Origin of the sequence: Streptomyces sp. NPDC127177, from assembly GCF_042672475.1 — a bacterium.
Taxonomy (GTDB): domain Bacteria; phylum Actinomycetota; class Actinomycetes; order Streptomycetales; family Streptomycetaceae; genus Streptomyces.
Genome location: NZ_JBHXUW010000042.1, coordinates 1 through 57,245 on the forward strand (window position 1 = coordinate 1; position 57,245 = coordinate 57,245).

A 57,245-nucleotide genomic window follows, 5' to 3' on the forward strand; every position below is an offset into this window, starting at 1 on the left:
AAGCGTCTTTTTTTTATAAGACACAGACCACGAGGGCGATTTTCGCGTCGACCCCGGTCTGGCGGACCACGGCTCCGCCGAGCTGCGCGATCCGGCGCTGCTCGGCGGCGGAGAGGGTGGCCGTCGCCCCCTCAGGTACCGGGTCGACGAGCGAGAGCTGCCCGATGTCGTGCATCAGGGCCGCGTACTCCAGGACCGTGAGCTCGGGCCCGGAGAGCCCCAGCTCACGGCCGACGGCCGTACAGAGCGCCGCCACCCTGCGTGCGTGACCGTGCGGGGTGTAGCCGGCGATCTCGGTGGACCGGGCGAGCGAGGTGATGGTCTGCCGGTAGGTGGTGCGCACGGTGATGTAGCGGCGGAACGACACCTGGGTGAGGAGCAGCGGTACACACAGGACGGGCAGCGCCCACAATCCGGCGGCGGCGACCCCGAGCGCCATGACGGCGCCGGTCGCGCAGACCGCCGACCCGATGCCGATCAGGGCCCGCAGCTCGTCGCGGAGCAGCGGGCCGTAGGGCACCGGGGTGCGGGCGTGCAGCAGCAGGGCGCCGAGCACGGCGTCGCACAGGGCGGTGAGGCCGAGCAGCAGGAGCAGGAAGGCCGCGTAGTACGGACCCTCGCCGAACCAGCTCTCGGACCGGCCGGAGTTGGAGAGCGGCTGGAAGCACACGGCCGCGAAGGCGACGCTCAGGACGCGGCGGGCCACCTCGTCCGGGCCGGGCCCGCTGCCGCGTGCCACATGGGGCACGGAGGCTACGAGCTGGGCGGCGGCGAGTACGGCGACCACCTGGAGTGCGCCCTGACCGGTGGGCTGCCCGCCGCTGCGCCCGAGCAGGGCGTACGCGAGAGCCCCGGCGGCGCCGAGCGGTGCGGGCTCCCGCTCCCCGGGCAGGGCTCCCCAGCGGGCCAGCTCCCCGATCGCGATGAGCACCCCGAAGGCGAGGGCGTGACCGGGCCCGTCGACCCCGTGCCAGAGGGTGTACCCGAGCGCGGCGACGGTGAGCGCGAGGGCGGCCCCGCGAACAACGAGGGTCACGGCCGGCAACCGGGCCCGCTCGGCCCTCACCGGCGCGGCAACCGGAACGCCGGATCGGACGAAGCGGAAGCCCTACCCGGGCCGGCCCCGCCCCCCGACGACGGCGCCGCACCGGGTTCGGGCCCTTCCGGCGGCTGTGGACGGACCGGCATCCGGGCGGCCCCCGCTCCGGCGCCCGGACCACCGGCCCGCGCCCCCGGCACGGGGCCCCACGGCTCGTCGGCCGTCACAGCGGTCCCCGCCCCGGACCACCCGTACCGTTCCAGCCCCCGCGCCAACGCCCGCACCATCTGCGGATCGAACTGCGTACCGGCACACCGCTTGAGCTCCTCCACCGCGACCGGCACCGGCCGCCCCGGCCGGTAGGACCGGGTCGACGTCATCGCGTCGAAGGCGTCGGCGACGGCGACCACCCGGGCGAACTCGGGGATCTCGCGGCCGTGGAGCCCGTACGGGTAACCGCTGCCGTCGAGCCGTTCGTGGTGGTGCAGGATCGCGGCCCGCGCCTCGCCGAGGAAGCCGATGCCGCGCACGATCTCGTGCCCGTACTCCGGGTGCAGCTCGATCACCCGCCGCTCCTCGGGCGTCAGCGGCCCGTCCTTGCGCAGCACCCGCGTCGGCACGCCGAGCTTGCCGACGTCGTGCAGGATGCCCGCGAACCGGAGCACTTCCACGCGGTCCTGCGCCATGCCCAGCTCCTGGCCGATCAGCACGGAGGCGCGTCCCACCCGCTCGCTGTGGCCCCGGGTGTAGGTGTCCTTGATGTCGACGGCCTGCACCAGGGCCCTGATGGTGGCCCGGTGCGCGGCGTGCTCACGGTGGTACTGGGCGAAGACCCAGCAGGAGATGTACATCGGCAGCAGGACGAAGAGCGCTGCCAGTGGCCCGTACGAGCTGCTCCACAGGACGGCCATCATCAGCCCGGCGAGGCCGTGCACGAGGTGCGGGCCCAGCGAGCGCGGCAGCAGCCCGCTCCAGGCACGTCCCAGGGGAAGCTGTTCGGCCGCGGCCAGGATCGAACCGTCCAGGGCGGTCAGCGCGAGGCTGAAGGCCAGTGCGGCCGCGCAGGCGGGCAGCAGCGCGTACGGCAGGTCGGGCAGCCGCCCGGGTCCGGAGCCGCCGAGCGCCGCCGGACCGCCGAGCAGGGCGTACACGGAGGAGGCCATCCGGACGGTGAGCACGAGCTGCGCCGCCCGCCAGAGGCGACGGGCGGCGAAGGGAGGTTTCTCCACCCGGCCGACGAGCGCGCCGGGTATCGCGACCAGCGCCGCGGCCGCGGGCGGCAGCAGAAAGGCGGCGGTGAGCAGCAACGGGAAGAACGATCCGGCACTGATCTGTACGGAGCTGCCGGGCGAGGACCAGCGGCCGGGAAGTTCGCAGACCAGGTAGAGACCGGCGAGCAGTCCGAGCGTGGTCCACGGGGTGCCCGCACCGGGACGCAGCGCGGGCAGCACACAGAGGGTGGCGCAGAACGCGACGGCGAGGATGTAGGCCCGCACCGCCCCGCGTGTGGCTCTCACCCGTTTCGCCCGCCCCCCAGCATCGCCAATGGAGGCGCCAGGCTAACGAGTTGGGCGTCCCGGCCGGGTGTCGACGACCGGGATTAGCACGTTCGGGTGATGCGTCATTCCTTGGCGGTGGCCGGCTGCCCGCTGTCGGAGATACTCACGTCCTGTTCCGGGACCGCCTGGCCGGAGCGGATCAGGTCGATCCGCCCCATCACCTTGGAGCGCAGGTCGGCGGGTACGTCGTCCTGACCGCAGCAGCGCTTGACCAGCTTCTTCACGGCCTGCTCCAGCCCGTACTTCTCCAGGCAGGGGGAGCACTCGCCGAAGTGCACCTCGAACTTGGTGCAGTCGCTGTCCGGCATCTCCCGGTCGAGGAACTCGTAGAGGTGGTCAAGGACCTCCGAGCAATCCGTCTCGTGCGGCTCTCCGCAGCTCATGAGCCCGAGCCTTTCAGATCGTCCGACTCACCGGCGCCCGCCGGGACGAGCCCGCGCTCACGGGCGTAGTCCTCCAGCATGCCGCGCAGTTGACGGCGGCCCCGGTGCAGCCGGGACATCACCGTACCGATGGGAGTCCCCATGATGTCCGCGATCTCCTTGTAGGCAAAGCCCTCTACATCGGCGAGATAGACCGCGATGCGGAACTCTTCGGGGATCGCCTGCAGCGCGGACTTCACATCGGAGTCGGGCAGATGGTCGAGAGCCTGGGACTCGGCCGACCGCAGACCGGTCGACATGTGCGACTCGGCGCGGGCCAGCTGCCAGTCCTCGATCTCCTCGGCGGCACTTCGCTGGGGTTCGCGCTGCTTCTTGCGGTACGAGTTGATGAACGTGTTGGTGAGGATGCGGTACATCCACGCCTTGAGGTTGGTGCCCTCACGGAACTGATGGAAGGAGCCGTACGCCTTGGCGTACGTCTCCTGGACCAGATCCTCGGCGTCCGCGGGGTTGCGCGTCATGCGCAGCGCGGCCGAGTACATCTGGTCGAGGAAACCGAGGGCATCGCGCTCGAAACGCGCGTTGCGCTCGGCGGTCGTCTCCTGCGGGCGGCCGTCGTCGGTCCCTGTGTCGGTCCCAGTGACCGGACCCACCTCCTCCAACGCTGTGGCGGAGCCGAAACCGGACCCGCTCGAATCGGAGAATAGTCGACCTTCGTCGCTCGCGGGCTGTCGATCCGATCCGCTCAGCGCCCGTTCGGGAGTGGTCTTGGCCGCATGCAGCACTGTCCACTCCAGGTCAGCGGCGTCTGCGCGACGCGGGCAGATGGTCGAACCCATGCGACGGACTCCCTCTCCACATACGACGTTGGTGTACCGATGTCCGGAACAACAGTGGTCCCCCGTCCAACATTCCCGCGCCCCCGTCACACGATTCCGGTCAGCCATCCGGTCACGGCCGACGTGAGGATCTCCATCGCCCCGTCCTCGGTGAGCCCCGACCTCTTCGGTACGGCGAAGCCGTGGTCGGCGTGCGGCACCTCGGCCATCCGGTAATCGCCCGGAGGGAATTCGGCCGGTCTGCCGAACGGGTCGTTGCCGCCCTGGACGACGAGGGCGGGCACGCCGGTGGCCAGGAGTTCGTCCTTGCGGCTCTTCTCCGGCCGGCCCGGGGGGTGCAGCGGGAAGCTGAGTGCGAGGACGGCTCGGGCGCCGAGTGCTGAGGCCGTACGGCAGGCGACCCGGGCCCCGGCGCTGCGCCCGCCGGCGACGACCGGCAGCCCGGCTCCGGCCAGGGCAGGCCACAGGCCGCGCCAGCCGGTGTCCAGGGTCTTCGGGGCGGGCGCGAGCTTCTTCCCGGCGACTCTCCAGGGCTGCTCCACCAGGGCGACGCTCACCCCGTGCGCGGGCAGCGCGGCGGCGAGCGCCTTCAGGTCCCGGGCCTCGATACCGCCGCCCGCGCCGTGGCCGAGCGCGAGCAGGAGGCGGGGTTCGGGAGCGGACAGCCAGCTGATCCGGGCGGTTCCGGCCTCGGTGTCGACCGTTTCGGTGCGGGGGTTCGTCTCGGTGGCTTTCACCACCCCATCCAACCAACCCGCCGCGGGCCGCCCGAGGTCCGGCGCGTCCTTCAGAAGAGGGTGCCGACCTCGGGTGCGGCCAGCTCGTCCTTCAGCTCGGGGCCGTTGTTGCGGACGTTGCTGACGGCGGTGGCCACCGGATAGGCGCGCATCAGCCCGCCGGGCGGCGGCGTGAGCAGTCCGCGCAGCTCCTCGATGCCGGTGCGGGAGGGGTCCAGCCAGTCGTCCCAGCGGTCCGGGGTGAGCATCAGCGGCATCCGGGGGTGGATGTCCGCGAGCGCGGCCGGGCCGTCGGCCGGGGCGACGGCGAGGGGGCTCGTCTCCGCCTCCGTCGTGATCACCGAGCAGGTCACCCACCAGGCCTGCGGATGGTCGTCGGGCAGCGTCCGGTCGCGCCAGAACTCGTAGAGACCGGCCATGGCGAAGACCGATCCGTCGGCAGGGGTGACGAAGTACGGCTGCTTGCGGGGTCGCTTCTTGCGGCCCTTCTCCTCCAGCTGCCGTTCCTCGCTGCCGGTCACCCACTCGTAATAGCCGTCGGCCGGCAGGATGCAGCGGCGTGAGACGAAGGGACGGCGGAAGGACGGCTTCTCGTGCACCGTCTCGGCGCGGGCGTTGATCATCCGGGCGCCGCCCTCCGGGGTTTTGGCCCAGGACGGGACGAGTCCCCATTTCAGTGCGCGCAGCTGGCGAACCGGACGCTGGTCGTCCGCGTCTTTCACCGGACGCTCCAGTACGGCGTAGACCTCCTTGGTCGGCGCCACGTTGTAATCCGGCTCCAGCGTCTCGGCCGGTTCCCACTTCTCCACCTGGAAGAGTCCGGTCAGGTCCTCGGGCCGCCGACTCGCTGCATACCGTCCGCACATAAGTGCCAGACTGCCACGACCGTCATCCCGACCGGACGTCAATACCGCGAGGAGCCGCCCACTCCATGAACAGCACCGATCTCGGCAATCTGTGGGACCGCGTCTTCGGTACCCAGCCTGCCCCCGAGCAGTGGCTGGTCGTGGTGACCGCCACGGCCGCGCTCATCGCCGTCGTGCCCAATGTCATATGGCGGCTGACCCGCAACGCGATCACCATCGCCCACGAGGGCGGCCACGGGCTGATCGCCCTGCTGACCGGGAGGCAGCTCTCGGGGATCCGGCTGCACTCGGACACCAGCGGGCTGACGGTGAGCCGGGGCAAGCCGACCGGTATCGGCATGGTCCTCACCGCGGCGGCGGGCTACACCGCGCCACCACTGCTGGGTCTGGGCGGTGCGTGGCTGCTCGTCAACGGCCGGATCACGCTGCTGCTGTGGCTGGCCACGGCGCTGCTCGCGGTCATGCTGGTGATGATCCGTAACGTGTACGGGGCGCTGACGGTGATCCTCACCGGTTCGCTCTTCCTGCTGATGTCGTGGCTGGCCTCACCCGACTGGCAGTCGCTGTTCGCGTACAGCGCGGTCTGGTTCCTGCTGCTCGGCGGGGTGCGTCCGGCGTTCGAGCTGCAGTCCAAGCGGCGCCACGGGGGTGCGCCCGATTCGGACGCGGACCAGCTGTCGCGGCTGACGGACGTACCGGCCGCGCTGTGGCTGTTCCTGTTCCACGCCGTGTCGCTCTGTTCGCTGATCGGCGGCGGACGCTGGCTGCTGGGCCTGTGACCGGGCCCCTTTACCACTCTCGCGTTACGTCCCTATTTCATACCGTTTGGCCAAAATCCGGTCGGGCGCAGAGCCACTAAAGTGAGCTCCATGACCGAAAGTTCCGTGCACCCCGCCCTCTGGCCCGCCCCCCACGCGAGCGGAGCCGTCGACGCGACCGTCACCGTGCCCGGATCGAAGTCGGTCACCAATCGCGCACTGGTGCTGGCCGCGCTCTCCTCGGAGCCCGGGTGGCTGCGCCGGCCGCTGCGCTCCCGCGACACCCTGCTGATGGCCGACGCGCTGCGCGCGATGGGCGTCGGTATCGAGGAGACGGTCTCCTCCAGCTCCTCCGTCGCAGGCGGCGCGGACGGCTCCGGCGAGGCGTGGCGGGTCATCCCGGCCGGTCTGCACGGCCCGGTCACCATCGACGTCGGCAACGCCGGTACGGTCATGCGCTTCCTGCCCCCGGTGGCCACCCTCGCCGACGGCCCGGTCGACTTCGACGGGGACCCGCGGTCCTACGAGCGCCCGCTGAACGGGGTGATCGACGCCCTGCGGGCGCTCGGTGCCCGGATCGACGACGACGGCCGCGGCTCGCTGCCGATGACCGTGCACGGCGGGGGTGCGCTGGACGGCGGGCCTGTCGCGATCGACGCGTCCTCGTCCTCCCAGTTCGTGTCGTCACTGCTGCTGTCCGCGCCGCGCTTCAACCAGGGTGTGGAGGTGCGGCACACCGGCTCCCGGCTCCCGTCCATGCCGCACATCCGGATGACCGTCGACATGCTGCGGGCCGTCGGCGCCCAGGTCGACGAGCCGGAGACGGGCGGCGAACCGAATGTCTGGCGGGTCTCCCCATCGGCGCTGCTCGGCCGCGATCTGACCATCGAGCCCGACCTCTCCAACGCCCAGCCGTTCCTGGCCGCGGCGCTGGTCACCGGCGGCCGGGTCACCGTGCCGGACTGGCCGCTGCGCACCACACAGCCCGGTGACGCGCTGCGTGACATCTTCACCGCCATGGGCGGCAGCTGTGAGCTGACCGAGCACGGCCTCACCTTCACCGGGTCCGGCCGCATCCACGGCATCGACGTCGACCTCGGCGAGGTGGGCGAGCTGACCCCGGGGATCGCGGCGGTCGCGGCCCTGGCCGACTCCCCCTCCACGCTGAGCGGCGTGGCCCATCTGCGGCTGCACGAGACGGACCGGCTGGCCGCGCTCACCAAGGAGATCAACGAGCTCGGCGGCGAGGTCACCGAGACCGCGGACGGCCTCCACATCCGGCCGCGACCGCTGCACGGCGGTACCTTCCATACGTACGACGACCACCGCATGGCCACCGCCGGGTCGGTCATCGGCCTCGCAGTCCCCGGAGTGGAGATCGAGAACGTGGCGACGACCGCCAAGACCCTGCCCGACTTCCCGCAGATGTGGACCGGAATGCTCGGGGCCTGAGACATGCGCCGCTACGGCAAGAACCCCGACGAGGACGACATCCGGGTCCGCCCCAACCGCAAGGGCAACCGGCCTCGTACGCATACCCGTCCCAAGCACGAGGACGCCGAGGACGGCATGGTCCTCACCGTGGACCGCGGCCGGCTCACCTGCCTCGTCGAGGGCCGCACGGTCATCGCCATGAAGGCCCGCGAGCTGGGCCGCAAGGCCGCGGTGGTGGGCGACACCGTCTCCATCGTCGGCGATCTGTCCGGCGACAAGGACACCCTGGCCCGGATCGTGCGGATCGGGGAGCGCCGCTCGGTGCTGCGCCGGACGGCGGACGACGACGACCCGTTCGAGCGGGTGGTGGTGGCCAACGCCGACCAGTTGGCGATCGTCACCGCGCTGGCCGATCCGGAACCCCGTCCGCGCATGATCGACCGCTGTCTGGTCGCCGCGTACGACGGCGGCCTCTCCCCCCTCCTGGTGCTGACCAAGTCCGATCTGGCCTCTCCGGACAAGCTGCTGGAGGCGTACACCCCGCTGGGTGTGCCGTTCATCGTCACCAACCGCGAGGAACTGGAGAACGGCGACGCGGCGGAGCGGGTCCGCGAGCAGCTGAACGACCGGGTGACCGCCTTCGTCGGGCACTCCGGTGTCGGGAAGACCACCCTGGTCAACGCCTTGGTGCCGAAGGACAGGCGCCGTACGACCGGGGTCGTCAACGCGGTCACCGGCCGGGGCCGCCACACCACCACGTCGGCGCTGGCGCTCCCGCTGCCGGACTACCGGGGCTGGGTGATCGACACCCCCGGTGTCCGCTCCTTCGGGCTGCACCACATCGACCCGTCCCGCGTCATCAACGCCTTCCCCGACCTCCAGCCCGGCACCGAGAACTGCCCGCGCGGCTGCACCCACGACAGCCTGCAACCGGAATGCGCGCTGGACGCCTGGGTGGCCGAGGGGCACGCCGATCCGGCCCGGCTGGACTCGTTGCGGCGGCTGCTCTCCACGCGGGAACGACGCGAGGGCGACTGACCCGGGCACGTTTGCGATCACTCGCCACCGGTAAGTGCATAATCACGAATCGCACCCAGCGGTACGGGACGGTCACCGATGCGGAGGGGCACTGACGATGGCGTGGCTGCTGGTCGTGGTCGCGGGACTTCTGGAGACGGGCTTCGCGGTCTGTCTCAAGCTCTCGCACGGCTTCACCCGGCTCTGGCCGACCATCGCGTTCTGCATCTTCGCGCTCGGCAGCTTCGGTCTGCTGACCATGTCGCTGAAGAAGCTCGACGTCGGTCCCGCCTACGCGGTGTGGACCGGCATCGGCGCCGCGGGCACCGCCATCTACGGCATGATCTTCCTCGACGACGTGGTCTCCACGCTCAAGCTGATCTCGATCTCACTGGTGATCCTCGGAGTGATCGGTCTCCAGCTCTCGGGCTCCTCGCACTGACCGCGGGCTCGCGCCCCCGGCGCGGACGGGCGGCTCAGGCAACGGCGTCCGGGGCCCGCTCCACCACGTAGCCGACCAGCGGCGTGCTCTCCGCCCCCGCCGCGGGGGCCGGCACCAGGGCGTACGACAGGGCGAGCCGCAGAACCAGTTCGCAGGTCGCCGCCAGCGCGGCCGGGTCGTGCGGCGAATGCCGACCGTCACCCAGCACCGCCGGGTCGTGCGGCGGACGCCGACCGTCACCCAGCGCGGCCACCACACGGTCCCTGACCTGGTCGAGCAGTTCGGCGGGCGTCGGCGGTCCGGCATCGGCCCGGCGCTGCGCCGGCACGAGCGAGCCGGGCGGACGGGCCGGCCGGGGCGGGCGCGGTAACCGCTCCCCCCAGCAGCCCGTGAGCAGGCCTCTGACCAGTTCGTCCGTACGGGTGGCCCGGACCGTCCAGGCGGCGGTGGCGGCCAGCCGGTCACCCGCGACGCCGGAGAGTCCCAGCGCCCTTTCGACGCCGGACAGATAGGCGTCGGCGGCACGCAGGACCAGGGCGCGGGCCAGCCCGTCCTTGCTCCCGAACTCGTTGTAGAGGGTCTGCCGGGAGACCCCGGCGGCAGCTGCCACATCGACCATGCGCACGGACGGCCAGGGCCGGGTGGTCAGGGCCGCGTGGGCGGCGTCCAGCAGTGCTTCTCGCGCTGTCGGCATCGTTGCCTCCCACGCCGGGGCCTGCGATTCAGAGTTGACGCGCTCCCCCGCACTGTCAAGAGTCCGGGCGGCCCCGGGGCCCTGTGGCTCGGTGCACCGGCGGTCGATACTGTGACGGTCATGCCCGACTACCACGATGATCTGCGCCTCGCCCACGTGCTGGCGGACGCCGCCGACGCGACGACGATGGACCGGTTCAAGGCCCTGGACCTGAAGGTCGAGACGAAGCCGGACATGACACCGGTCTCCGAGGCCGACAAGGCCGCCGAGGAGCTGATCCGCGGCCATCTCCACCGGGCCCGCCCACGCGACGCGATCCTGGGCGAGGAGTACGGGATCGAGGGGACCGGCCCCCGGCGCTGGGTGATCGACCCGATCGACGGCACCAAGAACTACGTACGCGGTGTGCCCGTCTGGGCGACGCTGATCTCGCTGATGGAGGCCGGTGAGGACGGCTTCCAGCCGGTGGTCGGCGTAGTGTCGGCGCCCGCGCTGAACCGGCGCTGGTGGGCGGCGAAGGGGGCGGGCGCCTTCTCCGGCCGCAGCCTGACCTCCGCCACCCGGCTGCACGTCTCGAAGGTGGAGCGGATCGCGGACGCCTCACTCGCCTACTCCTCGCTGACCGGCTGGGAGGAACAGGGTCGGCTCGACGGCTTCATGGATCTGACCCGGGCCTGCTGGCGCACCCGCGGATACGGGGACTTCTGGCCGTACATGATGGTCGCCGAGGGATCGGTCGACATCTGCGCGGAGCCGGAGCTCTCCCTCTGGGACATGGCCGCGAACGCGATCATCGTGCAGGAGGCGGGTGGCCGGTTCACCAGCCTGGACGGGGTCTCCGGTCCGGGCGGCGGAAACGCGGCGGCCTCGAACGGGACGCTCCACCACGAACTGCTGGGATATCTGAACCAGCGCTACTGACCCGGCCGGTCGGGGCGGGGCCCTTTCACCACGCACCTGCCGCCGGAACAGCCATGCAAACAGCCATGCCTGGACGCCTCAGCAGGCGCACGGCAACCACGAGGGGCGTGCCGCACCACCGCACGCCCCTCGAACGATCTTCACCACCCCTTGTTGCCTTCCGCGAACAGTGCGACTCTGAGAGTCTCCCCACTTGTGAACTTGTGAATCGGCTCACGCAGTCGCTTCACCAAGGAGGTGGCTCCCTCTCATGCTCGTCCGTGACGCCATGAGCACGGTGGTCCTCACCATCGGCCCGACCCACACCCTCCGCCAGGCCGCCCGGCTGATGTCGGCGCGCCATGTCGGAGCAGCCGTCGTCCACGACCCGGACACCTGCGGTCTCGGCATCCTCACCGAACGCGACATCCTCGACGCGGTCGGATCGGGCCAGGACCCCGATATCGAGACCGCCTCCACCCACACCACGACCGACGTGGTCTTCGCCGCACCCGCCTGGACCCTGAAGGAGGCAGCCGAGGCCATGACACACGGCGGCTTCCGGCACCTGATCGTGCTGGACGACGACGGACCGGTGGGCGTCGTCTCGGTGCGCGACATCATCCGCTGCTGGGCGCCGGCCGGGCGCCAACCCGTGGAACTGGTCGGCTGAGGCGCCCCGCACGCGGCCGGCCGGCCCCCGGCGTGCGGGGACCGGCCGGTCAACGGGACGGACTCAGCCGCGCAGAGCCTGCACCGCCGCTTCCAGACGCTTGCCGAAGTCACCATCGGCCTGGCGGAAGTTGTTGATCGCACGCTCGGCGATGTCGTCGCGCGAGACCTTCGAGATGAACCCGGCGAGATTGCCGATCAGCCGGTCCTTCTCGTCCTCGGAGTAGAGCCGGTAGAGGTTGCCGGCCTGGACGAAGTCGTTGTCCTCGGCGTGGCTCGGGGCCTCGTGGGTGCCGGTGCCGCCCGTGACCGGGACGGGCTCCCACAGCGGGCGGTCGGTCTGGACCGGACCGCCGAAGCTGTTCGGCTCGTAGTTCTTCGCACCCTCGTGACGGCCGTCGTAGAGGTAGCCGTCACGGCTGTTCGTCCGCGCCTCGGCGGCGTGCGGACGGTTCACCGGCAGGTGGTCGGCGTTGATGCCGACGCGGTAGCGGTGCGCGTCGCCGTACGCGAACAGGCGGCCCTGGAGCATCTTGTCCGGGGAGGGGCCGATGCCGGGCACGAAGTGCGCGGGGCTGAAGATCGACTGCTCGGTCTCCGCGAAGACGTTCGAGGGGTTCCGGTTGAGCTCCAGCTTGCCGATCTCGACCGGCGGGTAGTCCTCGTGCGGCCACACCTTGGTGAGGTCGAACGGGTTGAAGCGGTACGTGGCCGCCTCGGCCGCCGGCATGATCTGCACCTGCACGGTCCAGGACGGGAAGTCACCGCGCTCGATGGACTCGCGCAGGTCGCGCTGGTGGCTGTCCGGGTCCATTCCGGAGATCTGGTTGGCCTCTTCGGTGGTGAGGTTCTTGATGCCCTGGTCGGTCTTGAAGTGGTACTTGACCCAGAAGACCTCACCGGCCTCGTTGTTCCACTGGTAGGTGTGCGATCCGTACCCGTTCATGTGGCGCAGCGTGGCCGGGATGCCGCGGTCACCGAAGAGCCAGGTCACCTGGTGGGTGGACTCGGGCGACAGGCCCCAGAAGTCCCAGACGTTGTCCGCCTCCTGGGAGCCGGTGTACGGGTCGCGCTTCTGGGTGTGGATGAAGTCGGGGAACTTGATGGCGTCCTTGATGAAGAACACCGGGGTGTTGTTGCCGACGAGGTCGTAGTTGCCGTCCTCGGTGTAGAACTTCAGCGCGAAGCCGCGGGGGTCACGCACCGCGTCGGCGGAGCCGAGGTTGCCGGCGACGGTCGAGAAGCGCAGGAAGGTCTCGGTCTGCTTGCCGACCTCGGAGAGGAACCTCGCACGCGTCCACTGCGAGACGTCACGGGTCAGCGTGAACGTGCCGTACGCCCCGGCGCCGCGGGCGTGCACGACGCGCTCCGGGATGCGCTCGCGGTTGAAGTGCGCGAGCTTCTCCATCAGCACCTGGTCCTGCACCAGCACCGGACCGCCGACGCCCGCTGTCTCGCTGTTCTGGTTGTCGGCCACCGGTGCCCCGGCCTCCGTGGTGAGCGGTCCCTGCGTCACGTGCGCCTCCTGCGTCATTCCTGCACATCCGTCATGTCGTCATGGCGTGCACAGCTGTCCCTGCCGTATGCCGGTTCCGATCCTACAATGGACTTTGTCCAAGTCAATCAAGCATCCAAAGTCACACCGGTTCAGGACTCGGGCGCTCCACTGTTAGGCTTGTCCACATGAGTGACCTCCTGGAACGACTTCGTGGACGCGGCTGGCGCATGACGGCACAGCGGCGCGTCGTGGCCGAGGTGCTCGACGGCGACCATGTGCACCTGACGGCAGACGAGGTCCACGCACGGGCCGTCGCCAAGCTGCCCGAGATCTCCCGCGCCACCGTGTACAACACGCTGGGCGAGATGGTGACGCTCGGCGAGGTCATCGAGGTGTCCACCGACCGCCGGGCCAAGCGGTACGACCCGAACGCGCACCGCCCCCACCACCACCTGGTCTGCGCGAACTGCGGCGCCATCCGCGACGTACACCCGGCCGGTGACCCGCTGGCCGATCTGCCGGCCGGCGAGCGCTTCGGGTTCATGATCTCGGGCGTCGAGATGACGTACCGCGGCATCTGCCCGAACTGCGCCGCGGCCGCCTGACCCGACCGCCGCCCCGCCACCACCACCCCGACGCCCTGCACCGCACATGCCGGTGCAGGGCGTTTTCGGCATGCGGCGTGGATGAGGTGCTTGATTCGGGCGCGGCCGCACACCTGACCGACCCCGCGGCCGGCCCACCGCCCGGCCGCGGACCGAATCCAGCACTCAGCACACCCGGCCCCGCGCACCCCCTTCCCGAATCTGACGGGTCGTCATATCGTCATCGGCGATCACGCCGCCCCGCGGCGGCCCCGCACCTCGACCTGTACGAGGAGAGACCCGTGGGAGACCCGCACCCGAACCCACCCCCGGCTCCGAACCCACCCCCGGCTCCGAACCCACCCCCGGCTCCGGCCCCGGCCCCGGCATCGTCCACCGCCCCCAAACTCCGCGCCCGTGCTCTCACCCGCTCCTTCGGACGGGGGACGAAGGCTCTGGCCGCCCTCGGACCGGTCGATCTCGACGTCGTGCCGGGCGAGTTCGCCTGCATCGTCGGGCCGTCCGGCTGCGGCAAGTCCACCCTGCTCAGGATCGCGGCCGGACTTCTGCGCCCCAGCGCAGGCGAGCTGTCCATCCGTACGGCGTCGGCCCGGCCGGCCGCGATGATCTTCCAGGACTACGGGATCTACGACTGGAAGACCGTCCTGGCCAACGTCCGCTTCGGCCTCGACATCCAGCGCGTGCCGCGCAGGGAGGCCGACGCCAGGGCACACGACTGGCTGTCCCGGATCGGGCTCGCGGAGTTCGCCGGTGCCTACCCCGCCGCGCTCTCGGGCGGGATGCGCCAGCGGGTGGCGATCGCCCGCGCGCTCGCCGTGGAGCCCGAGATCCTGCTGATGGACGAGCCGTTCGCGGCGCTCGACGCCCAGCTGCGCACGATCCTCCAGGACGAACTGCTGGAGCTCACCCAGACCACCCGCACCACCACGCTCTTCATCACCCACAGCCTGGAGGAGGCGATCGTGCTCGGGGACCGGGTGCTCGTGATGTCGGCCAGACCGGGCCGGATCATCGCCGAGCACCGCCCGCCGTTCGAACGGCCGCGCACCGGGGACATCCGCTCGACGCCGGAGTTCACCGCGCTGAAGAGCGAGCTGTGGGATCTGCTGCGCGGCGAGGTCCGCGGAGGGGCGGCCCTGGTATGAGCACCGCCGCGAAGTCCGTGAACGGGGAGGAGCAGGTGCTGGTCCGCAGGCCGGGTCCGCAGGAGCTGCATCCCGTACGCACCCACCGCAGGCGCCGCACCCTCGAAGTCACGCTCGCCGTCGCCGTGCCGCTGCTCCTGGTGCTGCTCTGGCAGCTGGCCGCCGCCCGGTCCTGGATCGACGACCGCGTCTATCCCGCACCCTCCACGATCTTCGCGGACGGCTGGGACCGGGCCGCCGACGGAGACCTGTGGCCGGATGTGTGGGCCACGCTCAAACGCGTACTCGGCGGCTATGCGATCGGCACGGTCGCGGGCTACGCGCTCGGCCTGCTGATGGGCTCGCTCGCCCTCGTACGGGCGGCGCTGGAGCCGTTGCTCGACGCCCTGTACGTCGTACCGAAACTGGCCCTGCTGCCGGTCTTCCTCAATATGTTCGGCCTCGGCGAAGGGCCACAGATCGCCCTGGTCGCCGCCACCGTCTTCTTCTTCGTCTGGATCTCGACCATGGCGGCCGTGCTCGCCGTTCCGGCCGGCCACCGGGATGCCGGGCAGGTCTTCGGCGCATCGCCCTGGCAGATGTTCCGGCACGTGCTCCTGCCGGCCTCGCTGCCCGCGGTGCTGGTCGGCGCGCGGATCGCGGCCGGCGTCGCGGTGCTGGTCATCGTCGCGTCGGAGCAGATCGCGGCAGCCGACGGACTGGGCCACCTGATCTTCGACTCCCGGGCCCTGTTCCAGAACGACGTGATGTTCGTCGGCATCGTCTGTGTGGCGGTGCTCGGTGTCCTCTTCTCCGAAGTGGTGCGGATCGCCGGCCGGCTGCTCACGCCCTGGGCCCCGCGCGACCGCGGCCGCAGCCAGTCGTGAACGATTCCTCTTACGGAGGCACTGTGCGTACACGTACCCCCTTCACCCGCACCGCCGTGCTCGTGGCGGCATCCCTGCTCGGCGCGGCGGGCTGCGCCGGGAACGACTCCTCGGGCGGCGACACGGCCGACGCCGCGCCCCGCACCGTCAAACCCGTCGCGGGCTGCGGTGCCGGGAGCTGGACCGACCCCTCGGACCTCGCGCCCGGCCGCAGACCCGCCCGCTGCGACAAGGGCGCCCCCGCCGCCCGTCCGCCGGCGAAGAAACGCAAGATCGTCCTCGCCACCGGCACCCTGAGCGCGGAGTACGTCGCCCCTCTCCAGGTCGCCGTGGCCAAGGGCGAGTTCGCGAAGGAGGGCCTGGACGTCCAGCTGAAGGTGCTCCCCACACCGGACGCCCTGCCCCTGCTCGCGAAGGGGGACGTCGACGCCCAGTGGGCGGCGCCGGAGGCCGCGGTGATGAACGGCATCAACGGCGGCTTCGACATCAAGTGGGTCGCGGGCAACTTCTCCCCCGACCCGACCTCCAAGAGCGGCCTGTGGGTACGCCTCAAGGACGGGGAGAGCGCCGATCACGTCGACATGGCCGGCCGAAAACTCGGCACGATGATCGGCAAGGGCTCGGTGATCGCCTATCCCATGGACACCTCCCTGAAGAAGCACGGCGGCGGCCTCGACAAGATCAGCTTCCAGCAGCTCGGCTCGGCGGACGTACTGACCGCTCTGCAGAACGGGGGCGTGGACTCCGCCTGGCTGCTCGACCCGATCTGGCGCAAGGTCGACGGCGACAAGAAGTTCGCCTTCCTCGGCGGACAGCCGGTCGGCGAACCGCTCGGCGGGCTCCTGTTCGGCCCGACACTGCTGAACAAGGACCCGGACGCGGGCGTCGCCTTCCTCCGGGCCTACATCCGCACGGTGAACACCTACTTCGCCGGCGACTACAAGTCCGACCCCGCCTTCGTCGCCGAGCTCGCCAAGCTGATGAAGACGGACGAGGCGACCCTGCGGTCGACGCCGTCGATGCGGATGGACTGGGAGATCCGGAAGGGCACCACGGACCGGCTGCAGAAGGCGTACGCCGACTCGGGCGTCTCGACGGGCGCACCGGTGCCGGAGGAGAAGGCCGTGGACCGGGCGATGTACAGCGAGGCCGTGGGACACAAGCCCTGAGCCGGGCCCTCCCGTGCGGGGCGCATGCACAGAGGGCCGGATCCTTGAAGGATCCGGCCCTCTGTCTTCAGTAGCGGGGACAGGATTTGAACCTGCGACCTCTGGGTTATGAGCCCAGCGAGCTACCGAGCTGCTCCACCCCGCGTCGTTGTGATCCCCACAGTACGACACCCCTCCGGACCAGCGCAAATCAATAGGCAGGGCCCCCTCCGGCCACAGGGCGGGGCCTCCTCCGGCCACACCGGCCCGCCGGGCAGTCGCCCCGCCCCAGCGGAATCGAGCCCGCCCCGAGACCGGGCACCCCAGCCAAAACAAGCCCGTCCGGCGATTGAGGACAGAGCGGGGGCCGAAGACACCGCCGCCCCCGAGAACCTCCCGCCCCGCCTCCGCCCCGCCCTCTACGCGGTCAGCTCCTGATGCAGCGCCTCGCGCAACCGCGCGGCCCGCTCCGACACCTCCGCCGGACCCAGCTCAACCGCCCGCGCACACCACCGCTGCCCCTCCGCGAGCTCACCGCGGCGCGCGGCCAGCAGAGCCAGGCGCAGGGCCGCCCGCCCGTGCCCGTCGTTCGCGGCACGGCTCCACCACAGCGCGGCCTCGCGCTCACTGCCCTCGCGGGCGAGCAGCAGACCGAGGTTGAAGGCACCGTTGCGGCTGCCCGACTCGGCCGCCTCCCGGTACCAGCGCCCGGCGCTCTCCACGTCACCCCGGGCCGCGGCGAGCATCCCGACGCGCACCTGGGCCCGGCGATGCCCCTGCTCCGCCGCCCGCTCGTACCACTCCTCGCACTCGGTCTTCTCCGGCATCGGCTCGCCCAGGGCGGGCGGTCCCGGCGGTGGCTGCCGCGAGTCCAGCACCCCGGCCAGCCGGAAGGCCGCCTCCGCGCTGCCACCACCGGCCGCACAGCGCAGGTGGCGCTCCGCCTCCCGCTCCTTGCCGTGGTGCAGCAGCGCCATGCCGACCTGGAGCGCGGCCTCGGTGTGTCCGGCCGCCGCGGCACGCTCGTACCAGAGCAGGGCGGCCCGGTCCTCGTCGCGCCCGGCGTGCAGGATGCCGAGGTTGAAGGCGGCGTCGACGCTGCCCGCCTCGGCCGCCTTGGAGAACCAGGGCTCCGCGCCGGTCGCGTCGCCCGCCTGGAGCAGGAGCACGGCCAGGGCGTTGGCGGCCTCGCGGTGGCCGGCGTAGGCGGCGCGCCGGTACCACTGCTCGGCCTGCGCCGTGCGGTCCTGGGCCGCGCAGAGCAGCCCCAGGTTGTACGCGCCGTTCTCGTCACCGGCGTCCATCGCCGCGCGGTACCAGCGCTCGGCGGTCTGCTGCTCCCCCCGGGCCGCGTGCAGCGCACCGAGCGCGTTGGCGGCGTTGCCGTCGCCGTCCTGGGCGGCGCGCAGCCACCACACGGCCGCGCTCTCCCGGTCGCCCGCGTCACGGAGCAGGAAGCCGAGCGCGCACGCGGCCCGTGCTTCGCCGGCCTTGGCCGAGATGAGGTACCAGCGGCCTGCCTCCTTGAGCTCGCCGCGCTGTTCGAGGATGGCGCCGAGGTGCAGGGCGGCACGCCGGTGGCCGCGGGCGGCGGCCTGCCGGTACCACTGCTCCGCCTCGCCGATCCGTCCGGCCTCCTGGCCGGCGACCGGGCTGTCGTCCTTGCGCACGGCGACCCGGTGCGACCCGGTGCCGGGGTCGCCGTCCGTTCCGGTGCGGGGGTCCAGCCCGGGACGGCCGAAGGCGTCGTGCGCGTCGTCCGCCGCGTTGCGCTCCAACGCGCGCGCCAGCCGGTACGCGGCCTCGCGGTGCCCCTGCTCGGCCGCTGCGCGCAACCAGCGCTCGGCTCCGTCGTCGCCGCGGTGTTCCAAAAGGTCGGCGAGGGCGTACGCACCCAGCGCATGCCCTTGTTCGGCGGACTGGCGCAGCCAGTACTCGGCGCCGGGCTCGTCGCCTCGCTCGCGGTAGTGGCGCCCCAGGGCGTGTGCGGCGGCGGCGGAGCCGGCGACGGCCGCGGTCCGCCACCAGTCGGCCGCCTCGTCCGGATATCCGCGCTGGTGCAGCAGGACACCCAGGTTGTTGGCCGCGGCACGGTCGCCGTCGGCGGTTGCCGCGCGCAGATAGGCCTCGGCGCCCGTCAGGTCCCCCCGGCGCAGCAGCAGGGCGCCGAGCACGCTCATCGAGGCGGTGTCCCCGGCCTCGGCGGCACGACGGTGGCGCGCCTCGCTCTCGGCGTTGTCCGCACTGTCTGCGGTCTCCGCGCCCTCGGCGTTCTCCACGCCGTACGCGGACTCTGCGGTCCCTGCACTTTCGACGGTCGCGGCACACTCCGCAGTCTCGGCGGTCTCGATGTGGTCGTTGTCGTTGTACCGTGCGGCGGCGGCAAATGCCACATCCATCACGTTTTCTGCCGGATGGGCGTGACGCTGAGCAAACCGCCCTGTCTCCAACAGAGTTGCCCTGTCCCCCATAAATACCATCGTCGCACCACCTGTTACCCGCGTACACCTGGTATATCGCGGTCAGTGAGGTCACTTCAGCGTTTTGTCGACATGCCCACAGAGAGACAAGTCAAACACGTCCAAGCTCAACTCGTGCCCGTTGAACCGCACTTCACGCTCACTGCACAGAAAAGTCACGAGGACACGGCGAAGGCCCGGATCCTCGAAAGGATCCGGGCCTTCGTCTTTCAGTAGCGGGGACAGGATTTGAACCTGCGACCTCTGGGTTATGAGCCCAGCGAGCTACCGAGCTGCTCCACCCCGCGCCGTTGTGTTCAAACCGTACCACGGCGCAAAGGTGAAGCTTTACCGGGTTACTCGACCGCCACTCACTCAGCCACCGCTGTCGGCGTTCGCCGAACCGTCTGACTTATCGCCCTTATCTTCCTTGTCGCTCTTGTCAGCCTTATCCGTTTTGTCCGTACTGCCTGAACTCCCGGACTTCGGCTGGGCGGCGGCTGCCCGCTGCAAGGCGTCCTGCAGATCCGTCTGGGCCTTGCCGTAGGCGGCCCAGTCCTGCTTCTTCAGGGCTGCCTCGCCCTCCGTGTATGCCTTCTGGGCGTCGGCGATCGCCTTCTTCAACGCGGCGTCGCCAGTGGCCGGCGGCTCCGTGGTGTCGCCCGGTGGTCGCGTCTCGGCCGGCGGCTGGCTCGTATCGGACTCGTCCACCCCGAAGACCGAGTTGAGCGCCTCACCGAGACTGTTCTCGAAGACGATCTTCGACCCGTACGAGGCGGCGACCTTGCGCAGCAGCGGATAGTTCTGCGTGCCACCGCGCGTGTACACCGGCTCGATGTAGAGGAAGCCTCCCTCGAGTGGCACCGTCAGGAGGTTGCCGTACTCGATGTCGGAGTCGGTGCCCTTGAGGTTTCTCACGAACTCGGCGACGTCGTCGTTGCCGTTGAGCTCACTCTGTACCTGGCCGGGGCCCTTCACCGTGGAGGTGACTCTCAGCAGTCTTATCGTGCCGTAGTCCTTGCTGGACGCATCGGCGTCGACCGCCATGAACGCCCCGAGGTCGGGCCGCCCCTTGGGCGTGAACGTCGTCGTCAGCGAGAACTTCTGAGCCGTCTGGTCCGGCATCTTTATGCTCAGGTAGTACGGCGGGACGGAACCCGACTCCTTGTTGGTCGGGTCGTCCGGGACCTGCCACGCGTCACTGCCGCTGTAGAACTGGGCGGGGTTGGTCACGTGGTACCGGGTGAGCAGTTCGCGCTGCACCTTGAACAGGTCCTGCGGGTAACGCAGGTGGTCCATGAGGTCCTGCGGGATGTCCGCCTTGGACTCCACGGTCCCGGGGAACGCCTTGCGCCAGGTCTTGAGGATCGGGTCCTCGGTGTCCCACTCGTACAGCTTGACCTTGCCGTCGTACGCGTCGACGGTGGCCTTCACCGAGTTGCGGATGTAGTTGACCTGGTTCTGCTGGGCGACGACCGCACGCTGGTTGGTGGTCAGCGAGTCGGCCGTGGTGTCACCGAGCGTCGTGCGCGAGGCGTACGGGTAGCCGTTGGTCGTGGTGTACGCGTCGACGACCCACTGGATGCGGCCCTTGACCACGGCCGGGTAGGCGTCGCCGTCGATGGTCAGCCACGGGGCGACCGCCTCGACGCGCTCCTTGGGGGTGCGGTTGTAGAGGATCCGCGAACCGTCGCCGATGGCTCCCGAGTACAGGATCTGCGGTTCGCTGAACGCCACCGCGTAGGCGGCGCGGTTGAACGCGCTGGAGAGACTGACCCCGCTCTTGCCCTTGTAGCTGGTGGTCTTCTCGCCGTCCTCCTCGTAGTCGAGCTCCTTCTGGGGCCCGCCGACGATGGAGTACTGCTCGGTCTTCTCGCCGTAGTAGATCTCCTGCTGGTACGAGCCCAGCTCACCGGTGGTCGGCAGTCCCGACTCGGTGAAGTCCGGAGATCCCTTCGGGTTCTTGCCCGTCGTGGTGCCCTTGGCCGCGATCGCGCCGTAGCCGTGGGTGTAGGTGAAGTGGTCGTTGATCCAGTTGCGCTTGGGGATGCCCTGCAGGTTGAGCTCGCGCAGACCGATGACCGTGTCCTGCTCCTTGCCGGACGTGTCCTTGTAGCGGTCGACATCCAGCGTCTTGGGGAACTGGTAGTAGTTCCTCTTCTGCTGGAGCTGCTGGAAGGCCGGGGAGACGACGTTGGGGTCCATCACCCGGTAGCTGGCCGCCGCGTCCGCTCCGGCGCGGAGCTTCGTCTCGTCGTCCGTGGTGCTCTTGCCCGCGTAGTCGTCGACCTGTGCGTCGTCGATGTCGTAGGCGTCCCGGGTGGCCTTGATGTTCTTCTGGATGAACGGGGCTTCCTTGGCCTGCTCGTTCGGCTGGACCTGGAACTTCTGCACGATCGCCGGGTAGAGCCCGCCGATCAGGATCGCGGAGAGGACCATCAGCCCGAAACCGATCACCGGCAGCTGCCAGGTGCGGCGCCAGAGCGTCGCGAAGAACAGCACGGCGCAGATCGCGGCGATGCAGAACAGGATCGTCTTCGCCGGGAGATAGGCGTTGGCATCGACGTAGCGCAGGCCCGTCCAGTTGTCCGTGGCCTTGAAGTCACTCGACTTCACGGCGAGGCCGTAGCGGTCGAGCCAGTACGCCACGGCCTTCAGCGCGACGAAGATGCCGAGCAGCACCGAGAGATGGCCGGTGGCCGCCCCCGTCGCCCGCGCGCCGGGGCTGGTGATGCGCAGCCCGCCGTACAGGTAGTGGGTCAGGGCGGCGGCGACCAGCGAGAGCACCGTGGCAGCGAAGCCGAAGCCCAGCAGGAAGCGGTACCAGGGCAGGTCGAAGGCGAAGAACGACACGTCCAGATGGAACTGGGGGTCCTTCTGGCCGAACGGCACGCCGTTCACATACATCAGCCAGGTACGCCACTGGCCGGAGGCGGACGCTCCGGCGATCAGGCCGACGAGCGCGGTGATCGCAAGCAGCACCCACTTCTTGTACGGGGCGAGGCTCATCCGGTAGCGGTCCAGGCTCTGCTGTTCCAGCGACATCGCGCTCAGCGGCGGCCGGAGCCGGTGCGCGAGCCAGATGTTCACACCGACGGCGATCGCCATCAGCAGCCCGAAGACGAGGAACAGCCCGATCTTGGTCCACAGAGTGGTGGTGAAGACGGATGAATACGCGACCGACCTGTACCAGAGCCAGTCCGTCCAGAACCCCGCGAACATGACGAACGCCATGGCGAGAATCGCCAGGACGCCCAGTGTCATGAGCAGGGTTCGGGCGCGCCGGGACGGGCGGCCGACTCTGATCCGTGGCCCTGTCGGGCCTCCGCCGCGGTCCGGCATCTGGAAAGCCAACGTGCGCACCTCGAAGTTCGCGGGTCGTGTGAAGCGGGCCCAGCGATCGTAGAGCCCACCTATGCAACTTACTGAGGCTTTACCTAGTTCCCGTTCCCGGGGCGGAAGGAGGCAGGATGTTGTCCATGTCCAATGTTTCCCCCTCAGGTCCTCCGATGGCCGCGAGCCCGCTCACTGTCGCGGTGCTCGAAATCGACGAATACATCTCCGGTCTCGGCTGGGATCAGCCCGCCCGTCTCTTCGCGCTCGTCGACACCGCCCGGCTGCGGGTCCAGGAGCCGGGCCTCGCCGCCCAGCTCGGTCTCGACGGCGACGGCTCGAAGGCCGCCGCACTCACCCCGATCGAGCAGGAGGAGCTCCCCCCGGGTACCGCGCTGGACGAGTTCCTCGCCACGATCGCCTGGCCGGACGCGGTGGTCGGGTGCGCGATGACGGTCGAGCGGCTGATGCTGCCGCCGTCCGCCGAGGCCTCCGTCCCGGAAGGTCTCGACGACGCCCAGCTGACCAAGTGGGTCGCCAAGCACCCGGACCGTCAGGAGGTACGGATGACGGTCGCCGTCCTGCGTGACGGCGCACGGGAGTCGGCGGTGCGTCTGCGGGAGAAGGACTCGCCGAACGACGTGCTGACCGGCGCAGGGCTGGTGCCGGGGCTGGCCGAGGCACTGGCCGCGACCTTCGAGTCCTGACCCCACCGGTCCGCGGTCACGGGGACGCGGTCAGCCTGTCGAGCAGCTCGGCAGCCCGGCCGTGTCCCCCGAGCGGATGCTGTCCAGCGACTTCTTGGCGTCGTCGATGTTCTTGACCCTGACCAGGGTGAGTCCGTCCGGGGTGTCGGAGGCCGCGGCCTTGCAGTTCTCGTCGGGTGTCAGGAAGTAGCGTGCGCCCGCGTTGCGCGCACCGACCAGCTTCATGTTGATCCCGCCGATCGGGCCGACCTTGCCCTTGTCGTCGATCGTGCCGGTGCCCGCGACGAACTTGCCGCCCGTCAGCTGTCCCGGGGTGAGCTTGTCGACGATGCCGAGGGAGAACATCAGACCGGCGCTCGGGCCGCCCACGTCGGCGAGCTTGATGTCGATCTCGAACGGGAAGGTGTGGTCCGTCCCCGCCTGGATGCCGACGATCGCCCGGTTCTCCTTGGGGGCCTTCTGCGTGGTGAGGGTGATCTTCTCGGTGCCCTTGGGCTCCTTGCCGGCCTTCTCGGCCGCCGCCGCGGTCTTGGCCGGGATGACGGTGAACGTGACGTCCTGGCCGGGCTTGTGCCTGGTGACGAGCTTCGCCACGTCCTCGGGCTGCTTGACCGCCGTACCGTCGACGGCCTTGATCACGTCGCCGGCGTGCAGCTTGCCCTGTGAGGGGCTGTCCTTGATGACCGTGGAGACCACGACCCGCGACGAGACCGGGATGCCCAGTTCGGTGAGGGCCGCGACCTTGGCGCTCTCCTGGGACTGGCTGAACTCCTCGGCGTTCTCCTGCGTCGACTCCTGCGCGGTCTTGCCGTCCGGGTAGAGCGTCTCGTGCGGCACGACCAGGCTGTCGTGGCCCAGCCAGCCGTAGACGGCCTCGACGAGGTTCATGTTGTAGTCGGCACCGGTCACCCTGACCGTCGTCATGTTGAGGTTGCCGGACGTCTTGTACGTCTTGTGGCCGGTGATCTGCAGGACGGGCTCGCCGTCGACCTTGCCGAGCGTGTTCACGGTCGGCCCGGGGGACATCTCCGAATACGGCACCTTGATCAGTACGCCGGCGCAGAGCAGCGCGATCAGGACCAGGGTGGAGGCGAGCATCGTCGCGGTGCGGCGTGGCATGGAACGACAGTACGGGAAGGGTCTGTCTGTGCACCGCCGGGGCCGGTCCGTACGAGGACGGGCGCGGGGTGCGAGAAGGGCGCCGGTGGGCCTCGGCGGCGAGGCCGAGGTGCCGATTGGCGACTGCGTACGTTCGGTGTGGCGTCAGACGTTCGATATCTGCTCGACCGGTTCCGAACCGGAGTGCGACTTCTCCATCGCTTCGCGGAACCGGGCGTAGTCGGCGAGCTCGGTGACATCGCCGGTAGTGCGATTACGGGCGGCCCAGCTTCCCCATATCGCAGCACCGAACGCAGCGAAAAGCGGAATCAACAACCAGGCGAGTGCTGCCATTACGACCTCCCTACCCCATGAGCAACCGCAACTGACCGATCAGCAGATTAACCATCTGCAGAGCCAACGCTCACCGCAGGGGTGGGGTTACGCAAATCGGGGCGGATGCCCGGACGCGGGGTTTGCGCTCAGCAGGCGCCGACCCACTCCTCCGTTCCGTCCGAGAAGCTCTGGTGCTTCCAGATCGGAACCTCGTGCTTCAGGTCGTCGATGAGCTTGCGGCAGGCATCGAAGGCCTCTGCACGGTGCGGGCAGGAGACCGCGACGACCACGGCGAGATCGCCGACCTCCAGTTCACCCACTCGGTGGACCGCGGCCAGCGCCCGGACCGGGAAGGTGGCAGCCACCTTCTCCGCCACCCGGCGCATCTCGTCCTGGGCCGAGGGGTGGCACGAGTAGCCGAGGGCCCCGACCTCCTGGCCGCCGTCGTGGTTGCGCACGGTGCCGACGAAGAGCGCGATGCCGCCGGCCGCGTCGTCGCCGACGGCACGGAAGATCTCGTCGACCGACAACGGCGTGTCGCGGATCTCCAGGAGCCGGATGGGGTCCTGTGCCGCCTGCTCGCCGGGGTGGTCATGCGTGGGTGCCATGTCGGCCATCGTGCCGCACCGCGCGGGATTCACGGAATAGCGCTTTCCGCTGGTGGGCCGCCCCCGGCCTTGGAGCCTCCTACAGAAGCCGCGGGCAGGGACCTGGCCCGCCCCGGCCGTGATCCGGACCGGAGGCCCTAGATACGCCGGCGCGCCTTGCGGGCGCGGCGTACCAGGGCAGCGGTACCGAGCAGGGCCACGGTCGCACCGGCGGCACCGGCCGCCGTGGCGTCCTTGCGGCCGAGCCGGCGGCCGGCGAGCGTGTGCCGGCCCTCGACCTCTTCGAGGAGCGCGGCGAGCACCTCCTCGTTGGTCCAGCCGGGGCGCCAGCCCGCGTCGTGCAGCCGGCTCACGCTGACCACCCAGGGATGCATGGTGTACGCCAGATCGCCCGCCGGGGACGGTGTGAGACCGATCCGGTGCAGCCGGGCCGCGGCGCCGAGCGCGACGGCGGACGGCAGCTCCATCCGGCGCACGCCGCTGATCTCCTCGACCTCCTCCTGTTCGAGCCAGCCGTCGCAGCCGACCGCGAACTCTCCGTCGATCTTCTCCAGAGCGGCGTACTCCAGCGCTGTGACCAGGTCGTCGACGTGGCAGAACTGCCAGGCCGGGCGCGATCCGGCGACGACGAGGAGGCGTGGTGACTCGAAGTAACGGGTCAGTGCCGTGTCGGTACCGCCGACGAGCACCGTGGGACGGACCACCGTGACGTGCAGCCCGGGGTGGGCGCGCGGCGCGCGGCGGCCGAGCCGTTCGATCTCCAGGAGGTCGCCGACGCCCGTAGCCTCCGCGGTGGCCCGCAGCTCGGCGTCCTCGGCCAACGGGATGTCGTTGTCCGGGAGCGCTCCGTAGACCATCGCGGAGGTGCACAGCACGACCCGGTGGACTCCGACGGCCGCGGCGGCGGTCAGCACGGTCTGGGTGCCGCGCACGTTGTAGGCGGTGCGGGCGGCGGGATCGGTCTCCAGGTCGAGATCGAGCGCCAGGTGCACCACGACGTCGGCCCCCCGGAGCTTCTCCGCGATGGCCGGGTCACGGACGTCGAGGATGTGCCAGGTCGCCTCGGAGACCTCCCCGCGGCGCTCGTCGATGGCGATGACCTGCTTGATCTCCTCGGAGGCCGCGAGACGGGCCGCGAGCAGCTCGCCGACACCCGTCGCGGCTCCGGTGATGGCCACGACGGGGCCGCGGCTCCTGGAGCGGCTCCGGACGGTCTTGTTCTCGGGCTCGTTCTCGGCCTTGTTCGCGGCCTCGGTTTCGGACTTGTTCTCGGACAGCGGGTCGGCCAGGTTTCGCGCTGCGCGAACCTGCGGATCTGGGGAACTCACCGGGCGTCTCCAGCGGTTGTCTTCAGTACGTACCCGAATGACGCGTACGTACCAGGTGGCGTCCATCCTGCCGCAGGCCGGGAGCCGGCGGAGCACTGAGGCCCCGAGCGGACTTGGTGTCTACGCTGGATGGTGATGTCGGGCAGTCGCCGTCGGTTCGAGCCGGCGGCCCTACGAGCCGAGGAAACCCGTGAGTGACACCCCATTCGGATTCGGCCTTCCGCCGGAGGAGCCGGACGACGGCGACGAAGGCAAGCAGAAGGACCCCACCGGAGGTGGGCAGGGTTCGGGCGGTCCGGCGAACCCGTTCGGCTTCGGCCCCGGCGCGGGCGGTGACAACCCCTTCGCCGCGATGTTCGGTTCGATGAACCCGAACGACCTGGGCGCCGCCTTCCAGCAGCTCGGCCAGATGCTGAGCTACGAGGGCGGTCCCGTGAACTGGGACATGGCCAAGCAGATCGCCCGCCAGGCCGTCTCGCAGGGCACCCCGGACGGCACCAAGGACGCGAGCGTCGGCCCGTCCGAGCGCGCCTCGGTCGACGAGGCGCTGCGGCTGGCCGACCTCTGGCTGGACGGCGTGACGTCGCTGCCCTCCGGATCGGTCTCCACCGTGGCGTGGAGCCGTGCGGAGTGGGTCGAGGCGTCCCTGCCCGCCTGGCAGAAGCTGGTCGACCCGGTGGCCGAGCGTGTCGGCCTCGCCATGGGCGATGTGCTGCCCGAGGAGATGCAGGCGATGGCGGGCCCGCTGATCGGCATGATGCGGTCGATGGGCGGTGCGATGTTCGGGCAGCAGATCGGACAGGCCGTCGGTGTGCTGGCGGGCGAGGTGGTCGGTTCCACCGACATCGGGCTGCCGCTGGGCCCGGCCGGCAAGGCCGCGCTGCTTCCGCTGAACGTCGAGCGGTTCGGCAAGGACCTGAGCGTGCCGCAGGACGAGGTGCGGCTCTACCTGGCGCTGCGCGAGGCCGCTCACCAGCGGCTCTTCGCCCACGTGCCGTGGCTGCGCTCGCATCTGTTCGGCGCCGTGGAGGGCTACGCCCGCGGCATCAAGGTCGACACCAGCAAGCTGGAGGATGTGGTCGGCCAGTTCGACCCCTCGCAGCCCGAGCAGATGCAGGAAGCACTTCAGCAGGGCATGTTCCAGCCGGAGGACACCCCGGAGCAGAAGGCCGCCCTGGCCCGTCTGGAGACGGCGCTCGCGCTGGTCGAGGGCTGGGTGGACGCCGTGGTCCACGAGGCCGCGAAGACCAGGCTGACCTCGGCGGACGCGCTGCGCGAGACGATGCGCAGGCGGCGCGCCTCCGGCGGCCCCGCCGAGCAGACGTTCGCCACGCTCATCGGTCTCCAGCTGCGCCCCAGGCGGCTGCGTGACGCCTCGCGGCTGTGGGCCTCGCTCACGGACGCGCGGGGTCTGGACGGACGCGACGCTCTGTGGGAGCACCCCGACATGCTGCCGACCGCGCACGACCTGGACGATCCGGACGGGTTCGTGCACCACGAGCAGCTGGACTTCTCCGAGCTGGACAAGATGCTCGGCGAGGCAGCGAACGGACCGCGGAAGCCCACGGCGGAGCCCGGAGGAAAGGCCGCACCGGCCACGGACGACACCGACACGGACGGCACGAACGGCACCGACGGCACCGACAGCGACAGCGACAGCGACAGCAAGGGCGACACCGACAAGTGAGCCTGCACGACGACGCCGTTCTCGTACTGAAGAGCTACGGGGACGGCGCGGACGCCGTGTCCACCTCGGCCACCGTGGACACCGCCCAGGAGGAGCTGCGCCGGGCCTATCTGGACCATCTGGCACAGCATCCCGACGGCATGTGGAAGGCCTGCGGAGCGGGGCACCTGACGGCCAGCGCGCTGGTCGTCGACCCGGAGCGCGGCCGGGTGCTGCTCACGCTGCACCGGAAGCTGCGGATGTGGCTGCAGATGGGCGGTCACTGCGAGCCCGGAGACACCACGCTGGCGGGCGCCGCACTGCGTGAGGCCACGGAGGAGTCCGGCATCGACGGACTGACGCTGCTGGCGGGCGGCCCGGTCACCCTGGACCGCCACCCGATTCCGGCGCCCTGCAACTGGCACCTGGACGTCCAGTACGCGGCGCTGGCTCCGTCGGGCTCGACGGAGCGGATCAGTGACGAATCGCTGGACCTCCGCTGGTTCACCTACGACGAGGTCGCCGGGGTCGCCGACTCCTCGGTGGTGCGTCTGGTGGAACGTACGCGGGCAGCACTGGACGGCGTCCGGTAACGGAACGCGACAGCACGGGGCGCGACAGCACAGGTAAGGGGCGGTCTCCTGAGAGGCCGCCCCTTACCGATCGTGTGGCTCAGTTCCAGGCGTTGTTCTGGTTCTGGGCGTGGACGCCCTGCTGACCCATGCCGTACTGGGCGGCCAGCCCCTGGCCGATCTGGGCGCCCTGGGGCGGCAGCACCTCGCTCGGCTGGACCAGGGCGAAGCCCTGCCCGAGGAAGCTGAGCTCCCAGCCCTCGCCGGTGTTGCCACGCCGGCGGAAGACGCCCGAGGAGTGCGTCTGGGCCTGCATCTGCACGCGCAGGGAGCTGGACCAGGCGACGATGGCGTCCGCGTCGGCACTGACGTACTTGTCGGGCGTGACCTGCATCATCAGTGGCTGGCCGGAGGTCATCAGCGCGACCTTGCCGGTGCCGGAGATGTTGAGCTGGTACTTCCCGGTGCCCGAGATGCCGTACTGGCTGTCCACCGCGATGACCTCGGTGTGCAGTGACGAGTCGAGGGCCAGGACGTAGGCGCTGTCCACCGTCAGGCCGTCCCGGTCGACGTCCACCACATGGACGTACTGCGCCAGATTGGCGAAGTAGACGGTGCCCTGCCCGGAGCAGCGCATCAGGTCGAGGCCCTCACCGGTGCTCGCGCGGGCCCGGCGCTGTCCGTGCGACTGGTACTCGCCGTCGAACTCCATCAGCCCCTGGTACGCGACCATGGCTCCCTTGCGGGCGAGGATGTCGTCCTGTCCGGTCAGCGAGACCCGCAGGAGCTGCGGGTTCTGAACCGTGTACCGGTCCTGGGACTGCTGTTCCGTGTAGCCGAAAAGCGAACTCTGCATGGTGTGCTCTCCCTCCCCGTCAGTTCCGGACCCGCAGGCGGTCGGTACTGTCCTCGCTCGGCTGGACGACGACGATCCCCTGGCCGGAGAACGCCATCTGGAACGCCTCGCCGCTGCCCCGCCCGATGAGCGAACCGGCCTTGAAGCTGCGCTTCCCCTTCACCTTGAGGTTCGGGGACCACGCCACCAGGGCGTCCGGGTCGACGTAGGTCTCGTCCTCGCCGCTCCCGCAGTCGACGACGATGGGCGTGCCGCGTGAGGTGATGGCGACCCAGCCGGTACCGGAGATGCAGACGTTCCACAGGCCCTGGCCGGCGAACTTGGCCAGTCCCTTGACCCGTTCGACGCCCCAGTTGAGGTGCCCGTCGAAGGCGAGCACGTTGGTTCCGTTGACCGAGAGGGAGTCGTTGTTGAGGTTGATGACGACCACGTCCGCGCCGTAGTCGGCGAGGTAGAGCAGTCCGTCACCGGTGCACTTCATCAGGGGCGTGCCCTCGCCGGTGATCCACTGCGAGGCGATCTGCCGGACGGCGGGCGGATTGGGTTCGTACTGGATGAAGCCCTCGTACGCCACCATCGAGCCGGTGCGCGCGTAAAGGTCCTGGCCGGTGGCCATGGCGACCTTCAGCATCGAATGCCCGTGGTTCTCCATCCGGGCCGTGACGGGGGTCGGGGCGTAGCCCGCGAGTTGCTGATTCATGACGGGCTCCCTCAGACCTCGTAGGGCTGGACGACGATGAAGTTGCCGGGCGCGCCCCGGAACTGGAGGTTCACGGTCTCCCCGCTGTGTCCGGGATAGGCGTTGCGGCGCAGCCGGACCTGGCTGGAGACGATCACCTGGGACGCGGACGACCACGCCACGACGGCGTTGCAGTCGGCGAAGGTGGTCGGGGTGACCGGGAGGACGACCGGTCCGCCGTGGGTCTTGACGACGACGGTGCCGGTGCCCTGGAACTGCATCGTGAACAGGGCGCCGCCGGGGATGCCGTGGCCCTCGATCCGGCGGACCTCGTGCTGGAGCGACTCGTCGAAGGCGAGGACGTTCTCCGCGGAGACACAGATGCCGTCGCCCTGGAGCTCGACGGCGTGCAGATGGGAGCCTTCCTCGGCGAGGAAGACCTGTCCCCGGCCGGTGCAGCGCATGAGCTGCATCTCCTGACCGGTGGCGTTACCGACGATCCGACCCGCGAATCCGGCGCCCTTGTAGCCGAAGTCGACCTTGCCCTGGTACATCACCATGCTGCCCTGCCTGGCCAGCACTCCCCCACCGCCGTTGGTGAGGTCGACGCGCATGAGCTGGTGGTTCTGCGGGGTCCAGCGCTGGCCGGTGGGCGTCTCCTTGTATTTCTGGAGCGCGGCGACGAGACCCGCCCCGGCCTGCGGCACGCCTTGCGGAACGCCCTGGGGCGCACCCGGCGGCATGCCGGGAGGGCCGGGAGGCTGCTGACCGTACGGGGCAGGAGGCTGCTGGCCGTACGGCGCGGGTGCCTGCTGACCGTAAGGGGCGGGTGCCTGTCCGGGGACCTGCCCGAACTGCGGCTGCTGGGGCGGCTGTCCGTACGGAGCGGGTACCGGACCGGGCGGCGGCGGTACGGCGCCACCCGGCGGGGCCAACGGCGCCACGATGGTGGGCGCGGCGTGCATCTGCTGCTGCGGGGTGGGAGCCGGGGCCGGTGCGGGCGGTCCGCCGAAGGAGGGGGCGGGCTGCGGTGCCTGCGGTGCGGCCGGTGCGCCGAACGACGGGGCGGGCGCAGCCGCCTGGGCGGGCGGGGCGAACGACGGCGCCGCGGACTGCGGTTGCGGAGCGACGGGGGCCTCCTCCTCGGCGACCTCGCCACCGAAGTTCTTCAGCAGCGCTTCGAGACCGCCGTCGAAGCCCTGGCCGACGGCGGCGAACCGCCAGACGTCCTTCAGGTAGAAGTCACCGAGCATCACCGCACGTTCGGTGGTGAACTCCGAGCCGGTGAAGGCGTACCTGACGACTTCCTCGCCGCCGGCGACGATCCGGATGTACCCGGGACCGACCTGCGACATCTGCCCGGCGCCGTCCAGCGTTGCGGTGAACGACAGTTTGTGGATGTTCGCCGGAACGCGGTCCAGAGTCACGCGGAACGACTCGGTGTCACCGGCCTGGGGACCGAGGAGCTGAATGGACTCCTCGGGCGATTTCGGCTGATTGAAGAAGATGAAATACCGGTCGTCGGAGAGCTGTTCGTTGGCATCGAGGCCGAAGCAACTGATGTCAAAGGTCAGCCCCGGGCCGGCGATCTGCACACCTACGTACAGGTCCGTCCCCGGTGTGAGATCGCTGATCTTGGCCTTGTGGCCGCGTTGGAATTCCCTGGCCATGCGTAACGACCGTCCCCCATCCGGAAGGTAAATGCGTCGCGCCAGGCTAACCGCTAAATCCGGCCGTGGGCCAAGCCGGTACAGACCCGGTACAGAATCGCCGAAGTCACTCGCCGCGGGCGGCGGGCAGGTGCGGCAGCCGGTCGGCCGCCACCACCCCTTCGAGATAGCCGCGGGCCCGCTCGGTACGGGGGTAGGCGTCGAGGAGCCGCCAGAACCGCGGACCGTGGCCGGGCACCAGGAGATGGGCCAGCTCGTGCACGAGCACGTAGTCGACGACGTACTCCGGCATGCCCTGCAACCGGTGCGACAGGCGGATGCTGCCCTCTGCCGGGGTGCAGGAGCCCCAACGGGTGTTCTGGTTGGTGACCCAGCGAACCGAGACCGGTCTGGCCCGGCCATCGAAATACTGGGCGGACAGGCGCTCCGCCCGCTCGGCGAGCTCACTGTCGCCGAAGACGCGTCTGCTCTCCTGGGCGGCCAGCTTGTCGAGCATCACGTTCACCCAGCGCTGCTCCTCGGCCTCCGACATCCGGGCGGGGATCAGCACGATCGTGCGGTCGCCCTCCCGGTACGCGGAGACCGTTCTGCGGCGGCGGGTGCTCCTGCGGACCTCGACCGCGCTCGTCGCCGAGCCGCGGGGCGGTTGGTCTGCCGCGGCGCGCTGGTGGATTCCGGCGCTGCGCGCGGGGGTCTCCCCGGCGAGGCCGGGGGACGGGTCGGCGGGCACGGCTCGACGTTACCCGCTGCCAGTGGGGGAAGTCCCGTCTCCCGGACGGTTCACACATGATCCGCCCCACGGCTTGCACCATTTGAACGACTAATACCCCCCGCCTGTGGATAACTTTTCACACGCTTCAGCGGCCCGTCGCATTCTGGCAATGGATCTCACGCAGCCACACAGACCGGGGGAAGCCGTGCATCCGATGTTGAAGCCCGCACTGCGCCGCGCATGGCGCGGCCGGGGCACCGTCCAATTCGGTGTGACGCCCGCGCATGCGGTGAAGGTCGGCCCGATGGATATCGCGACAGGCTGCTTCCTGGAGCTGCTCGACGGAACACGCGGGATGCCGCTGTTGCGCGAGGAGGCCAGGGCGCTGGACCTCACCGAACACCAAGTGGACACACTCGTCGTGCGGTTGCTGGACGCGGGCCTCATCGACGACGTAAGGGCCGGTGGGCCGGAGGCCGACGCGTTGCGCAGCCGGACGGATGTCCTGGAGCGTCACCGGCCGGACCTGGCGTCACTCTCCGTCGTGCATCCGGAGCCGGGCGGAGCGCTGCGCCGGCTGGCAGCCCGTCGCGCGATGCGCGTCCAGGTGCGGGGAGCCGGCCGGGTCGGGGCGGCCGTCGCCGCGGTGCTCTCCGGTTCCGGGGTGGGCCGGGTCGAAGTCCTGGACGGGGGATGCGCCGAGCCGTGCGATGTCTCGCCCGGAGGTCTGCCGCCATCGGCCACCGGCGAGCGCAGGGACAGCGCGGCCCGCCAGCTGGTACGTCGCTCGGCCCCCGGGCCGGCGCCGCGGGCGGCAGAGTCGTCGGGCGGTCCCGCGCGCGGCGAGCCCGGGCTGTCCCTGATCGTGGTCGCCCCTCGCGACAGCCTCACCGCCTACCTCCCCGATCCGCGCACCGCCCAGCCGTGGATCGCCTCCGGCACACCCCACCTCTACGCCGGGGTGATCGAGGCCACAGGCTTCGTCGGTCCCCTGGTACTGCCCGGAGGTACGGCCTGCGCGGGCTGCCTGGATCTGGACCGGCGGGACCGGGATTCTCAGTGGCCGCGGATGCTGGCACAGTGGCAGTCCGGGCGGCGCACCGCCGTGCAGGCCTGCGATCTGGGGCTGGCGACCGCGGTGGCGGGCCTGACAGCGGCCCACGCACTGGCCTTCCTCGACGGGGAGCTGCCCGCCTGTACCGGGGCCCGGTGGGAAGCCGCACTGCCGCTGTTGGACTGGCGGTCGGAGCAGATCAGGGCACACTTCGACTGTTCCTGCGGAGCGGGTGGGCACACTGAAGGGGTGCGCACCTCCGGGGCCGGCACGGCGCACGACACAATGGCCGGGTAACCGCCGCACGCAGCGCGGCAGTCTGGGAATTGGAGGGGCATATGTCTGATCTTCCCCGGAAGGCGGTCACCCGAACCGCCAAGCTGGCCGCGCTGCCGTTGGGGTTCGCCGGCCGCGCCACATGGGGGCTGGGCAAGCGCATCGGCGGCAAGTCCGCCGAGCTGGTCGCCCGCGAGGTGCAGCAGCGCACGGCCGACCAGCTCTTCAAGGTCCTGGGCGAGCTGAAGGGCGGCGCGATGAAGCTCGGACAGGCCCTGTCCGTCTTCGAGTCCGCGCTGCCCGAAGAAGTCGCCGGCCCCTACCGCGCGGCCCTCACCAAACTCCAGGAGGCCGCGCCTCCGATGCCGGCGGGCACGGTCCACGCGGTGCTGGCCGAGCGGCTCGGCGAGGACTGGCGGGAGCTGTTCCTGACGTTCGAGGACAAGCCGTCGGCCGCGGCCTCGATCGGACAGGTGCACCGCGCGGTGTGGCACGACGGCCGGGATGTCGCGGTGAAGGTGCAGTACCCGGGCGCCGGGGAGGCGCTGCTCTCGGACCTGACCCAGCTCAGCCGGTTCGCCCGGCTGCTCGGCCCACTGGTTCCCGGCATGGACATCAAGCCGCTCATCACGGAGCTGCGCGACCGGGTCTCGGAGGAGCTGGACTACGAGCAGGAGGCGCTGTCGCAGCGGGAGCACGCCGAGGAGTTCGCGGACGATCCCGATGTCGTGGTCCCAGGCGTGGTCCACCAGTCCGACCAGGTACTGGTCACGGAGTGGATCGACGGGGTGCCACTGGCCGATGTGATCGCCGGCGGAACCGCGGAGCAGCGCGACCGGGCCGGACAGCTGCTGGCCCGGTTCCTCTTCTCCGGCCCCGCGCGCACCGGTCTGCTGCACGCCGACCCGCACCCGGGCAACTTCCGGCTGCTGCCCCCGGACCCGGCCGCCTCGGCGGGGCCGGACGAAGACGGCGTCGCTGAGGCCGACGACGCCGGGGATACCGAGGCGGCTCAATGGCGGCTCGGCGTACTCGACTTCGGGACGGTGGACCGGCTGCCCGGCGGGCTGCCACAGACCATCGGGGACTCGTTGCGGCTGACGCTCCAGGGCGACGCGGACGGGGTGTACGAGCTGCTGCGCGAGGAGGGGTTCGTCAAGGAGTCGATCGACCTCGCTCCCGACGCGGTGCTCGACTACCTCCTGCCGATCATCGAACCGGCCCAGGTGGAGGAGTTCGCCTTCAGCCGGAGCTGGATGCGCACTCAGGCCGCCCGGATAGCGGATCCGCGCTCCCCCGCCCATCAGCTGGGCAAGCAGCTGAATCTGCCGCCGTCCTATCTGCTGATACACCGGGTGACTCTGAGCACCATAGGGGTGCTGTGCCAGCTCGGCGCGACGGTCCGGCTGCGCGAGGAACTCGAGTCCTGGCTGCCGGGGTTCCTGCCTCAGGACGAGGAGGAGTGGGCCGAGGAGGAGTGGGCCGAGGGGAGTACGGAGGAGGAGGCTGCGGTGGCGGAGAGCCCGGTCGAGGAGAACCCGGTCGAGAAGAGCGCGGCCGAGAAGAGCGCGGCGGCCGGAGCCGACGTCATATAGCGCTCCCCGGGCGGGGACGCGGCCCGCGTCCTCACCACCAGGCGGAGTCGAGGCGGCTCTCGATGGCCCTGATGTGGACGCGGGCGCAGTTGTCGCAGAAGTAGCGTCGGCTGCCGTTCTCCACGGAACAGATCCAGGTCGGCGGTGCGCTGTCGCTCCCGGCGCCGGTGCCGCACAGGGCACATACGACGCCCTCCGTGCCCGCTGTTCCGGGGCGTTGGGTCTCCTCGTCCACACCGTGACGATAACTCCACACCCGCGGTCCGGCACGCCAGCACACAGAACGGCCTCGGGGCCGGTCCGGTGGACCGGCCCCGAGGCGGGGTCGTGATGTGGGTGGGTACTGATGGCTGCGGGTCAGAGAGCGGCTGACCCGCAGCGGTCCAGCGTGCGTTCGGTACCGCGTTGTCCGGTACTGCTTGCCCGGTACTGCATTGCGGTGCCCGGTACTGCGGTGTTCGGTACTGCGGTGTTCGGTACTGCGGTGTTCGGTACCGCTTGTGCTGAGTCCTGCTCGGCTCAGTGCATGACCGCCATGGCCAGCGCACGCCGGGCACGCATCGAGGCGCGCTCCGCCCGGCGCTGCATCCGCCGCGCGGTGATCAGGCGCACGGCCTGACGTTCCGCGTCGGCTTCCCGCAGGCGGTCGTGCATATGAGCACGAGCCAGGGCTTCTGGGATGAGTTGCATCTCACGGGTCCTGTTCTGACGCGAGTCGTTCGCGCCGATGATGGTGACGTCCGGTGTCGCGGAGCCGACGGGCTCCCTCGTGGGGATGGTCATTGGTTCCTGGTTTCGCGGGTCGTGGGTCTGGGGACGGTCGATGGTTCCGATGCGCTTCATGTGCTTGGGGGCCGCAGCTCCCAGGTCGGCGATCACGCCGCGACCGGGTTCTTGCGCGGACGGCCACGCGGCCGCTTGCGAGCAACGACGACACCCTGGATGAAGAGCTCGCCACCCCAGACACCCCACGGCTCGCGGCGCTCCTTGGCACCGGCGAGGCAGGCCTCGACGAGCGGACACGTGCGGCAGAGGGACTTGGCGTACTCGACGTCGGCCGGCGACTCGGCGAAGAAGACCTCGGGGTCGTAGGAACGGCAGGGAACGGGCACGCCCAGGTTCTCGATGGCGTCGTCGAGCGCGGTGAGCGCAGTGAGCGGGGTCAAGGTGGAGTCCTCCGTGAGGCCGGGCGGGGGGATCGTTTCGGAAGGCGGTACGGACGGGGCGTGCGCTTCGAGTTGCACGGTGGTGGTGTCCTCGTCTGGTCGTTTCCGGCCTGTTGGCCGGGGGGCGGCTGGTACCAGGTGTTACTTGTCCCGAGGCTCCTTCGTGCTGTCTCGTCCGTTCGGACAAAACAAAAGGGCCGCGGATCCCGAGTGGGGTTCCGCGGCCCTGAAGGCGCCGGCCTGATCGTCGATCAGGCTGGATCTCTCCAGGGTTCAGGCCCACGGAAGGCCCACATCGTGTGGTGGTGCGTCGTCTGCTTCTTGGCTCCGGCTTCCGCTCCCGCACCGACGGCCGCAAAGGCATAGGCCTGGGCCTGTCCCTTCGCTACTTCTGCTGCCGGTGCCTGGGTCGGTCGCTCATTGCGCTCCCGCACGGGAAGGCTTGCCGGGGACAGCGGGCTGACGGCGGAGATGCCGGACATACCGGTGCCACGCAGCGAAGACTTCGAAGAGCAGGCGAGGCCGAGCGAGCAGGCGGAGACGACCGAGAGATCGGTCATTTTGTTGGTCTTGATGATGCTGATCACTTCAATCGCCTCCTCTCGGCGTCTCGGGCGGACCGGCCAAGCCGGTCCTACGTATTCGGAATAAGTACAGCACAGGGTCAGGGCTTCAGAGAAGACGCTGTTCCCGTGGTTAAGAACCTATGGTGACGACTGGTGCGGGCGCAAACTATTTTTTCGACGAGTTTTTCTCACACCTCTCCGTCGGCCTCCGCAGGCTCCTCCATCCCGTCCCCACCTGCGCAGATGTCCAGCACGGCGGCACCGAACCGGCCCAGCTTCCGCGCGCCGACCCCGGAGATCACGGCCAGTTCGCCCTCGCTGCCGGGCACCGCCTCCGCGATGGCCATCAGCGTCTTGTCGGTGAAGACGCAGTAGGCGGGCTGGCTGATCTCCTGCGCCCGCGCCGCACGCCAGTCGCGCAGCCGCTCGTACAACGCCTCGTCCATGTCGGACGGGCAGTCGTCACAACGCATCAGCTTCATCTCGCCGGCGTCGGTGAGGGTCTTGCCGCACACCCTGCACAGCGCCGGCCCGCGCCGCTTGCGCCGGAGCGAAGCCGGGCGCTCGATACCGCTGCCGCCTCCGCCGGCCGCACTCCTGCCGCCCGGCGCAGCGGAGCCGGGGCGCAGCCCGTTCAGGAAGCGGCTCGGCCGGCGGCTCGCCCGGCCGCCTGGCGAGCGGGCGAGCGACCACGACAGCGAGAGGTGGAAGCGGGCCCGGGTGACGCCGACGTACAGCAGCCGGCGCTCCTCCTCGACCTGCTCGTCCGTCTTGGCGTAGGTGATCGGCATCATGCCCTCGGTCAGCCCGACCAGGAACACGGCGTCCCACTCCAGGCCCTTTGCCGAGTGCAGCGAGGCCAGGGTGACCCCCTGGACCGTGGGGGCGTGCTGGGCCGCGGCCCGCTCGTCCAGTTCGGCGACGAGGTCGGAGAGGGTCGCGCCCGGCCTGGCCTGTTCGAAGTCCTCGGCGAGCCTGACCAGCGCGGCCAGCGACTCCCAGCGGTCGCGCACCGCCCCGGATCCGGCGGGTGGCTCGCTCCGCCAGCCCTTGGTGGAGAGCACGGCACGGACCTCGGCGGGCAGCCCCTCCGCATCGTCCAGCAGGGAGTCGTTGCCCCCCGCGCGGGCGGCGCCGCGCAGCGCGACGCCCGCTTCCCGTACCTCCGCGCGCTCGAAGAACCGCTCCGCGCCCCGCAGCTGGTACGGCACGCCCTGGTCGGCCAGGGCCTGCTCGTAGACCTCGGACTGGGAGTTGACCCGGTAGAGCACGGCGATCTCGCCCGCCGGGACGCCCGCCGCGATCAGGTCCCGGATGCGGCGCGCGGTGCCCTCGGCCTCGGCGGGTTCGTCCGCGTACTCCGTATAGGCGGGCTCGGGGCCACGCTCGCGCTGCGAGACCAGTTCGAGCCGGTGCTCGGCGGCCCTGCCCCGGGCCGCCCCGAGCAGCCCGTTGGCCAGGTGCACCACCTGGGGGGTGGAGCGGTAGTCCCGGACGAGCTTGACGACGGTGGCCCGGGGGTGGCGGGTGCGGAAGTTGAGCAGATGGTCGGGGGTGGCTCCGGTGAAGGAGTAGATCGTCTGGCTGGCGTCGCCGACGACGCAGAGGTTGTCCCGGTCGCCGAGCCAGAGGTCGAGCAGTCGCTGCTGGAGCGGGCTGACGTCCTGGTACTCGTCGACGACGAAGTGCTGGTACTGACGGCGCACGTGGTCGGCGATGTCGTGGCGGTCCTGGAGGATGCCGACGGTGAGGAGCAGCACGTCCTCGAAGTCGATCACCGTGCGGTCCCGCTTGAGCTGCTCGTACATCGCGTAGACCTGCGAGATCTCGGCCGGATCGCGCGGGGCGTCCCGCTGGGACTTGGCGACGACGGCCGGATAGTCGGCGGGCACGGTCTGGGTGACCTTGGCCCACTCGATCTCGCTCGTGACATCGCGGAGCTCATTGCGGTCGAGCCGGATGCCGCAGCGGGCCGCGGCCTCGGCCACCAGCTGGACCTTGCGCTCCAGCAGCCGGGGCAGATCACCACCGACGGCTTTCGGCCAGAAGTACTGGAGCTGGCGCAGGGCCGCGGAGTGGAAGGTCCGCGCCTGCACCCCGCCGGCTCCGAGCTGGCGCAGCCGCCCCCGCATCTCGCCGGCGGCCCGGTTGGTGAAGGTGACTGCAAGCACGCTCGTCGGCTGGATTATCCCGGCGCGCACCCCGTAGGCGATGCGGTGCGTGATGGCCCGCGTCTTGCCCGTACCGGCTCCGGCCAGCACGCACACCGGGCCCTGCAGGGCCACGGCGACCTCGCGCTGCTCGGGGTCGAGCCCGTCGAGGACGGCGTCGGCGGAGTCGGGGACCTGTGGGAAGAGGGTGGAATGCGTTGCTGATGTCACCCCGCCATGCTGCCAGGTCGAAAGGGGCCCACGTGGAAGTTGTCCACAGGGGTGCGGTATCCGTCGTACTAATGGGGAGCGGTGCGGGGAATGGCGGCCAGGTCACGTACGTTCTCCCTCCGTGCGGCAACGCACATCCCCGGTCCTCCGTGTGACGGACGAGACCGGGAGGGATGTGGCGGGATTGCCGGGACCGATGAGACAGAGGAGCGCGAAGACATGCCGGGCACTGTGACGATGTACAGCACCACGTGGTGCGGATACTGCCGTCGGCTCAAGGGCCAGATGGACCGCGAGGGCATCGCGTACACCGAGATCAACATCGAGCAGGACCCGGATTCCGCGGCCTTCGTCGAGAAGGCGAACGGCGGGAACCAGACGGTCCCGACCGTTCTCTTCCCCGACGGTTCGACGCTGACCAACCCTTCGCTGGCGCAGGTGAAGCAGGCGCTCGGCGCCTGACCCGCCCCGATGGGAGGACCCCCGACCGGCCCGGCGCCGGACCGGGGGTTCTCCCATGTCCGGACGGTGCGAGGCCGGCCGGCGGTAGCGTGGGCGGCATGACGGCCGAGGGCGGGGCGGACGGCGAGGCGCTGGCCGGCGGAATGGTCAACACGGGGGCGGTCTTCCGCCGGGGTGACCTGGTGGAACGCCCGGCACCGCCCAACGCGTCCGCCCTCCACGCCCACCTCCTCGCGTTGAAGGAGCACGGCTTCGACGCGGCTCCGGTCCCCGTCGGCCTCGGCGCCGACGGTCGCGAGCAGCTGACCTTCGTCCCCGGCGAGGTGGCTCTGCCGCCCTTCCCGCCCTGGGCGATGACGACGACCGCCCTCGAATCGGTGGGGGTCCTGCTGCGCCGCCTGCACGAGGCCGGCGCGGCCGTCGCTGTCGACCCGGACGCCCGGTGGCCCCAGGACCTCGCCGATCCGGAGGGAGGAACCACGCTGTGCCACAACGACGTGTGCCCGGAGAACGTCGTCTTCCGTGACGGTCGTGCCGCCGCCCTGATCGACTTCGACCTGACGGCTCCGGGCCGTCCTCTCTGGGACGTCGCCATGGCTGCCCGCTACTGGGTGCCCATGCTCGATCCGGTGTCCGCTTCGGCCCTGCACCCCGCCGGTCTGGACGCTCCCGCACGGCTGCGGGTCCTCGCCGACGGCTACGGTCTCTCCGCGAGGGACCGTGCCGAACTGCCCGTTGCGATCGAACAGGCCACGGAGACCTGCCGGGCCTTCGTCGCCCGCCGCGTGGCCGACGGCGATCCCGTCTACTGCCAGGTGCTGGCCGAGCGTGGCGGATGGCGGCGCTGGGACCGTATGCAGGCCTGGCTGGCCGACCACCGCGAGACGTTCACGGTCGCTCTGCTGGGCTGAGGGTGCTGCCGGACCGGCCCCCCGTACCTGCCGGTGCGGGGGGGGCCGGTCCATGCCTGTCTGCGAACGTCGGCGCATCGCCGGGCCCATCCGTCCGGTCAGCCCAGGCCGAGCTGCCTGGAGGCCGCCGCCACCGTCTGTTCGAGAAGGACGGCGATGGTCATGGGGCCGACACCCCCCGGCACCGGAGTGATCAGGCTCGCGTGCTCGGAAGCGGTGGCGAAATCGACGTCACCGACGTTGCCCTCGTTGTAGCCCGCGTCGATCACCACCGCGCCCGGCTTGATGTCCGCGCCCGTGATGAAGCGCGGCCGGCCCACGGCCGCCACCAGCACGTCCGCCTGCCGCACGATCGAGGAGAGGCCGGCGGTGTACGAGTGGCAGTAGGTCACCGTGGCGTTGCGGCCCAGGAGCAGCATTCCGGCGGGCTTGCCCAGGATGGCGCTGCGGCCGACGACCACCGCGTGCTTGCCCGCGAGGGCGACCTCGTAGGCGTCGAGCAGCCGCATGATGCCGCCGGGGGTGCAGGAGACGAATCCCGGGAGGCCGAAGCCCATCGCGGCGAAGGAGTGCATGGTGACCCCGTCGACGTCCTTCTCCGGGGCGATCGCCTCGAAGGCGGCCCGCTCGTCGATGTGCGGGCCCATCGGGTGCTGGAGCAGGATGCCGTGCACTCCCGGGTCCTGCGAGAGGGCGGTGACGGCGGCGACCACGTCCTGGGTGGTGGATTCGGCCGGGAGGGCCACGTGCCGGGACTCGATGCCGGCGCGGGCGCAGCGGTTTCGCTTCATCCTGACGTACGTCACCGAGGACGGGTCCTCGCCGACCAGGACGGTCGCGAGACAGGGGGCCGTCCCGGTGCGCAGCCGGATCTCCTCGGCCGCGGCGGTGGTCTGCTCGACGCTCCGGCGGGCGAGGCCCGCGCCGTCCATCAACTGAGCCGTGCGGGTCTGGTCCATGTGGTGCTCCTGGGCGCGTGGGCGATCACGTCGGCCACTGGGGCCGCGGGGATCGCGGGGTCGTGGTCGGTCGCCCAGGCGCACGGCTCCGGCAGCCCCGGTGGACTGCCGGTGTTCTCGGCGGCCGCTCCCCGGTGGTGCTCCACCTCAGCGCCAGTCACGGCCCGCGTCCACTGTAGAGCCGCGGGAGCGGGGGACTCTGGCCGCACTCCCCCGCCCGCTTCCTCGCCGCGGTGTCAGCCGGCGCTGCGCGGCTTCGGGAGCGGCTTCCCGTACCAGATCTCGATCAGGCGGGCCGCGATCGAGATGCCGAACGGGGGCAGGATCTCGCCCGACTCGAAGGCGGCGGTCAGCTCCTCGCGGGAGAACCAGCGGGCCTCCTCGATCTCCTCGCCGTCCACGTTGATCTCGTACGTCGTGGCCCGCGCCATGAAGCCGAGCATCAGGCTGGACGGGAAGGGCCAGGGCTGGCTGGCGACGTACTCGACCTCGCCCACCGTGATGCCCGCTTCCTCGAACACCTCGCGCGCCACGGACTGCTCGATCGACTCGCCCGGTTCGACGAATCCGGCCAGGGTGGAGAAGCGGCCCTCGGGCCAGTGGACCTGGCGGCCGAGCAGGGCGCGGTCCTGGTCGTCGGTGACCAGCATGATGACCGCCGGGTCGGTGCGCGGGTAGTGCTCCGCGCCACAGGCCTGGCAGCGGCGGATGTGGCCGGCCGCCGCGATGACCGTGCGTTCGCCGCAGCGCGAGCAGAAGCGGTGCAGCCGCTGCCAGTTCTCCAGCGCGACAGCGTGCGCCATCAGACCGGCGTCACGGGCGCCGAGGAGCAGACCTGCCTCGCGCAGGCCCGCGGGACGGGCCGACTGGTCCATGCGGCCGGGCAGCGAGTCCTTCTGGAGGGCGAAGTAGCTGACGCCGTCCTCGCCGGTGCCGAGGAAGTAGCGGTGGGTCTCGGTGACGGGCGCCTCGAAGGCGGGGGTCATCACGAGTTCGGTGCCGTCGGCGGTGTCGTCGATCAGCACCTGCCCACCGGAGACGACGAAGACCCGGGTGGTCGGGTGGCTCCACGCGGCGGACAGCCATGCCTCGTCGAGGCGGTGGTGCGCGGCGCGGTCGATGCCGCTGGGCGCGGTCAGACCGATGGGACGGTCCGTGATGGCGTTGTCGAAGGTGCTCACAGGTGCTTCCTACTCCCCCGGGATGGATCGGGTGTTCAGAGGATTCAGCGGAGGGCGGCTGCCAGTTCGCCCCAGAGATGGGCGGTGGTCTCCACGCCCTTGAGCAGCAGGTCGAGTTCGACCTTCTCGTTGGGGGCGTGCCAGCCGTCGGACGGTACGGAGATGCCCAGGAAGAGGACGGGGGCGCCCAGCACGTCCTGGAGGTCGGCGGCGGGCCCTGAGCCTCCTTCGCGGGTGAAGAGGATCTTCTGGCCGAAGGCCCGTCCCATGGCGCGGGCCACGGCCCGCAGGGCGGGATGGTCCAGCGGGGTGAGGCAGGGGCGAGTGGCGGGGAGGAAGGTGATCCGGTGCCGGATCCCGGCCGGGATCCGCTTCTCGGCCCAGGTCCGCACGGCTTCCTGGATGCGGTCCGGTTCCTGTCCCGCGACCAGGCGGAAGCTGAGCTTCGCCCGTGCCGATGACGGGATGATCGTCTTGCTTCCGGCGCCCTGGTAGCCGCCGCCGATGCCGTTGACCTCGGCGGTCGGCCGGGCCCAGATCCGCTCCAGCGTGGAGTAGCCGGCCTCGCCCGACGCGCTCCGCGATTTGGCGGTGCGCAGCCAGGTGGCCTCGTCGAAGGGCAGCTCGGCGAAGAGGGCGCGTTCGTCGGCGGTGACGTCGGCCACGCCGTCGTAGAAACCGGGGACCGCCACCCGGCCGTCCTCGTCGTGGAGTGCCGCGACGAGCCGGGCGAGGGTGGTGGCGGGGTTGGGGACCGCGCCACCGAACGATCCGGAGTGGATGTCCTGGCCGGGCCCCCACAGCTCGATCTCGCATTCGGCGAGGCCGCGCATGCCCGTGCAGACGGTCGGCGTCGTCTCGTCCCACATGCCGGTGTCGGAGACGATCACGGCGTCTGCGGCGAGGCGCGCCGCCTGCTGCTCGACCAGGGCGCGGAAGTGCGGCGAACCGGACTCCTCCTCGCCCTCGACGATGAGCTTCAGGTGCACGGCGGGGGTGGTGCGGCCGGTGGTGGCCAGATGGGCCCGGACGCCGAGGGTGTGGAAGAACACCTGTCCCTTGTCGTCCGCCGCGCCGCGCCCGTACATCCGGCCGTCCTTGATCACCGGCTCGAACGGGTCCGTGTCCCAGCCGTCCTCGCGGGCGGCGGGCTGTACGTCGTGGTGTCCGTACACGAGGACGGTGGGGGCGTCCGCGTCGTCGGACGGCCACTCGGCGAACACGGCGGGCGCACCCGCCGTCTCCCAGACCTCGGCGACCGGGAATCCGGTCTCCTTCAGCTTGGCGGACAGCCACTCGGCACTGCGCCGTACGTCCCCGTCGTGCTCCGGCTGAGCGGATACGGACGGGATGCGCAGCCACTCGGCGAGGTCGTCGAGGAAGGGCGCGCGGTGCTGCTCGGTGTACGTGTGGACGGCGCTGTCCGGGGTGTCACTCATGACCTTCAGCTTATCCGCCCGTGAGGGGCGGCTCGTCCAGGAGGATGCGTTCCAGCTCCGGGCGGCCCGGCAGCCGGGCGGGGCGGACACTCTCACCGCTCCGGACGAAGAGGAACGTGGCCGTGACATCGGTGAGCGGCAGCCCGTGCAGTTCGGCCCAGGCGAGACGGTAGACGGCGAGCTGGAGCGGGTCGGCGGTGTTGCTGCGGCTGGTCTTCCAGTCGACGATCTCGTACGTGTCCCCGGTGCGGTAGACCGCGTCGATACGGCCCCGGATCACCCGTCCGGCCAGGGTGATCTGGAAGGGGGTCTCCACGCGGTACGGGGTGCGACGGGCGTACGGGGTGCGCTCGAAGGCCTCCTTGAGCTCGGCGAGATCGCGCTCGTCGGCGATGTCGGTGTCGCTCTCGTCACCGCCCGGCAGCTCGTCGGGGCCGAGCATCGGCAGCGGCAGCTCCTCGAAGCGGGACTCGACCCAGGCGTGGAAACGGGTACCGCGACGGGCGGCGGGCTGCGGGGGGCGGGGCATGGGGCGGGCCAGCTCCTGGGCGAAGCCGTCGGGGTCGTCGGCCAGGCGCAGCAGCTGGGTGGCGGAGAGCGAGGCGGGTACGAGGACGTCCCGCACGGTGGCTCGGGCCCTGCGCAGCTCCCCGGTGAGCGCGTCGAGGTCGCGGTCCCAGGAGGCGAGGGTGCGGGACTCCTCGGGGGTGAGACGCGGCGGGACCTCCTCGGGGGAACGGGCGGCCGGAACGTGCGGCGGCTGTGGGGCCTGCGCGGGCTGTGGTGTCGTCCGCGGGGGCACCTGCGGGACGTCGTCGGGGAAGGGTGCCTCGTCCAGGAAAGGGGCGTCCTCGGAGAACGGTTCGTCCTCCGGAAACGGTTCGTCCTCCGGAAACGGTTCGTCCTCCGGGAAGGGCTCATCCTCCGGGAACGGCTCGTCGCCCGGGAAGGCCCCGCCGCCGAGGTGAACCCCGTCCGGCTCGGGCGCCCCCTCCCGCGTCCCGTGCACCTCCGGCACGGGGCCCGCAGTGGCGAGTGCCGCCAGGTGGGCCATCACCGTGTCGGCGGCGGCCCGGCGGCGGGCCAGCGCCGTCCCGTCCAGGGGCAGCGGCCAGGCGTGATCGGCCGCCGACCCGGCGAGAGCCGGGTTCTCCTCGTCCTCGGCGGGTTCGTCCGCCCACGCCTCGATCTCGCCGTATCCGGCCTCGCAGTGCTCGTACAGCGCGTGCAGGAAGGCCGACGGGCCGCGCGGCTTCTTCTGGCTCGGGCCCCACCAGTGGCCGGAGCCGAGCAGCAGGGTGCGGGGGCGGGTGAAGGTGACGTAGCCGAGCCTCAGCTCCTCGGTGTGCTGGTGCTCCTTCATCTCCTCCTTGAAGCCCTTGAGGCCCTTGGCGTCGAAGGAGTGGATGACGGGCAGCGTGGCCGTGTCACCGCGCAGGGCGTGCGGGAGGACCTTGGACTGGGAGGTCCACGCGTCGCGGGACTGGCCGCTGGGGAACTGCCCGGTGACCAGTCCGGGGACGGCGACGACATCCCATTCCAGGCCCTTGGACTTGTGGGCGGTGAGGACCTTGACGGTGTTCTCGCCGCCGGGCAGTGCGTTGTCCAGGCCCTTCTCGTACTGGGCGGCGGTGCGCAGGAAACCGAGGAAGGCCAGGAGCGTGGCCTCCCCGTCGACGGCGGCGAAGCGGGCCGCGACGTCGAGGAAGTTGGCGAGGGTCTCGCGACGGCGGGCCGCCAGGGCCTGCGGCGACGCGGAGAGCTCGACTTCCAGGCCGGTGGTGGTGAGGACCCGGTGCAGTACGTCCATCAGTGGGTCGGCGAGCGAGCGGCGCAGATCGCGCAGTTCGGTGGCGAGACGGGCGAAGCGGATACGGGCCTCGGCGGAGAACGGCAGGTGGTCGTCCTCCTCGCCGCCGGAGTCGAGGAAGGTGTCCAGGGCGTCGGCCAGTGAGATGACCTCGGCCGGGTCGATGCCTTCGACGGCCTCGGCGAGACGGCGGTCGGGGTCGAAGTCCTCGTCGTCGCCGTGGGAGGCGCGGTGGACGAGGAGGCGGGCCCGGCGGCCGAGCAGGGCCAGGTCGCGGGGGCCGATCCGCCAGCGGGGGCCGGTGAGCAGCCGGACCAGGGAGGCGTTGGCCCCCGGATCCTGGAGGACCTCGCAGACCGCCACGAGGTCGGCGACCTCCGGGAGGTGCAGCAGCCCGGACAGACCGACGACCTCGACCGGGATGTCCCGGGACACCAGGGCGGCCTGGATCTGCGGGAAGTCGCCCGCGGTGCGGCACAGCACGGCGATCTCGCCGGGGGCCTTGCCGGTCCGCACGAGGTGCGCGATGGAGTCGGCGAGCCAGTCGATCTCCTCCGTGTGGGTGCGCAGCAGCGCACAGCGGACGATGCCGTCGCGCTCGGCGCCGGGGGCCGGGCGCAGTGCCTCGACGCCCTCGTGCATGGCGCGCAGCGGTTCGGCCAGTCCGTTGGCGAGGTGGAGGAGGCGGCCGCCCGAGCGGCGGTTCTCGCTGAGGGAGTAGCGGGTGGCTGGGGCGCCGTCGGCCTGGGGGAAGTGACTGGGGAAGTCGTCGAGGTTGGCGACGGAGGCACCGCGCCAGCCGTAGATGGCCTGGCAGGGATCACCGACGGCGGTGACGGCGTGCCCGGACGGGATGCCGTCGGGGCCGCTGCCGAAGAGCGCGGAGAGCAGGAGCCGCTGGGCGACGGAGGTGTCCTGGTACTCGTCGAGCAGGACGACCCGGTACTCCTCGCGCAGGATCGCGCCGACCTCGGGGCGGGTGAGGGCGAGCTGCGCGGAGAGCGCGATCTGGTCCCCGAAGTCGAGGAGGTCGCGGCTGCGCTTCGCCTCCCGGTAGCGCCGGGTCAGGGACAGCAGTTCGCGGCGGGCCTCGGCGGTCTCCGGGATCCTGCGCAGTTCGGCGTTGCTGAGCTTGGCGCTCTCCAGCGTTCGGAGCAGCTCGGTGTCGTAGTCGGCGAGCTGTTCGGGCCGTACGAGGTGTTCGGCGAGCTCGGCGTCGAGCGCCAGCAGATCGCTGACCAGGGTGGGGAAAGACCTGGTCAGGGCCGGATAGGGGCCGGGCGCCTCGCGCAGGACACGGGCGGCGAGCTGAAAGCGGGTGGCGTCGGCGAGCAGGCGGACGGTGGGTTCGAGCCCTATCCGCAGTCCGTGCTCGGTCAGGAGCCGGCCGGCGAACGCGTGGTACGTGGAGATGCCGGGTTCGCCCGGCGGGTTGTCCGGGTCGATGGTGTCCGGGTCGGTGACACCGGCCGCGATCAGGGCCTTGCGGACACGCTCCGCCAGCTCGCCGGCCGCCTTGTTGGTGAAGGTGAGGCCGAGTACCTGCTCGGGGGCGACCTGCCCGGTCCCGACCAGCCACACCACGCGGGCCGCCATCACCGTGGTCTTCCCCGACCCCGCTCCGGCAACGATCACCTGCGGGGCGGGCGGCGCGGTGATGCACGCCGTCTGCTCCGGGGTGAAGGGGATCCCGAGGAGCTCCTTGAGCTGCTCGGGATCGGTGATGCGTGAGGACACTCCACAGAGGCTAACCGGGCGCACCGACAACCCACGAAGTCCTGAGCGCGCAACCCACGAAGTCCCGAGCACGCGAACCGGGGGCATGGGCGTGCGCGGACCGGAGCCGTGGGCGTGCGCGAACCGGGGCCATGGGCCGTGCGCGAACCGTGTCACGGTGGCGCGCAGGCGGTCGGTGACCGTCTAGATTGACTGCTTGTCGCATCAACAGCCTTACGAGGACGGTCATATGAGCGCCGACGCCCCCGCACCTGCTCCCGGCTCAGGCTCCCTGGACGCCACCGCCGCGCTCAGGAAGCGCATCGACACCACGAAGGCGCACCCGGCCCGTGTCTACGACGTCTTCCTCGGCGGCAAGGACAACTACCCGGCGGACCGCGAGGCCGCGGCGATGGCTCTGGCCGCCAACCCCCGCGGCTACCTCACCGTGCGGCACAACCGTGACTTCATGCGGCGCGCGGTGACCCTGGCGGCGAAGGCCGGGATCCGGCAGTTCCTGGACGTCGGCACCGGACTGCCGACGCAGCAGAACGTCCACCAGATCGCGCAGGCCGTCGCCCCCGAATCGAGGGTCGTCTACGTGGACAACGACCCGGTCGTCCTCGTACACGCGCAGGCCCTGCTCACCAGTGGCCCGGCAGGCCGGACCGACTACATCGAGGCGGATCTGCGCGATCCCGGGAAGATCCTCGAAGCCGCTCGGGCCACGCTCGACTTCGACCGGCCGGTCGCACTCGTGCTCGCCGCCGTACTCCACTTCATCGAGGACGACGAGGCCTATCCGATCGTGCGGCAGCTCGTCGACGCGCTGCCTTCGGGCAGTCATCTCGTGCTGAGCAACGTCAGCTCGGACCTCAACCCGGAGCAGGTCGGCAACATCACCAAGGGGTTCAAGGAGCGCGGCTTCGCCATGGTCCGCCGCTCGCACGCCCAGGTGGAGCGCTTCGTGACCGGCAACGGTCTGGAAATGCTCGAACCCGGTGTCGTCCCGGTGCACCGCTGGCGTCCCGAGCAGGTCATCGACCTCCCCGAGTCCGCGGACCCCGATCCGGAGTTCGTGGCGGGCCTGGACGAGCTGGACCGGACGCGCTACCAGGAGATCAACGACGTCACCGACGCGGACGTCAGTGTGTACGGAGTGGTGGCCCGCAAACCCTGACCCGCGCCCCGCCCGCTACTCCAGGACGTGGCGCCCTTCCGGCTGCGCGCTGCACGAGGCCCTGAAGGTGCAGTGGGTGCAGTGTTGGCCGGCCGTGGGTGTGAACCGTTCGTCCAGGACGCGGCCCGCGGCGGTCGCCAGCAGGTCGGATACCCACTCGGTGTCCGGCGGCTGCTGTGCCTGCACCTTGGGGACGGCGTCACCGCCCTCCTTCTTCGGCGCGGGCTGGCGCAGCTGTACGAGTTCGGCGCCGCCGGACTCCGGGCGCCGCCCGTCGAAGACGTCGTCCACGGCCCCTTCCCGGACGGCCAGCTGGTACACGGCGAGCTGGGGGTGGCGGGCCACCTCGTCCTTCGTCGGGGACTGCTTGCCCGTCTTGAAGTCGACGACGTAGGCCCGGCCCTCGGCGTCCCGTTCCACGCGGTCCATGGAGCCGCGGATGCGCACCTCGTACTCCCCGGCCTCCAGCGTCACGTCGAAGTCGTGCTCGCTGGCGGCCGGGGTGCGTCCGGTGCGGTCCATGACATGCCAGCGCAGGAAGCGTTCGAGGGCGACGCGTGCCTGCTCCTTCTCCTGCTGCGACTTCCAGGGCGCGTCGAAGACCAGCCCGTCCCAGACCGAGTCGAGCCGCTCCATGAGCACGGCCAGATCGGCTGGGGTGCGGCCGGAGGCCACCTCGTCGGCGAGTACGTGGACGACGTTGCCGAAGCCCTGGGCGGCGGTCGCGGGGGCGTCGGCCTTCACCTCGCGGCCGAGGAACCACTGGAGCGCGCAGGTGTTGGCCAGCTGGTCGAGCGCGCTGCCGGACAGGGCGACGGGCTGGTCCCGGTCGCGCAGCGGGACGGCCGAACGGGTCGGCTCGTACAGGCCCCACCAGCGGTAGGGATGGGCCGACGGCACTAGCGGCTGCCCCTCGTCGTCGGCGAGTGCGGCGAGCCGGGCGAGGCGGTGGGCGGCCTCCTCGCGCAGGGCGTCGGAGGCATCGGGGTCGACGGTGGTGGCGCGCAGTTCGGCCACGAGGGCGGCGACGGCGAGGGGGCGGCGCGGGCGGCCGGTGACGTCCCGGGGTTCGACGCCCAGCTCGGTGAGGAAGCGGGACGGCTGGTCGCCGTCGTCGGCCGGCGCCTTGACGGCGGTGACGACGAGGCGTTCGCGGGCCCGGGTGGCGGCCACGTAGAAGAGCCGGCGTTCCTCGGCGAGGAGGGCGCCCGGGGTGAGGGGCTCGGCGAGACCGTCGCGGCCGATCCGGTCCGCCTCCAGCAGCGAGCCGCGGCGGCGCAGGTCGGGCCAGAGGCCCTCCTGGACCCCGGCGACGACGACCATGCGCCACTCCAGGCCCTTGGAACGGTGCGCGGTCATCAGCCGTACGGCGTCGGGACGGGTGGAGCGCCTGGAGAGGATGTCGGCGGCGATGTCCTGGGCGTCGACCTCCTCGAGGAAGTTGAGCGCGCCGCGGCCTCCGGTGCGCTCCTCGGCGCGGGCAGCGGTGTCGAACAGGGCGCAGACCGCGTCGAGATCACGGTCGGCGTTGCGGCCGCCCGCGCCACCGCGCAGCGCGGCGCGCTCCAGCCTGCCCGGCCAGGGGGTACCGGACCACAGTTCCCACAGGGCCTCCTCGGCGGTGCCGCCGCCCTCCAGGAGTTCGCGGGCCTTGCGCAGCAGGGCGCCGAGGCGCTGGGCGCCGCGGGCGTACGCCGGATCGTGCGCGACGAGCCGCTCCGGCTCGGCGAGGGCGCGGGCCAGCAGATCACCGGAGGGTGCGGGCACCCGGTTCCCGGCGGCGCGTTCCTCGTCGCGCAGGGCCCGGCCGAGGCGGCGCAGATCTGCGGCGTCCATGGAGCCGAGGGGCGAGGCGAGGAGCGTCAGAGCGGTCTCGGTGTCGAGCCACCCGGACGGTGGACCGGGGGCCTGCGCCGTCTCCTGCCCGGCCCGCGCAGCTTCCTCCTGCACGGCTACTCCCCCGGCCCGCGCCGCCTCCGACCCCGCCCGCGCGGCTTCTCCCTCCGACTCCGCTCCTCGCCGCAGGGCCGCCGTCGCCACCGTGCGCAGGGCGGTCAGGAGCGGGGCCACCGCCGGTTCGTGGCGCAGCGGCAGATCGTCGCCGTCGACCTCCAGTGGGACGCCCGCCGAGGTCAGGGCCCGGCGCACCGCGGGGATCGTGCGGCCGCCGGCCCGGACGAGCACCGCCATCTCGCGCCACGGGACCCCGTCCTCCAGATGCGCCCGGCGCAACAGGTCCGCGATGTTGTCGAGCTCGGTGGAGGCGGTGGGATAGGTGTACGTCTCGACGCTGCCGCCCTCACGGACCGCGCCGAGTTCCCGGTGGGCGCGGACCTTCGCCGAGGGGAGCCGGGTCAGCGCCATCCGCCGGGTGAGCAGCCGGGTGGCGGCGAGCAGCCGTTCGCCGGAGCGGCGCGAGGTGGTGAGGACGCCGACCGGGGCCGGGGCGCCGTCCGCCCGCCGGAACACCTCGGGGAAGTCGAGGATGCCGTTCACGTCGGCGCCCCGGAACGCGTAGATCGACTGGTCCGGATCACCGAACGCGATCAGATTCCGGCCACCGCCGCCGCCCGGGGTGCTCCCCCGGTTCCCGGCCAGTGCGTGCAGCAGCCGCACCTGGGCGGGGTCGGTGTCCTGGTACTCGTCGACGAACACCAGGTCGTAGCTCCCCGCCAGCAGCGCCGACACCTCGGGGCGCTCCGCGAGGAGCACCGCCCGGTGGACCAGCTCCGCGTAGTCCAGCACCCCCTGGGCGTCGAGGACGTCCAGGTACTCGGCGAGGAACGCGGCGGCCGCGCTCCAGTCGGGCCGGCCGGTGCGCCGGGCGAAGTCGGCGAGGGCGTCCGGGCCGAGGCCCAGCTCACGGCTGCGGGCGAGCACCGCGCGCACCTCGTCGGCGAAGCCGCGCGTGGTCAGACAGGCGCGCAGTTCGTCGGGCCAGCGGATGTGGTCGTGGCCCTCCTTCTCCAGATCGAGCTGACCGGCCAGCAGATCGCGGACCGTGACGTCCTGCTCGGGTCCGGAGAGCAGCCGCAGCGGGTCCGCGAAGAGGTCGGCGTCCTGATGGGCGCGGACCAGGGCGTAACAGAAGGAGTGGAACGTGGTGGCCTGCGGGCCACGGACCGCGCCGAGCCGGGCGGCCATCCGGTCGCGGAGTTCGACGGCGGCCTTGCGGCTGAAGGTGAGGACCAGGATGCGGGCCGGGTCGGCGCCCCGGGCGACGCGGGCGGCGACCGTCTCGACGAGCGTGGTGGTCTTGCCCGTGCCCGGTCCGGCGAGGACCAGCAGCGGACCGCCGGGGTGGTCAACCACCGCACGCTGCGCTGCGTCCAGGAGAGGGGGGTCCACGGAGCCCGGCAGGGTACGCACCAGCCGGTAGGCGCCCGTGGTCAGCTGCCGTGGCTGACGGTACGGACTGTGCCGGGTGGTGGAGGAGGAGCTCACGTGGGTCGCCGGTCCTGGTGGGTGTGCTGATGATGAGCGCGCGGCGCCTGCCGCGAACTGACGACGCTACTCCGGCGCCGGCCCCGATTGCGGCGGGACGGCTGCGTGGATCGTCACGTTCCGGCCCGGGTGCGTCCGTCTTTCGGGCGAGCGCGTCGTCCCGTGCTTCCCGTACGCCGTACGGGCCCGGCTCCGCCCGAAGTGCCGGCGGATGGCCGAAGCTGTCAGATGTGAGCACCCCCGCCGTCCGCGCCCGGACCGCCCGCCATGCCGCCCGCCGCGCCGCCGGCGACGCCGTCCCACCGCGCGCGTCTCATGTCGAGACGCGGAACGTGCCCCTCCGCGCTGCGCGGCGCCTCGCGCAGCGGGGTGTTCTCCTCGCGGTAGTGATTCAGCGCACGCAGCTCGTGGCCGGGCAGCAGCGTCCCGTCGGAGCGCACGACGCGCCACCACGGCACCGCGCTCCCGTAGAGCGCCATGACCCGGCCGACCTGCCGCGGTCCGCCGTCCCCCAGCCACTCCGCGATGTCGCCGTAGGTCATGACACGGCCGGGCGGGATCAGTTCGGCCACATCGAGCACGCGCTCCGCGTACTCCGGCAACGCGTCGCTCGTCGGGTGTTCGCTCATCCGGCCCATCCTGCCGTACGCCACCGACAGTCCGGCCGGTTCCGTGTTCGGCCGGACACGGAGCGTGCGCACGATGGAAAAGGAGCGTATCTTGCGCTTCGCGCGCCCCTGCATCCCACCCTGATGCCCTCCTCCGCCCGCAGGCCGTGCCACCATCATGCGGGCGGTGACCGGTGATACGAGAAGACGAAGACCAATCAGAGGCGACGAAGGAGCAGGGCGTGCAGCCACCGAAGGCGGCCGACGCCTCTGACCCCGAGCCGCGCCCACAGGGGGCCGTGCCGGATCCGGAGACCGGCCCGGGGAGCACCTCCGGGAAGCCGGCCGGCGCGACGCTCTCCACCGCCGATGAAGAACTGACCGAGCGCGTCTCGGGGGACGAGCCCCTGCTCCCCGCCCGGGTGCACCGCCCATCCGACCTGCTGCGGCTGCTCATCGGCGTCCTGGCGATCGTCGTGCTGTTCTCCGTCGCCGCGTTCGCCCACGGCACGACCACCGGTCTCGAACAGGACATCAACAAGGGCACCGGGCAGGCACCCGATCTACTGATCAAGCTGGCCGGTCTGGTCTCCAGCATCGCGGTGCTGCTCGTCCCGGTCGCCTTCGCCATCGAGCGGCTGATCAAACGGGACGGGCTGCGGATCGCGGACGGTGTCCTGGCGGCCGTACTGGCGCACGGGGTGACGCTCGCGGCGGATCTCTGGGTCGCCAAGACCGCCTCCGGAACCATTCAGGACGCCCTGACCCAGCCGCAGCCGGGTGACGCGCTCACCGACCCCGTGCACGGATACCTCGCCCCCGTGATCGCCTATATGACGGCGGTCGGCATGGCGAGACGACCGCGCTGGCGGGTCGTGCTGTGGGTGGTGCTGCTTCTCGACGCCTTCGCCATGCTGGTCGGCGGCTACACCACACCGCTCTCGATCATCCTCACGGTACTGATCGGCTGGACGGTGGCGTACGGGACGCTGTACGCGGTCGGCTCGCCGAACGTCCGGCCGACGGGGCAGCACCTGATGGCCGGTCTGCGCCATGTCGGCTTCCGCCCCGTCACCGCGATGCGGGCCGACGACGCCCCCGACTCCGGCGACCAGAACGACCGCGGCAGGCGCTATCTGGTCTCACTGGAGGACGGACCGCCACTGGATGTGACGGTCGTCGACCGGGAGCAGCAGGCCCAGGGCTTCTTCTACCGGGTGTGGCGCAGGCTCACCCTGCGCGGGATCACCCAGCGGCGCTCCATCCAGTCGCTGCGGCAGGCGCTGGAGCAGGAGGCGCTGCTCGCGTACGCGGCGATCGCCGCCGGGGCCAACGCCCCCAAGCTGATCGCCACCTCCGAGCTGGGGCCCGACGCCGTGATGCTGGTGTACGAGCACATCGGCGGGCGTTCGCTGGACGCCCTGGAGGACGCCGACGTCACCGACGACCTGGTGCGCGGCGCCTGGCGCCAGGTGCAGGCGCTCCAGTCGAGGCGGATCGCGCACCGGAGGCTCACCGGTGACGCCCTGCTGGTGGATCGTTCCGGCAAGGTGTTCGTCACGGATCTGCGCGGCGGCGAGATCGCGGCCGGTGATCTGGTCCTGCGGATGGACGTCGCCCAGCTGCTCACGACGACCGGTCTGCGGGTCGGGGCCGAACGTGCGGTGGCAGCGGCGCTCGCCGTGGTCGGCCCGGACACGGTCGCGGACTCGCTGCCGCTGCTCCAGCCGATCGCGCTCAGCCGCTCAACCCGGGCGCATCTGCGCCGGCTCGCCCGGGAGCGCTCGCAGCGGGAGCGCGAGGCGGTGCTCGACGCTTCGGACGCGGCCAAGCGGGCCCGGACGCACGGTGCGGAGGTGTCCGAGGAAACGGGCCGCAAGGCCGTCCGCAAATCGCTGCGCACCGAGAAGCAGGCCGAGAAGCGGGCCATGGACGACGCGCTCGAAGAGGCCCGTGAGGAGGATCTGCTCTCCCAGATCCGCCGGGAGGTGCTGCTGATCCGGCCGCAGGCACCGGTCGAGCCGGTCCGTCTGGAGCGCATCAAACCCCGCACCCTGTTCAGCTTCATCGCAGGCGCCATCGCCGCGTACTTCCTGATCTCGCAGGTCACCGAGGCCGACTTCGGTGCGGTGGTCGAGCAGGCGGAGTGGGGCTGGGTGGCGGCCGCGCTCGGCTTCTCTGCCCTCAGCTACGTCGCGGCCGCGATGAGCCTGCTGGGCTTCGTGCCCGAGCGGGTGCCGTTCGGCAAGACGGTGCTGGCACAGATCGCCGGGTCGTTCGTGAAGATCGTGGCGCCGGCCGCGGTCGGCGGAGTCGCCCTGAACACCCGCTTCCTGCAACGTTCCGGCGTACGCCCCGGGCTCGCGGTCGCGAGTGTCGGTGCCTCGCAGTTGTTCGGACTCGGCTGTCACATCCTGCTGCTCGGTGCCTTCGGCTATCTGACCGGCACCGAGAAGACCCCGTCCTCGCTCACCCCTTCCAGGACCGTGATCGCGGGGCTCCTGACGGTCGCCGTGCTGGTGCTGGTGGTGACGGCGATCCCGTTCCTGCGGAAGTTCGTGGTGACCCGGGTGCGGTCGCTGTTCGCCGGCGTCGTACCCCGCATGCTCGACGTCGTACAGCGTCCGCAGAAGCTGCTCACCGGCATCGGCGGAATGCTGCTGCTCACCGGTCTGTTCGTGATGTGCCTGGACGCTTCGGTCCGGGCGTTCAGCGGTCCGGACACCCCGCACCTGAGCTACGCGAGCATCGCGGTGGTCTTCCTCGCCGGTAACGCGCTGGGTTCGGCGGCCCCCACCCCGGGCGGTATGGGGGCCGTCGAGGGCGCGCTGACGCTGGGTCTGATCGCGGTCGGCCTGCCGAAGGAGGTCGCGGCCCCGGCGGTGCTGCTCTTCCGGCTCATGACGCTGTGGCTGCCGGTCCTCCCCGGCTGGCTCTGCTTCAACCAGCTGACGCGCAAGGGCGCGCTCTAAGGGCCGTCCCGTCGCCGGACCGAGCGGGTGGCCACCCGCTTGGACCGGCGCCCCGTGCACCCTCCCCCTCGCCACCGCACGATGGAGCGATGAGGACCTCCCCTGCCCTGCGCGCCGCGGCCCTCGCCGCCACTGTGACCGTGCTGCTCCCCCTCACCGGCTGTTCGAACAGCGGTGACGAAAACAGTCCGGACCGGTCGGAGGGTTCGCCGCACGCGGCGAACGCCGCCGCGAGTTCCAGCCCGTCCGCTCTCGCCTCCCAGAAGCTGAAGTGGAAGACCTGCCCCGCCCCGTCCCAGGCGCAGGGCGGCGGCGCCGCACCCTCCCCACTGCCCGGCGGCGCCGTGTGGGAGTGCTCCGTCATGAAGGTCCCGCTCGACTACGCCAAGCCCGCCGGGGACACCATCGACCTGGCGCTCATCCGTGCGAAGGCGATCGACAAGAAGAAGCGGATCGGTTCGCTCATCTTCAACTTCGGCGGCCCCGGCGCCTCGGGCGTGGCCACCCTGCCCGCCTTCGGCACCGACTACGACAAGCTGCGCACCCGCTACGACCTGGTGAGCTTCGACCCGCGCGGGGTCGGCCGCAGCGCCGGGGTGGAGTGCGAGAGCGACAAGCAGCTGGACGCACGCTACGAGAGCGACGGGACACCGGACGACGCCGCCGAGGAGAAGGCGTTCGTCACGGACACGAAGACCTACGCCGCGGCGTGCAAGAAGAACTCGGGCTCCGAGCTGCCCCACGTCGGGACGACGAACGCCGCCCGCGACATGGACCTGATGCGCCAGGTGCTCGGCGACGACCGGCTGCACTACTTCGGCATCTCGTACGGCACCGAACTGGGCGGCGTCTACGCGCACCTCTTCCCCAAGAACGTCGGCAGGTCGGTGCTGGACGCG

At 71.0% G+C, this 57,245-nt stretch carries 49 protein-coding genes, 2 tRNA genes and 1 pseudogene (1 of these 52 running past the window's edge); 20 read left to right on the forward strand and 32 right to left on the reverse strand.

Annotation, left to right across the window (positions count from 1 at the left end; translation table 11 throughout):
* Positions 1–25: 25 nt before the first annotated feature.
* The 6 genes and pseudogenes from ACFVJX_RS24610 to ACFVJX_RS24635 all read right to left on the reverse strand — a co-directional run.
* A pseudogene (locus ACFVJX_RS24610) lies at positions 26–1,045 on the reverse strand (HD-GYP domain-containing protein); the annotation flags it as partial.
* A gap of 17 nt (positions 1,046–1,062) precedes the next feature.
* Entirely contained in the window at positions 1,063–2,556 is a 1,494-nt protein-coding gene (locus ACFVJX_RS24615; RefSeq protein ID WP_384130541.1) for an HD-GYP domain-containing protein, read from the reverse strand.
* Between the two features lie 104 nt (positions 2,557–2,660).
* Positions 2,661–2,981, reverse strand: coding sequence for a mycothiol system anti-sigma-R factor (rsrA, locus tag ACFVJX_RS24620; protein WP_384130544.1), 321 nt, complete (start codon positions 2,979–2,981; stop codon positions 2,661–2,663).
* The gene (locus ACFVJX_RS24625; protein WP_384130547.1) at positions 2,978–3,634 is read right to left on the reverse strand and encodes a sigma-70 family RNA polymerase sigma factor; all 657 of its coding nucleotides are present in this window, start codon (positions 3,632–3,634) and stop codon (positions 2,978–2,980) included. The genes rsrA and ACFVJX_RS24625 overlap by 4 nt, the downstream gene beginning before the upstream one ends.
* A gap of 272 nt (positions 3,635–3,906) precedes the next feature.
* Positions 3,907–4,557 carry an alpha/beta family hydrolase gene (locus ACFVJX_RS24630; protein WP_384130550.1) on the reverse strand — a complete coding sequence of 217 codons (651 nt, stop codon included), beginning with the start codon at positions 4,555–4,557 and terminating at the stop codon, positions 3,907–3,909.
* 50 nt (positions 4,558–4,607) lie between these two features.
* Positions 4,608–5,423 carry an SOS response-associated peptidase gene (locus ACFVJX_RS24635; protein ID WP_384130553.1) on the reverse strand — a complete coding sequence of 272 codons (816 nt, stop codon included), beginning with the start codon at positions 5,421–5,423 and terminating at the stop codon, positions 4,608–4,610.
* Between the two features lie 65 nt (positions 5,424–5,488).
* Between ACFVJX_RS24635 and ACFVJX_RS24640 the strand changes: the two genes are divergently transcribed.
* From ACFVJX_RS24640 to ACFVJX_RS24655, 4 genes are all read left to right on the forward strand, one after another.
* Complete coding sequence (locus ACFVJX_RS24640) at positions 5,489–6,202, forward strand: M50 family metallopeptidase (RefSeq protein WP_384130556.1); 714 nt, start codon at positions 5,489–5,491, stop codon at positions 6,200–6,202.
* Between the two features lie 90 nt (positions 6,203–6,292).
* Positions 6,293–7,633 carry a 3-phosphoshikimate 1-carboxyvinyltransferase gene (aroA, locus tag ACFVJX_RS24645; protein ID WP_384130559.1) on the forward strand — a complete coding sequence of 447 codons (1,341 nt, stop codon included), beginning with the start codon at positions 6,293–6,295 and terminating at the stop codon, positions 7,631–7,633.
* A 3-nt stretch (positions 7,634–7,636) separates the two neighbouring features.
* On the forward strand, positions 7,637–8,653 hold the full coding sequence (rsgA, locus tag ACFVJX_RS24650) for a ribosome small subunit-dependent GTPase A (protein ID WP_384130562.1): 1,017 nt from the start codon (positions 7,637–7,639) through the stop codon (positions 8,651–8,653).
* A gap of 97 nt (positions 8,654–8,750) precedes the next feature.
* On the forward strand, positions 8,751–9,074 hold the full coding sequence (locus tag ACFVJX_RS24655; protein WP_384130565.1) for a DMT family transporter: 324 nt from the start codon (positions 8,751–8,753) through the stop codon (positions 9,072–9,074).
* A gap of 34 nt (positions 9,075–9,108) precedes the next feature.
* Here the strand turns inward: ACFVJX_RS24655 and ACFVJX_RS24660 are convergent, their stop codons facing one another.
* On the reverse strand, positions 9,109–9,768 hold the full coding sequence (locus ACFVJX_RS24660) for a TetR/AcrR family transcriptional regulator (RefSeq protein ID WP_384130567.1): 660 nt from the start codon (positions 9,766–9,768) through the stop codon (positions 9,109–9,111).
* 120 nt (positions 9,769–9,888) lie between these two features.
* On the opposite strand from ACFVJX_RS24660, the gene hisN reads away from it, so the two are divergent.
* Both hisN and ACFVJX_RS24670 read left to right on the forward strand, forming a co-directional pair.
* Positions 9,889–10,689, forward strand: a complete 801-nt coding sequence (gene hisN / locus ACFVJX_RS24665) for a histidinol-phosphatase (protein ID WP_384130569.1) — start codon at positions 9,889–9,891, stop codon at positions 10,687–10,689.
* A gap of 250 nt (positions 10,690–10,939) precedes the next feature.
* On the forward strand, positions 10,940–11,341 hold the full coding sequence (locus ACFVJX_RS24670; protein ID WP_384130572.1) for a cyclic nucleotide-binding/CBS domain-containing protein: 402 nt from the start codon (positions 10,940–10,942) through the stop codon (positions 11,339–11,341).
* A 63-nt stretch (positions 11,342–11,404) separates the two neighbouring features.
* Here ACFVJX_RS24670 and ACFVJX_RS24675 read toward each other — a convergent pair whose 3' ends face one another.
* Positions 11,405–12,856 carry a catalase gene (locus ACFVJX_RS24675; protein ID WP_384130574.1) on the reverse strand — a complete coding sequence of 484 codons (1,452 nt, stop codon included), beginning with the start codon at positions 12,854–12,856 and terminating at the stop codon, positions 11,405–11,407.
* A 167-nt stretch (positions 12,857–13,023) separates the two neighbouring features.
* Here ACFVJX_RS24675 and ACFVJX_RS24680 point away from each other — a divergent pair, with 167 nt between their 5' ends.
* From ACFVJX_RS24680 to ACFVJX_RS24695, 4 genes are all read left to right on the forward strand, one after another.
* Complete coding sequence (locus ACFVJX_RS24680) at positions 13,024–13,443, forward strand: Fur family transcriptional regulator (protein ID WP_384130577.1); 420 nt, start codon at positions 13,024–13,026, stop codon at positions 13,441–13,443.
* 434 nt (positions 13,444–13,877) lie between these two features.
* On the forward strand, positions 13,878–14,588 hold the full coding sequence (locus ACFVJX_RS24685; protein WP_384130673.1) for an ABC transporter ATP-binding protein: 711 nt from the start codon (positions 13,878–13,880) through the stop codon (positions 14,586–14,588).
* Positions 14,585–15,454, forward strand: a complete 870-nt coding sequence (locus tag ACFVJX_RS24690; RefSeq protein ID WP_384130580.1) for an ABC transporter permease — start codon at positions 14,585–14,587, stop codon at positions 15,452–15,454. Before ACFVJX_RS24685 ends, ACFVJX_RS24690 begins: the two co-directional genes overlap by 4 nt.
* Positions 15,455–15,477: 23 nt before the next feature.
* A complete protein-coding gene (locus ACFVJX_RS24695; protein ID WP_384130582.1) occupies positions 15,478–16,623 on the forward strand; it encodes an ABC transporter substrate-binding protein in 1,146 nt (381 codons plus the stop codon).
* 71 nt (positions 16,624–16,694) lie between these two features.
* Here ACFVJX_RS24695 and ACFVJX_RS24700 read toward each other — a convergent pair.
* From ACFVJX_RS24700 to ACFVJX_RS24715, 4 genes are all read right to left on the reverse strand, one after another.
* Positions 16,695–16,768: transfer RNA gene (locus ACFVJX_RS24700), tRNA-Met, on the reverse strand.
* Between the two features lie 253 nt (positions 16,769–17,021).
* Positions 17,022–19,082, reverse strand: coding sequence for a tetratricopeptide repeat protein (locus ACFVJX_RS24705; RefSeq protein WP_384130584.1), 2,061 nt, complete (start codon positions 19,080–19,082; stop codon positions 17,022–17,024).
* Between the two features lie 213 nt (positions 19,083–19,295).
* Positions 19,296–19,369 (reverse strand) — tRNA-Met (locus ACFVJX_RS24710).
* Between the two features lie 67 nt (positions 19,370–19,436).
* Positions 19,437–22,403, reverse strand: coding sequence for a UPF0182 family protein (locus tag ACFVJX_RS24715; RefSeq protein ID WP_384130676.1), 2,967 nt, complete (start codon positions 22,401–22,403; stop codon positions 19,437–19,439).
* Between the two features lie 128 nt (positions 22,404–22,531).
* Here ACFVJX_RS24715 and ACFVJX_RS24720 point away from each other — a divergent pair, with 128 nt between their 5' ends.
* A complete protein-coding gene (locus tag ACFVJX_RS24720) occupies positions 22,532–23,101 on the forward strand; it encodes a PPA1309 family protein (RefSeq protein ID WP_384130587.1) in 570 nt (189 codons plus the stop codon).
* Positions 23,102–23,131: 30 nt separating this feature from the next.
* On the opposite strand, the gene ACFVJX_RS24725 is transcribed toward ACFVJX_RS24720, so the two are convergent.
* The 4 genes from ACFVJX_RS24725 to ACFVJX_RS24740 all read right to left on the reverse strand — a co-directional run bounded on the left by ACFVJX_RS24725 (position 23,132) and on the right by ACFVJX_RS24740 (position 26,471).
* Positions 23,132–24,220 carry a PDZ domain-containing protein gene (locus ACFVJX_RS24725; RefSeq protein ID WP_384130590.1) on the reverse strand — a complete coding sequence of 363 codons (1,089 nt, stop codon included), beginning with the start codon at positions 24,218–24,220 and terminating at the stop codon, positions 23,132–23,134.
* A gap of 144 nt (positions 24,221–24,364) precedes the next feature.
* A complete protein-coding gene (locus ACFVJX_RS24730) occupies positions 24,365–24,553 on the reverse strand; it encodes a hypothetical protein (protein ID WP_384130592.1) in 189 nt (62 codons plus the stop codon).
* A 128-nt stretch (positions 24,554–24,681) separates the two neighbouring features.
* A complete protein-coding gene (locus ACFVJX_RS24735) occupies positions 24,682–25,143 on the reverse strand; it encodes a molybdenum cofactor biosynthesis protein MoaE (protein WP_384130595.1) in 462 nt (153 codons plus the stop codon).
* A gap of 137 nt (positions 25,144–25,280) precedes the next feature.
* A complete protein-coding gene (locus ACFVJX_RS24740; protein WP_384130598.1) occupies positions 25,281–26,471 on the reverse strand; it encodes an SDR family oxidoreductase in 1,191 nt (396 codons plus the stop codon).
* A gap of 190 nt (positions 26,472–26,661) precedes the next feature.
* On the opposite strand from ACFVJX_RS24740, the gene ACFVJX_RS24745 reads away from it, so the two are divergent.
* Both ACFVJX_RS24745 and ACFVJX_RS24750 read left to right on the forward strand, forming a co-directional pair.
* Entirely contained in the window at positions 26,662–28,158 is a 1,497-nt protein-coding gene (locus tag ACFVJX_RS24745) for a zinc-dependent metalloprotease (RefSeq protein ID WP_384130601.1), read from the forward strand.
* Positions 28,155–28,730, forward strand: coding sequence for an NUDIX hydrolase (locus tag ACFVJX_RS24750; protein ID WP_384130603.1), 576 nt, complete (start codon positions 28,155–28,157; stop codon positions 28,728–28,730). The genes ACFVJX_RS24745 and ACFVJX_RS24750 overlap by 4 nt, the downstream gene beginning before the upstream one ends.
* A gap of 79 nt (positions 28,731–28,809) precedes the next feature.
* Here ACFVJX_RS24750 and ACFVJX_RS24755 read toward each other — a convergent pair whose 3' ends face one another.
* The 4 genes from ACFVJX_RS24755 to ACFVJX_RS24770 form a co-directional block, all read right to left on the reverse strand.
* A complete protein-coding gene (locus ACFVJX_RS24755) occupies positions 28,810–29,565 on the reverse strand; it encodes an AIM24 family protein (protein ID WP_384130606.1) in 756 nt (251 codons plus the stop codon).
* A 19-nt stretch (positions 29,566–29,584) separates the two neighbouring features.
* A complete protein-coding gene (locus ACFVJX_RS24760; protein ID WP_384130608.1) occupies positions 29,585–30,265 on the reverse strand; it encodes an AIM24 family protein in 681 nt (226 codons plus the stop codon).
* A gap of 11 nt (positions 30,266–30,276) precedes the next feature.
* A complete protein-coding gene (locus ACFVJX_RS24765; RefSeq protein WP_384130611.1) occupies positions 30,277–31,914 on the reverse strand; it encodes a TerD family protein in 1,638 nt (545 codons plus the stop codon).
* Positions 31,915–32,020: 106 nt separating this feature from the next.
* A complete protein-coding gene (locus ACFVJX_RS24770) occupies positions 32,021–32,644 on the reverse strand; it encodes a M48 family metallopeptidase (RefSeq protein ID WP_384130613.1) in 624 nt (207 codons plus the stop codon).
* Between the two features lie 187 nt (positions 32,645–32,831).
* Here ACFVJX_RS24770 and ACFVJX_RS24775 point away from each other — a divergent pair, with 187 nt between their 5' ends.
* Both ACFVJX_RS24775 and ACFVJX_RS24780 read left to right on the forward strand, forming a co-directional pair.
* A complete protein-coding gene (locus tag ACFVJX_RS24775; RefSeq protein ID WP_384130616.1) occupies positions 32,832–33,977 on the forward strand; it encodes a ThiF family adenylyltransferase in 1,146 nt (381 codons plus the stop codon).
* A 41-nt stretch (positions 33,978–34,018) separates the two neighbouring features.
* The gene (locus ACFVJX_RS24780; RefSeq protein ID WP_384130618.1) at positions 34,019–35,551 is read left to right on the forward strand and encodes an ABC1 kinase family protein; all 1,533 of its coding nucleotides are present in this window, start codon (positions 34,019–34,021) and stop codon (positions 35,549–35,551) included.
* A gap of 31 nt (positions 35,552–35,582) precedes the next feature.
* Here the strand turns inward: ACFVJX_RS24780 and ACFVJX_RS24785 are convergent, their stop codons facing one another.
* The 5 genes from ACFVJX_RS24785 to ACFVJX_RS24805 all read right to left on the reverse strand — a co-directional run bounded on the left by ACFVJX_RS24785 (position 35,583) and on the right by ACFVJX_RS24805 (position 39,664).
* Complete coding sequence (locus ACFVJX_RS24785; protein ID WP_384130621.1) at positions 35,583–35,786, reverse strand: hypothetical protein; 204 nt, start codon at positions 35,784–35,786, stop codon at positions 35,583–35,585.
* A 284-nt stretch (positions 35,787–36,070) separates the two neighbouring features.
* A complete protein-coding gene (locus ACFVJX_RS24790; protein ID WP_384130678.1) occupies positions 36,071–36,394 on the reverse strand; it encodes a hypothetical protein in 324 nt (107 codons plus the stop codon).
* A gap of 32 nt (positions 36,395–36,426) precedes the next feature.
* Positions 36,427–36,795, reverse strand: coding sequence for a WhiB family transcriptional regulator (locus ACFVJX_RS24795; protein ID WP_362957428.1), 369 nt, complete (start codon positions 36,793–36,795; stop codon positions 36,427–36,429).
* Between the two features lie 173 nt (positions 36,796–36,968).
* Positions 36,969–37,304, reverse strand: a complete 336-nt coding sequence (locus ACFVJX_RS24800) for a hypothetical protein (RefSeq protein ID WP_384130624.1) — start codon at positions 37,302–37,304, stop codon at positions 36,969–36,971.
* Between the two features lie 167 nt (positions 37,305–37,471).
* On the reverse strand, positions 37,472–39,664 hold the full coding sequence (locus ACFVJX_RS24805; RefSeq protein ID WP_384130627.1) for an ATP-dependent DNA helicase UvrD2: 2,193 nt from the start codon (positions 39,662–39,664) through the stop codon (positions 37,472–37,474).
* A gap of 219 nt (positions 39,665–39,883) precedes the next feature.
* On the opposite strand from ACFVJX_RS24805, the gene ACFVJX_RS24810 reads away from it, so the two are divergent.
* Together ACFVJX_RS24810 and ACFVJX_RS24815 are read left to right on the forward strand one after the other, a co-directional pair.
* On the forward strand, positions 39,884–40,126 hold the full coding sequence (locus ACFVJX_RS24810) for a mycoredoxin (RefSeq protein ID WP_384130630.1): 243 nt from the start codon (positions 39,884–39,886) through the stop codon (positions 40,124–40,126).
* A 98-nt stretch (positions 40,127–40,224) separates the two neighbouring features.
* On the forward strand, positions 40,225–41,037 hold the full coding sequence (locus ACFVJX_RS24815; RefSeq protein WP_384130632.1) for a phosphotransferase: 813 nt from the start codon (positions 40,225–40,227) through the stop codon (positions 41,035–41,037).
* A 98-nt stretch (positions 41,038–41,135) separates the two neighbouring features.
* Here the strand turns inward: ACFVJX_RS24815 and ACFVJX_RS24820 are convergent, their stop codons facing one another.
* The 5 genes from ACFVJX_RS24820 to ACFVJX_RS24840 all read right to left on the reverse strand — a co-directional run bounded on the left by ACFVJX_RS24820 (position 41,136) and on the right by ACFVJX_RS24840 (position 48,163).
* On the reverse strand, positions 41,136–41,996 hold the full coding sequence (locus ACFVJX_RS24820; protein ID WP_384130635.1) for a bifunctional 5,10-methylenetetrahydrofolate dehydrogenase/5,10-methenyltetrahydrofolate cyclohydrolase: 861 nt from the start codon (positions 41,994–41,996) through the stop codon (positions 41,136–41,138).
* A complete protein-coding gene (locus tag ACFVJX_RS24825) occupies positions 41,969–42,157 on the reverse strand; it encodes a hypothetical protein (protein ID WP_384130638.1) in 189 nt (62 codons plus the stop codon). The genes ACFVJX_RS24820 and ACFVJX_RS24825 overlap by 28 nt, the downstream gene beginning before the upstream one ends.
* Positions 42,158–42,232: 75 nt before the next feature.
* Complete coding sequence (gene nudC, locus ACFVJX_RS24830; protein ID WP_384130641.1) at positions 42,233–43,177, reverse strand: NAD(+) diphosphatase; 945 nt, start codon at positions 43,175–43,177, stop codon at positions 42,233–42,235.
* A gap of 44 nt (positions 43,178–43,221) precedes the next feature.
* Positions 43,222–44,616 (reverse strand): dipeptidase, encoded by a 1,395-nt coding sequence (locus ACFVJX_RS24835; RefSeq protein WP_384130644.1) that lies wholly within the window; start codon positions 44,614–44,616, stop codon positions 43,222–43,224.
* Between the two features lie 10 nt (positions 44,617–44,626).
* Complete coding sequence (locus ACFVJX_RS24840) at positions 44,627–48,163, reverse strand: UvrD-helicase domain-containing protein (protein WP_384130645.1); 3,537 nt, start codon at positions 48,161–48,163, stop codon at positions 44,627–44,629.
* Between the two features lie 229 nt (positions 48,164–48,392).
* On the opposite strand from ACFVJX_RS24840, the gene ACFVJX_RS24845 reads away from it, so the two are divergent.
* Entirely contained in the window at positions 48,393–49,322 is a 930-nt protein-coding gene (locus ACFVJX_RS24845; protein ID WP_384130648.1) for an SAM-dependent methyltransferase, read from the forward strand.
* Between the two features lie 15 nt (positions 49,323–49,337).
* Here ACFVJX_RS24845 and ACFVJX_RS24850 read toward each other — a convergent pair whose 3' ends face one another.
* Both ACFVJX_RS24850 and ACFVJX_RS24855 read right to left on the reverse strand, forming a co-directional pair.
* Positions 49,338–52,766 carry an ATP-dependent helicase gene (locus ACFVJX_RS24850; protein ID WP_384130651.1) on the reverse strand — a complete coding sequence of 1,143 codons (3,429 nt, stop codon included), beginning with the start codon at positions 52,764–52,766 and terminating at the stop codon, positions 49,338–49,340.
* Positions 52,767–52,990: 224 nt separating this feature from the next.
* The gene (locus tag ACFVJX_RS24855; RefSeq protein WP_384130681.1) at positions 52,991–53,395 is read right to left on the reverse strand and encodes an MGMT family protein; all 405 of its coding nucleotides are present in this window, start codon (positions 53,393–53,395) and stop codon (positions 52,991–52,993) included.
* Between the two features lie 221 nt (positions 53,396–53,616).
* Between ACFVJX_RS24855 and ACFVJX_RS24860 the strand changes: the two genes are divergently transcribed.
* Complete coding sequence (locus tag ACFVJX_RS24860; RefSeq protein WP_384130653.1) at positions 53,617–56,346, forward strand: lysylphosphatidylglycerol synthase domain-containing protein; 2,730 nt, start codon at positions 53,617–53,619, stop codon at positions 56,344–56,346.
* A gap of 89 nt (positions 56,347–56,435) precedes the next feature.
* On the forward strand, positions 56,436–57,245 hold the 5' portion of the coding sequence (locus tag ACFVJX_RS24865) for an alpha/beta hydrolase (protein WP_384130656.1). Its footprint extends 795 nt past the window's final position; 810 of the gene's 1,605 nt are visible here — the first part of the coding sequence; it begins with the start codon at positions 56,436–56,438; its stop codon lies beyond the right edge, outside the window.

Coding starts and splice junctions, on each gene's coding strand:
- rsrA (WP_384130544.1), bottom strand. CDS start 2,981: ATGAGCTGCGGAGAGCCGCACGAGACGGATTGCTCGGAGGTCCTTGAC.
- ACFVJX_RS24635 (WP_384130553.1), bottom strand. CDS start 5,423: ATGTGCGGACGGTATGCAGCGAGTCGGCGGCCCGAGGACCTGACCGGA.
- ACFVJX_RS24640 (WP_384130556.1), top strand. CDS start 5,489: ATGAACAGCACCGATCTCGGCAATCTGTGGGACCGCGTCTTCGGTACC.
- aroA (WP_384130559.1), top strand. CDS start 6,293: ATGACCGAAAGTTCCGTGCACCCCGCCCTCTGGCCCGCCCCCCACGCG.
- rsgA (WP_384130562.1), top strand. CDS start 7,637: ATGCGCCGCTACGGCAAGAACCCCGACGAGGACGACATCCGGGTCCGC.
- ACFVJX_RS24655 (WP_384130565.1), top strand. CDS start 8,751: ATGGCGTGGCTGCTGGTCGTGGTCGCGGGACTTCTGGAGACGGGCTTC.
- ACFVJX_RS24660 (WP_384130567.1), bottom strand. CDS start 9,768: ATGCCGACAGCGCGAGAAGCACTGCTGGACGCCGCCCACGCGGCCCTG.
- hisN (WP_384130569.1), top strand. CDS start 9,889: ATGCCCGACTACCACGATGATCTGCGCCTCGCCCACGTGCTGGCGGAC.
- ACFVJX_RS24670 (WP_384130572.1), top strand. CDS start 10,940: ATGCTCGTCCGTGACGCCATGAGCACGGTGGTCCTCACCATCGGCCCG.
- ACFVJX_RS24680 (WP_384130577.1), top strand. CDS start 13,024: ATGAGTGACCTCCTGGAACGACTTCGTGGACGCGGCTGGCGCATGACG.
- ACFVJX_RS24690 (WP_384130580.1), top strand. CDS start 14,585: ATGAGCACCGCCGCGAAGTCCGTGAACGGGGAGGAGCAGGTGCTGGTC.
- ACFVJX_RS24705 (WP_384130584.1), bottom strand. CDS start 19,082: ATGGTATTTATGGGGGACAGGGCAACTCTGTTGGAGACAGGGCGGTTT.
- ACFVJX_RS24715 (WP_384130676.1), bottom strand. CDS start 22,403: ATGCCGGACCGCGGCGGAGGCCCGACAGGGCCACGGATCAGAGTCGGC.
- ACFVJX_RS24720 (WP_384130587.1), top strand. CDS start 22,532: ATGTTGTCCATGTCCAATGTTTCCCCCTCAGGTCCTCCGATGGCCGCG.
- ACFVJX_RS24725 (WP_384130590.1), bottom strand. CDS start 24,220: ATGCCACGCCGCACCGCGACGATGCTCGCCTCCACCCTGGTCCTGATC.
- ACFVJX_RS24730 (WP_384130592.1), bottom strand. CDS start 24,553: ATGGCAGCACTCGCCTGGTTGTTGATTCCGCTTTTCGCTGCGTTCGGT.
- ACFVJX_RS24735 (WP_384130595.1), bottom strand. CDS start 25,143: ATGGCACCCACGCATGACCACCCCGGCGAGCAGGCGGCACAGGACCCC.
- ACFVJX_RS24755 (WP_384130606.1), bottom strand. CDS start 29,565: ATGCAGAGTTCGCTTTTCGGCTACACGGAACAGCAGTCCCAGGACCGG.
- ACFVJX_RS24760 (WP_384130608.1), bottom strand. CDS start 30,265: ATGAATCAGCAACTCGCGGGCTACGCCCCGACCCCCGTCACGGCCCGG.
- ACFVJX_RS24765 (WP_384130611.1), bottom strand. CDS start 31,914: ATGGCCAGGGAATTCCAACGCGGCCACAAGGCCAAGATCAGCGATCTC.
- ACFVJX_RS24780 (WP_384130618.1), top strand. CDS start 34,019: ATGTCTGATCTTCCCCGGAAGGCGGTCACCCGAACCGCCAAGCTGGCC.
- ACFVJX_RS24790 (WP_384130678.1), bottom strand. CDS start 36,394: ATGAAGCGCATCGGAACCATCGACCGTCCCCAGACCCACGACCCGCGA.
- ACFVJX_RS24810 (WP_384130630.1), top strand. CDS start 39,884: ATGCCGGGCACTGTGACGATGTACAGCACCACGTGGTGCGGATACTGC.
- ACFVJX_RS24815 (WP_384130632.1), top strand. CDS start 40,225: ATGACGGCCGAGGGCGGGGCGGACGGCGAGGCGCTGGCCGGCGGAATG.
- ACFVJX_RS24820 (WP_384130635.1), bottom strand. CDS start 41,996: ATGGACCAGACCCGCACGGCTCAGTTGATGGACGGCGCGGGCCTCGCC.
- ACFVJX_RS24835 (WP_384130644.1), bottom strand. CDS start 44,616: ATGAGTGACACCCCGGACAGCGCCGTCCACACGTACACCGAGCAGCAC.
- ACFVJX_RS24845 (WP_384130648.1), top strand. CDS start 48,393: ATGAGCGCCGACGCCCCCGCACCTGCTCCCGGCTCAGGCTCCCTGGAC.
- ACFVJX_RS24855 (WP_384130681.1), bottom strand. CDS start 53,395: ATGAGCGAACACCCGACGAGCGACGCGTTGCCGGAGTACGCGGAGCGC.